The 55,702-nt window shown below is 65.8% G+C and carries 57 protein-coding genes, 2 tRNA genes and 1 pseudogene (1 of these 60 cut by a window edge); 19 read left to right on the top strand and 41 right to left on the bottom strand.

The features are described 5' to 3' along the window. A protein-coding gene (locus J0J06_RS12900; protein ID WP_294042638.1) for a histidine phosphatase family protein crosses the window boundary here: on the top strand, positions 1-264 show its end. 357 nt of this gene lie to the left of the window's left edge; 264 of the gene's 621 nt are visible here — the last part of the coding sequence; the start codon falls outside the window, past its left edge; it ends in the stop codon at positions 262-264. A gap of 255 nt (positions 265-519) precedes the next feature. Here the strand turns inward: J0J06_RS12900 and J0J06_RS12895 are convergent, their stop codons facing one another. Both J0J06_RS12895 and traA read right to left on the bottom strand, forming a co-directional pair. Further along, positions 520-2,286: a type IV secretion system DNA-binding domain-containing protein gene (locus J0J06_RS12895; RefSeq protein WP_294042636.1), complete on the bottom strand. Its 1,767-nt coding sequence runs from the start codon at positions 2,284-2,286 to the stop codon at positions 520-522. Further along, positions 2,286-4,706 carry a Ti-type conjugative transfer relaxase TraA gene (gene traA / locus J0J06_RS12890; RefSeq protein WP_294042635.1) on the bottom strand — a complete coding sequence of 807 codons (2,421 nt, stop codon included), beginning with the start codon at positions 4,704-4,706 and terminating at the stop codon, positions 2,286-2,288. The genes J0J06_RS12895 and traA overlap by 1 nt, the downstream gene beginning before the upstream one ends. A gap of 152 nt (positions 4,707-4,858) precedes the next feature. Between traA and J0J06_RS12885 the strand changes: the two genes are divergently transcribed. Both J0J06_RS12885 and J0J06_RS12880 read left to right on the top strand, forming a co-directional pair. Further along, positions 4,859-5,164 (top strand): conjugal transfer protein TraD, encoded by a 306-nt coding sequence (locus tag J0J06_RS12885; RefSeq protein WP_294042633.1) that lies wholly within the window; start codon positions 4,859-4,861, stop codon positions 5,162-5,164. 37 nt (positions 5,165-5,201) lie between these two features. After that, positions 5,202-5,480: a conjugal transfer protein TraD gene (locus J0J06_RS12880; RefSeq protein WP_294042632.1), complete on the top strand. Its 279-nt coding sequence runs from the start codon at positions 5,202-5,204 to the stop codon at positions 5,478-5,480. Between the two features lie 78 nt (positions 5,481-5,558). Here J0J06_RS12880 and J0J06_RS12875 read toward each other — a convergent pair whose 3' ends face one another. From J0J06_RS12875 to J0J06_RS12845, 7 genes are all read right to left on the bottom strand, one after another. Beyond that, positions 5,559-5,828 carry a hypothetical protein gene (locus tag J0J06_RS12875; protein ID WP_294042630.1) on the bottom strand — a complete coding sequence of 90 codons (270 nt, stop codon included), beginning with the start codon at positions 5,826-5,828 and terminating at the stop codon, positions 5,559-5,561. Then, positions 5,825-6,478 carry a lytic transglycosylase domain-containing protein gene (locus J0J06_RS12870; RefSeq protein WP_294042628.1) on the bottom strand — a complete coding sequence of 218 codons (654 nt, stop codon included), beginning with the start codon at positions 6,476-6,478 and terminating at the stop codon, positions 5,825-5,827. Before J0J06_RS12870 ends, J0J06_RS12875 begins: the two co-directional genes overlap by 4 nt. 17 nt (positions 6,479-6,495) lie before the next feature. Beyond that, on the bottom strand, positions 6,496-7,068 hold the full coding sequence (locus J0J06_RS12865) for a S26 family signal peptidase (RefSeq protein WP_294043360.1): 573 nt from the start codon (positions 7,066-7,068) through the stop codon (positions 6,496-6,498). Then, complete coding sequence (locus tag J0J06_RS12860) at positions 7,068-7,331, bottom strand: helix-turn-helix domain-containing protein (protein WP_294042626.1); 264 nt, start codon at positions 7,329-7,331, stop codon at positions 7,068-7,070. The genes J0J06_RS12865 and J0J06_RS12860 overlap by 1 nt, the downstream gene beginning before the upstream one ends. Positions 7,332-7,472: 141 nt before the next feature. Then, complete coding sequence (locus tag J0J06_RS12855; RefSeq protein ID WP_294042624.1) at positions 7,473-7,844, bottom strand: DUF2285 domain-containing protein; 372 nt, start codon at positions 7,842-7,844, stop codon at positions 7,473-7,475. Between the two features lie 643 nt (positions 7,845-8,487). Continuing rightward, positions 8,488-8,814: a DUF736 domain-containing protein gene (locus tag J0J06_RS12850; RefSeq protein ID WP_294042622.1), complete on the bottom strand. Its 327-nt coding sequence runs from the start codon at positions 8,812-8,814 to the stop codon at positions 8,488-8,490. A 655-nt stretch (positions 8,815-9,469) separates the two neighbouring features. After that, positions 9,470-9,841 carry a hypothetical protein gene (locus J0J06_RS12845; protein ID WP_294042621.1) on the bottom strand — a complete coding sequence of 124 codons (372 nt, stop codon included), beginning with the start codon at positions 9,839-9,841 and terminating at the stop codon, positions 9,470-9,472. Between the two features lie 100 nt (positions 9,842-9,941). Here J0J06_RS12845 and J0J06_RS12840 point away from each other — a divergent pair, with 100 nt between their 5' ends. Together J0J06_RS12840 and J0J06_RS12835 are read left to right on the top strand one after the other, a co-directional pair. Next, positions 9,942-10,073 (top strand): hypothetical protein, encoded by a 132-nt coding sequence (locus J0J06_RS12840; RefSeq protein WP_294042619.1) that lies wholly within the window; start codon positions 9,942-9,944, stop codon positions 10,071-10,073. A 358-nt stretch (positions 10,074-10,431) separates the two neighbouring features. Further along, entirely contained in the window at positions 10,432-11,055 is a 624-nt protein-coding gene (locus tag J0J06_RS12835) for a histidine phosphatase family protein (protein WP_294042617.1), read from the top strand. 2 nt (positions 11,056-11,057) lie between these two features. On the opposite strand, the gene J0J06_RS12830 is transcribed toward J0J06_RS12835, so the two are convergent. After that, positions 11,058-11,999 (bottom strand): LysR substrate-binding domain-containing protein, encoded by a 942-nt coding sequence (locus J0J06_RS12830; protein ID WP_294042615.1) that lies wholly within the window; start codon positions 11,997-11,999, stop codon positions 11,058-11,060. Positions 12,000-12,136: 137 nt separating this feature from the next. Here J0J06_RS12830 and J0J06_RS12825 point away from each other — a divergent pair, with 137 nt between their 5' ends. From J0J06_RS12825 to J0J06_RS12800, 6 genes are all read left to right on the top strand, one after another. Beyond that, positions 12,137-12,976, top strand: coding sequence for a metallophosphoesterase (locus tag J0J06_RS12825; RefSeq protein WP_294042613.1), 840 nt, complete (start codon positions 12,137-12,139; stop codon positions 12,974-12,976). After that, positions 12,973-14,271: an MFS transporter gene (locus J0J06_RS12820; protein WP_294042611.1), complete on the top strand. Its 1,299-nt coding sequence runs from the start codon at positions 12,973-12,975 to the stop codon at positions 14,269-14,271. The genes J0J06_RS12825 and J0J06_RS12820 overlap by 4 nt, the downstream gene beginning before the upstream one ends. Before the next feature lie 87 nt (positions 14,272-14,358). Beyond that, entirely contained in the window at positions 14,359-16,638 is a 2,280-nt protein-coding gene (locus J0J06_RS12815) for a TonB-dependent receptor (RefSeq protein WP_294042609.1), read from the top strand. Between the two features lie 317 nt (positions 16,639-16,955). Continuing rightward, complete coding sequence (locus J0J06_RS12810; RefSeq protein WP_294042607.1) at positions 16,956-18,188, top strand: tyrosine-type recombinase/integrase; 1,233 nt, start codon at positions 16,956-16,958, stop codon at positions 18,186-18,188. A 65-nt stretch (positions 18,189-18,253) separates the two neighbouring features. Then, positions 18,254-19,150 carry a tyrosine-type recombinase/integrase gene (locus J0J06_RS12805; protein WP_294042605.1) on the top strand — a complete coding sequence of 299 codons (897 nt, stop codon included), beginning with the start codon at positions 18,254-18,256 and terminating at the stop codon, positions 19,148-19,150. Continuing rightward, entirely contained in the window at positions 19,143-20,153 is a 1,011-nt protein-coding gene (locus J0J06_RS12800) for a tyrosine-type recombinase/integrase (protein ID WP_294042602.1), read from the top strand. The genes J0J06_RS12805 and J0J06_RS12800 overlap by 8 nt, the downstream gene beginning before the upstream one ends. Positions 20,154-20,210: 57 nt before the next feature. On the opposite strand, the gene J0J06_RS12795 is transcribed toward J0J06_RS12800, so the two are convergent. Continuing rightward, positions 20,211-20,378, bottom strand: a complete 168-nt coding sequence (locus J0J06_RS12795; protein ID WP_294042600.1) for a hypothetical protein — start codon at positions 20,376-20,378, stop codon at positions 20,211-20,213. A 396-nt stretch (positions 20,379-20,774) separates the two neighbouring features. Between J0J06_RS12795 and J0J06_RS12790 the strand changes: the two genes are divergently transcribed. Then, positions 20,775-20,981 (top strand): hypothetical protein, encoded by a 207-nt coding sequence (locus J0J06_RS12790; protein ID WP_294042598.1) that lies wholly within the window; start codon positions 20,775-20,777, stop codon positions 20,979-20,981. A 42-nt stretch (positions 20,982-21,023) separates the two neighbouring features. On the opposite strand, the gene J0J06_RS12785 is transcribed toward J0J06_RS12790, so the two are convergent. The 14 genes from J0J06_RS12785 to J0J06_RS12720 all read right to left on the bottom strand — a co-directional run bounded on the left by J0J06_RS12785 (position 21,024) and on the right by J0J06_RS12720 (position 35,978). After that, the gene (locus J0J06_RS12785; RefSeq protein ID WP_294042596.1) at positions 21,024-21,950 is read right to left on the bottom strand and encodes a DUF2493 domain-containing protein; all 927 of its coding nucleotides are present in this window, start codon (positions 21,948-21,950) and stop codon (positions 21,024-21,026) included. 337 nt (positions 21,951-22,287) lie between these two features. Further along, on the bottom strand, positions 22,288-23,331 hold the full coding sequence (locus J0J06_RS12780; RefSeq protein ID WP_294042593.1) for a toprim domain-containing protein: 1,044 nt from the start codon (positions 23,329-23,331) through the stop codon (positions 22,288-22,290). 60 nt (positions 23,332-23,391) lie between these two features. Beyond that, on the bottom strand, positions 23,392-25,506 hold the full coding sequence (locus J0J06_RS12775; protein ID WP_294042591.1) for a ParB/RepB/Spo0J family partition protein: 2,115 nt from the start codon (positions 25,504-25,506) through the stop codon (positions 23,392-23,394). Positions 25,507-25,630: 124 nt separating this feature from the next. Beyond that, complete coding sequence (locus tag J0J06_RS12770) at positions 25,631-26,830, bottom strand: DUF932 domain-containing protein (RefSeq protein ID WP_294042589.1); 1,200 nt, start codon at positions 26,828-26,830, stop codon at positions 25,631-25,633. 452 nt (positions 26,831-27,282) lie between these two features. After that, on the bottom strand, positions 27,283-29,790 hold the full coding sequence (locus J0J06_RS12765) for an AAA family ATPase (RefSeq protein WP_294042588.1): 2,508 nt from the start codon (positions 29,788-29,790) through the stop codon (positions 27,283-27,285). After that, positions 29,787-29,996, bottom strand: a complete 210-nt coding sequence (locus J0J06_RS12760) for a hypothetical protein (protein ID WP_294042586.1) — start codon at positions 29,994-29,996, stop codon at positions 29,787-29,789. Before J0J06_RS12760 ends, J0J06_RS12765 begins: the two co-directional genes overlap by 4 nt. 242 nt (positions 29,997-30,238) lie before the next feature. Then, positions 30,239-30,315, bottom strand: a tRNA-Arg gene (locus J0J06_RS12755). 223 nt (positions 30,316-30,538) lie between these two features. Then, a complete protein-coding gene (locus J0J06_RS12750) occupies positions 30,539-30,901 on the bottom strand; it encodes a hypothetical protein (RefSeq protein ID WP_294042584.1) in 363 nt (120 codons plus the stop codon). A 15-nt stretch (positions 30,902-30,916) separates the two neighbouring features. Then, the gene (nth, locus tag J0J06_RS12745; protein WP_294042582.1) at positions 30,917-31,570 is read right to left on the bottom strand and encodes an endonuclease III; all 654 of its coding nucleotides are present in this window, start codon (positions 31,568-31,570) and stop codon (positions 30,917-30,919) included. A 10-nt stretch (positions 31,571-31,580) separates the two neighbouring features. Then, a complete protein-coding gene (dapB, locus tag J0J06_RS12740) occupies positions 31,581-32,309 on the bottom strand; it encodes a 4-hydroxy-tetrahydrodipicolinate reductase (RefSeq protein ID WP_294042580.1) in 729 nt (242 codons plus the stop codon). Further along, the gene (locus tag J0J06_RS12735; RefSeq protein WP_294042578.1) at positions 32,306-33,562 is read right to left on the bottom strand and encodes a hypothetical protein; all 1,257 of its coding nucleotides are present in this window, start codon (positions 33,560-33,562) and stop codon (positions 32,306-32,308) included. The genes dapB and J0J06_RS12735 overlap by 4 nt, the downstream gene beginning before the upstream one ends. A 42-nt stretch (positions 33,563-33,604) precedes the next feature. Further along, positions 33,605-34,423: a GDSL-type esterase/lipase family protein gene (locus J0J06_RS12730; protein WP_294042576.1), complete on the bottom strand. Its 819-nt coding sequence runs from the start codon at positions 34,421-34,423 to the stop codon at positions 33,605-33,607. A gap of 12 nt (positions 34,424-34,435) precedes the next feature. Then, positions 34,436-35,743, bottom strand: a complete 1,308-nt coding sequence (locus J0J06_RS12725) for a family 1 glycosylhydrolase (protein WP_294042574.1) — start codon at positions 35,741-35,743, stop codon at positions 34,436-34,438. 145 nt (positions 35,744-35,888) lie between these two features. Continuing rightward, a tRNA-Ser gene (locus tag J0J06_RS12720) sits at positions 35,889-35,978 on the bottom strand. A 173-nt stretch (positions 35,979-36,151) separates the two neighbouring features. Between J0J06_RS12720 and J0J06_RS12715 the strand changes: the two genes are divergently transcribed. Further along, positions 36,152-36,910 (top strand): EipA family protein, encoded by a 759-nt coding sequence (locus J0J06_RS12715; protein ID WP_294042572.1) that lies wholly within the window; start codon positions 36,152-36,154, stop codon positions 36,908-36,910. 104 nt (positions 36,911-37,014) lie between these two features. Here the strand turns inward: J0J06_RS12715 and pyrC are convergent, their stop codons facing one another. After that, complete coding sequence (gene pyrC, locus J0J06_RS12710; protein ID WP_294042571.1) at positions 37,015-38,043, bottom strand: dihydroorotase; 1,029 nt, start codon at positions 38,041-38,043, stop codon at positions 37,015-37,017. Positions 38,044-38,174: 131 nt separating this feature from the next. On the opposite strand from pyrC, the gene J0J06_RS12705 reads away from it, so the two are divergent. Beyond that, a complete protein-coding gene (locus J0J06_RS12705; RefSeq protein ID WP_294042569.1) occupies positions 38,175-38,885 on the top strand; it encodes a folate-binding protein in 711 nt (236 codons plus the stop codon). Next, positions 38,882-39,421 (top strand): AAA family ATPase, encoded by a 540-nt coding sequence (locus J0J06_RS12700; RefSeq protein WP_294042568.1) that lies wholly within the window; start codon positions 38,882-38,884, stop codon positions 39,419-39,421. The genes J0J06_RS12705 and J0J06_RS12700 overlap by 4 nt, the downstream gene beginning before the upstream one ends. Here the strand turns inward: J0J06_RS12700 and J0J06_RS12695 are convergent. Beyond that, positions 39,400-40,713, bottom strand: coding sequence for a UDP-glucose/GDP-mannose dehydrogenase family protein (locus tag J0J06_RS12695; protein ID WP_294042566.1), 1,314 nt, complete (start codon positions 40,711-40,713; stop codon positions 39,400-39,402). The two genes, J0J06_RS12700 and J0J06_RS12695, sit on opposite strands and share 22 nt — an antisense overlap. Before the next feature lie 382 nt (positions 40,714-41,095). Between J0J06_RS12695 and J0J06_RS12690 the strand changes: the two genes are divergently transcribed. The 3 genes from J0J06_RS12690 to J0J06_RS12680 are packed head-to-tail and all read left to right on the top strand — an operon-like array spanning position 41,096 to position 43,390. Beyond that, positions 41,096-42,061: a type II CAAX endopeptidase family protein gene (locus tag J0J06_RS12690; protein ID WP_294042564.1), complete on the top strand. Its 966-nt coding sequence runs from the start codon at positions 41,096-41,098 to the stop codon at positions 42,059-42,061. Between the two features lie 47 nt (positions 42,062-42,108). Next, positions 42,109-42,984 carry a hypothetical protein gene (locus J0J06_RS12685; protein ID WP_294042562.1) on the top strand — a complete coding sequence of 292 codons (876 nt, stop codon included), beginning with the start codon at positions 42,109-42,111 and terminating at the stop codon, positions 42,982-42,984. Then, the gene (locus J0J06_RS12680) at positions 42,953-43,390 is read left to right on the top strand and encodes a hypothetical protein (RefSeq protein ID WP_294042560.1); all 438 of its coding nucleotides are present in this window, start codon (positions 42,953-42,955) and stop codon (positions 43,388-43,390) included. Before J0J06_RS12685 ends, J0J06_RS12680 begins: the two co-directional genes overlap by 32 nt. Positions 43,391-43,542: 152 nt before the next feature. On the opposite strand, the pseudogene J0J06_RS12675 reads toward J0J06_RS12680, so the two are convergent. From J0J06_RS12675 to J0J06_RS12625, 11 genes and pseudogenes are all read right to left on the bottom strand, one after another. Further along, positions 43,543-44,382, bottom strand: a pseudogene (locus tag J0J06_RS12675) (IS1595 family transposase); the annotation flags it as partial. A gap of 371 nt (positions 44,383-44,753) precedes the next feature. Beyond that, positions 44,754-45,896, bottom strand: coding sequence for an OmpA family protein (locus J0J06_RS12670; RefSeq protein ID WP_294042558.1), 1,143 nt, complete (start codon positions 45,894-45,896; stop codon positions 44,754-44,756). Positions 45,897-46,033: 137 nt separating this feature from the next. Continuing rightward, positions 46,034-46,537, bottom strand: coding sequence for a DUF2793 domain-containing protein (locus tag J0J06_RS12665; protein ID WP_294042556.1), 504 nt, complete (start codon positions 46,535-46,537; stop codon positions 46,034-46,036). A 17-nt stretch (positions 46,538-46,554) separates the two neighbouring features. Further along, the gene (locus J0J06_RS12660; RefSeq protein WP_294042554.1) at positions 46,555-48,705 is read right to left on the bottom strand and encodes a phage tail protein; all 2,151 of its coding nucleotides are present in this window, start codon (positions 48,703-48,705) and stop codon (positions 46,555-46,557) included. Continuing rightward, positions 48,706-48,996 (bottom strand): peptidoglycan endopeptidase, encoded by a 291-nt coding sequence (locus tag J0J06_RS12655; RefSeq protein WP_366931231.1) that lies wholly within the window; start codon positions 48,994-48,996, stop codon positions 48,706-48,708. Between the two features lie 80 nt (positions 48,997-49,076). Then, positions 49,077-49,871 carry a DUF2163 domain-containing protein gene (locus J0J06_RS12650; RefSeq protein WP_294042551.1) on the bottom strand — a complete coding sequence of 265 codons (795 nt, stop codon included), beginning with the start codon at positions 49,869-49,871 and terminating at the stop codon, positions 49,077-49,079. Positions 49,872-50,012: 141 nt separating this feature from the next. Further along, a complete protein-coding gene (locus J0J06_RS12645; RefSeq protein WP_294042549.1) occupies positions 50,013-52,229 on the bottom strand; it encodes a DUF2460 domain-containing protein in 2,217 nt (738 codons plus the stop codon). A gap of 146 nt (positions 52,230-52,375) precedes the next feature. Next, entirely contained in the window at positions 52,376-52,927 is a 552-nt protein-coding gene (locus J0J06_RS12640; RefSeq protein ID WP_294042547.1) for a tail tape measure protein, read from the bottom strand. Then, positions 52,920-53,054 carry a phage tail assembly chaperone gene (locus tag J0J06_RS12635; protein WP_294043358.1) on the bottom strand — a complete coding sequence of 45 codons (135 nt, stop codon included), beginning with the start codon at positions 53,052-53,054 and terminating at the stop codon, positions 52,920-52,922. The genes J0J06_RS12640 and J0J06_RS12635 overlap by 8 nt, the downstream gene beginning before the upstream one ends. A 43-nt stretch (positions 53,055-53,097) precedes the next feature. Next, positions 53,098-53,376 carry a gene transfer agent family protein gene (locus tag J0J06_RS12630; protein WP_294043356.1) on the bottom strand — a complete coding sequence of 93 codons (279 nt, stop codon included), beginning with the start codon at positions 53,374-53,376 and terminating at the stop codon, positions 53,098-53,100. 26 nt (positions 53,377-53,402) lie between these two features. Next, a complete protein-coding gene (locus tag J0J06_RS12625) occupies positions 53,403-53,810 on the bottom strand; it encodes a phage major tail protein, TP901-1 family (protein ID WP_294042546.1) in 408 nt (135 codons plus the stop codon). A gap of 79 nt (positions 53,811-53,889) precedes the next feature. Between J0J06_RS12625 and J0J06_RS12620 the strand changes: the two genes are divergently transcribed. Further along, positions 53,890-54,465, top strand: a complete 576-nt coding sequence (locus tag J0J06_RS12620; protein ID WP_294042544.1) for a hypothetical protein — start codon at positions 53,890-53,892, stop codon at positions 54,463-54,465. Positions 54,466-54,470: 5 nt separating this feature from the next. On the opposite strand, the gene J0J06_RS12615 is transcribed toward J0J06_RS12620, so the two are convergent. The 3 genes from J0J06_RS12615 to J0J06_RS12605 are packed head-to-tail and all read right to left on the bottom strand — an operon-like array spanning position 54,471 to position 55,614. Then, positions 54,471-54,860: a DUF3168 domain-containing protein gene (locus tag J0J06_RS12615; protein ID WP_294042542.1), complete on the bottom strand. Its 390-nt coding sequence runs from the start codon at positions 54,858-54,860 to the stop codon at positions 54,471-54,473. Beyond that, positions 54,857-55,051, bottom strand: a complete 195-nt coding sequence (locus J0J06_RS12610; protein WP_294042539.1) for a hypothetical protein — start codon at positions 55,049-55,051, stop codon at positions 54,857-54,859. Before J0J06_RS12610 ends, J0J06_RS12615 begins: the two co-directional genes overlap by 4 nt. Next, entirely contained in the window at positions 55,048-55,614 is a 567-nt protein-coding gene (locus tag J0J06_RS12605) for a hypothetical protein (RefSeq protein ID WP_294042537.1), read from the bottom strand. The genes J0J06_RS12610 and J0J06_RS12605 overlap by 4 nt, the downstream gene beginning before the upstream one ends. Between the last annotated feature and the right edge of the window lie 88 nt (positions 55,615-55,702).

The following is a 55,702-nucleotide window of genomic DNA, read 5'->3' as shown; positions in this document are numbered from 1 at the left end:
GCGAAGCCGCCCGCCGGTGAATGGTATCCGGCGATCGCGACGCGGCTACGAAGTTGGCTCGATGACCTCGATCAGGCGAGAAATGTCGTCGTGATTAGCCACGGACTCGCCCTTCGAGTGTTGCGAGGGATGCTCTCCGGCGGTGAAGTGTTCGAAGGTGTGCCACTCGCCAAAGAGGGATCGCAAGGATCGATTTTTGAAATCGATAACGGCGAGCAGCGAGAGCTTTATCTAGGGAAAGGGCAACGGTTTGAGGCTGCGTAGCTCAGATAGGCCGTCTGGCGCTGTTTTCGGCTGTTCGTCCCCCACGCGCTGGCCTCCCTATTTCGATCCGCTTACCCATCGCTCCTCCGCAATCACGACCGTCGCATAAACTGATCTCCGCTTCGTCGATGGCGGAGATCGACATTCACAAGTTAAAGACAATACGGCTCAACGTAGCTTTCCTGCCGGAAAGAAGCCGGGCTCTGGTGAGCCATTCGCGTGGGCGACGATTCCTCCACTACCGGACCCGAAGCCTCAGACAGGTATCATCGGCGATACGCGCGTGCTGTGTGCGACGTGAGGGAACCGGACGCGCTCCCACCTCGCCCGCGTCGCTAGTTTAACGAACCCCTCGCAGTTTGGGAGCTGCATAATTTCGCTGGAAAGAGCGACATCCTCGACCGTTCGTCGCGTCTGCATCGACATGGATCGGGTTGTGAATCGTCCGCGAGTTCGCGAATGGCTTACATCGTCACGCTCGACCTCACGGTCACCGATCAACTCGGAAGCGAGTTTAGCGGTGCCTCCATCTTCACTGCCACCGGCGCGTAGCAATAAGAGGTTGCCGCAGTTTTCGATGATCGTCTGCGCGCCCTCGCCGTAGACCTGCTTGACCTGCGCGAACGACTGGAATCCGATCGCAACGCATCCACCGAATTTCCGCAGCCGCGCCTGGGCGTCCTTCAAGCCTTCGATACGACCTAGTGCGTCGAGCTCGTCGATATGGAACCAGATTCGTCGGTCTCGCGCGGGCTCGAGCGATAGCGTCTCAAGGATGGCAATGTTCATCCAGCATGAGATCAGACCCTTCACAGCTGCAACTTGGTTGGCGGAATACGGCATCCACAGCGAGCCGCTTCCTCCCCTGATCCAACGCCGGATGGTGAATGGCTCGCCTTCGACAGCGCTGATCTGCCGCAGATGACCGATCGCAGGCGACAAGGTTCCCAAAATGCTGGCGAGCATCCGCTCGCCGCCCTCCTCAAAGTAACGCGCTGCGGGTGTGCCGGCGCAGAGTTGCTTGAGCTCGGCCAGCGTGGCGCCAGCCAGCATCGCTGCAAAGTCCTCTGAACTGCCTAGTTGCAGAGTGACAAAATTCTCCATCGCGCCCGCCAGCAACTGCTGGGCGTAGCTGATCCATTGATCGTGATCGCCGGTCCCGAGATGCGGGAGCACCGACTGCGCGAGGAACGCGTAGTCGCTCGGCCGCTCAATCTCTCCAAGGAGATCCCAACGGGCGCACCGCCGGTCAAACGGATTCAGGACAATATCGCCGGGACTGAAGAAAGCGGACATCGACGCGCCGTCTGGATCGGCAACTACATGCCGATCACCGCGACGAATGGCGTCAGCCATAAGTCCGCGTAACGCCGTCGATTTGCCCGAGCCGGTGGCTCCGATCGCCGCAACGTGCATCGTTTCATCTTCGCGGCTCAGCGGCACACCGGCGAGCGTAACGCCGCCGGTGACCCGGGCGCGCAGCCTTGCGCCGCGCCCACCGGTGAACATCCGAACCCTTGTGCCGCGCAAATGCTTGATCTTGCGTGGCCAGGTCGCGAGCCGCGCGGCGATCGCGCCGCCGAGAAACGCAAAGGTCGCCGGCATCATCACCGCGAGCGGCCAACTGTCTGCGCGCAAGCTCCCATAGAGCATGTAGCCAAGGACGGCACCCGCGGCCCAGCCAAGCGGAGCATGGAGCAAAGGCCAGGCTGTGCGACGATCGATGCCCTGAACGATGCTCACAGCGATGACGCCGGGAAATGCCGCCAGCGCGAACCAGAGATGATAGGAATGCGCGGCGAGCCATGCCCAGCGCTGCTCGATCCAAGGCTCGAGATGGTCGCGATGCGCCCAATGCTCGCGGACGAGATCGGCAAAGCCGAAGCGGTCCTCGGCCGGAAGGAGGCCGCGCACCAGCGGCCAGCACAGCCCGATCGCGACCAGGGCGGACAAGAATGCGATCTGTTGGACGACGGGGTCCGGCCCCCGACCACCGGCCATGCCGCCGCCTGGGGTTGTCATCAGCGTTCGGCTCCGCGATCACGGCCACGACCAAGCCCGGTGAGAGCATCCGCCGCCTTGGCAAGGGCATCGCGCATGGTCTCGGCGGTATGTTTGGGGGCATTGACCCGGGCCGCGACCATCGCCCGCAATGCCGCCGCGCGATCGGTCTGCGCCGGCTGAACGGCGCGATCATTGGCCTGGCCAGTCTTTGCACTTAGACTCTGCCGCGCGGTATCGCGTTGCGACACGCCAACGCGGTAATCGAGCGCCATATCTTTCGGCCGCTCGCGGCCGAGCGTCCGGCGTAGCGCCGCTTCGTCAGCAAAGTCGTCGCGGCCGTAATGCAGCGCGGTGCCCTGACGATGGCGCGACAGTGCGACGTAACTCGCGTGAGCATCCAGCCCCGCCGTGGCCAGCACATGGGTGCGGTCGACCGTCATGCCCTGGGTCTTGTGGACGGTCGCGGCATAGCCATGGTCGACATGCGCGTAGCTCTTGAGATCGACGATGATCCGTCGGCCGTCATCGAGCCGCACCGCGAGCATATCTGGCGCCGCCTTCTCGACCGTGCCGAGCGTGCCGTTCTTCACGCCTAGATCGCGCTCGTTCTTGAGGAAGAGGATCCGATCTTGATCGGCGAACTCGCGAACGCCTCTCTCGGTGCGGACGGCGACACTCTCGCCAAGCGCTCCCTGTTCAGCGAGCCTGGTGCGCGCTGCGTCGTTCAACATGGCGACCTCCTTGTTCATATGGGTGAGGATGATGCGCGAAGCACCGGGTTCGGCGCGGCGCTCCGCATCCCAGCGATCGATCAACGCGACCCGGGCCGCGTCACGGCTTTCGGCGGCGTGGACCATTCCCGCGCTGGAGTATGCCGCAATGGCCTCAGCAGTGCGGCCATTGGCGAAATCGCGCGTGGCCTCGCGCATCCACGCTTCGACCTGCCGGCGCACTTCGCCGATCTCGGCGGCGCCATGGCGCTCGGCGAGCAGGCGGAACGCGGCGCCCGCCTCGATCGCCTGAAGCTGCTGGACGTCGCCGACCATCACAACCTTTGCACCGGCGCCCGATGCCTCGGCGAGCACTCGCTGAAGCTGGCGCGTGCCGACCATCGCCGCTTCGTCGATCACCAGCACGTCGCGATCAGTGAGGCGGTCGTAGCCACGCGACCAGGCATGTTCGAAGCTGGCGATCGTGCGCGACGAAATCCCGGAGCCGCCTTCGAGATTTTCAGCCGCAATGCCCGACAGCGCGGTGCCGCGCACCGTGAAGCCCGCAGCCTCCCAAGCTTCGCGCGCGACGCCCAGCATCGCCGATTTGCCGGATCCGGCAAAGCCGACCACGAGACTGAGCCCGGGCCGTTTGACGACATGCTCGAGCGCTTCACGCTGATCGGTGCCGAGCTTCAATCCGCTTCCCTCGGCTGACGCGATCGCACGCTCGACATTCGCCTTACCGACGGCGTGCTCATTCGCGGCAAGGGTTGCTGCATGGCGGGCAAGAGCCTCTTCGGCAGACAGCATGGATGTGGTGGTGAATCGCTCCTGCCCGCGTCCGTCGCGTCCGAGTGCAAGGAGGCTGTCAGACGCACGCATCGCGGCTAGCACGGCATCGAACTGCTCCTTGCCGTCGGAATGGCGGTGCGCGAACATCGCCAGGTCGCGCATCGTGAACGTCGCCTGGGTGCGCGTCAGCGCTTCGAGGCCGACTTCCGGCTTGGCGAGAATAATCGCACCGTTGCTGCGCGCGATCGCGCGATGATCGTCCGCACGCTCGGCATCCTCGCCCTTCGCCTCGCGGCGTGCGCCGGCGGCGCCGATCTTGTGCTGCGGCTCGAGATCGATCCCTTGATGCTCGTAGCTGCGATGGTCGATGCGTGCGTCGATACCAAGGGTGGCGCAGCGCGCATTGACGTGATCGGCCCAGGCTGTTCGCCAATGCTGGAGAAGTTCGGTCGCATTCCATTCGCGGGCCTTGGGTCCGAAGCCCTCGCCGCCGATCTCGCGAAGGGTCAGCATGACGTGCGCGTGCGGCTTGGCTTCACCATCAGCGCCGATATCCCAGTGGACATTGAGATCGGCGACCATGCCGCGCGCGACGAACTCGCGTTCAACGAAGTCACGGGCGAGCGCGATACCCTGTTCCTTCGTCATCTCGCGCGGAATGGCGAATTCCACCTCTCGTGCGAGTTGCGCGTCCTTGCGCTTCTCGGTCGCCTCGACCTCATTCCACAGAGTTTCGCGGTCGCGTAGGCGCTCGGACGCCCCCTCCGGCAGCATCACTTCGGAATGGATGACTCCAGGCTTGTTGGTGAAGTCATGGTGCCGGCCCAGCTGCTCATCCTCGAGGCCCGAGGCCGACCGATAGGCGGCGGCCGCAACCGCGCTCCTGCCGGCGCCGCGCCCGATGACCTTGGCCGAGAAGTGATAGATCGCCATGACGGCAACCCATCTACGCCCGAACTCGCGACGTCGGTACGACGTATAAGCGCGCTCTCATACGCTAGAGCGCTCCTGAGAGATTTCAGCCGTTGAACCGAGGATCAGGGGGACCAATTCACTTGCATCGACACGCTAAACGGAGATGCACGATGCGTAAGGTCAGGGATTTTGATGCCGAACTGAAGGCGCTGAACGATCGCGCCAAGCTGCTCAAGCAGCGCAAGGTCCAGCAATTCGGTGAGCTGATCGAGGCGACGGGCGCCGATGCGCTCGACCCCGATCTGCTTGCCGGCGCTCTCCTCGCGGCGGTTGCGGAAAAGGACAAGGCCACCACGTCGGCATGGAGTCGCCAGGGTGCCCAATTTTTTCGCGACACAAGCCGGCGATCCTCGCGCCGCACTGCTGGCGACGGTGAAGGCGGCAAGGCGACTGACGCAGGCTCGCAATCGGCTTGATGCGGTACGATCCCGATCGGACACGAGGGCTTGGGTGGTGGCACGGCGCGAACGCACACGGCATTTGATTGAGCTGGGCGGTCTCGTGCGGAAAGCCGGCCTTGTCGAAATCGCCGACGATGACCGTGTGATGCTGTACGGCGCTTTCCTCGATCTTGCGCTGCAGATGCGGGGCGAAGACGGAGCACGGGCCAAGCTGCTGTTCCGGCGGCGCGGCGCCCGGGCCTTCGCAACCGAAGCTGAAGAAGCCGCCGCGACACGCGCGCAAGGCAGCAAGCCGAAAGCTTCGAGCGCCAGGACAGACGGCGAAACATAGTGCCGGTCCGAAGTCTGTCGACTGGCTGTTGTGCGGATTGGATCATGATCGGCAGGGAAGCGAATTTGCGCGTTGAAATCAGTCGTCACGTAGATGAGGCAAGGCAGCTTCAATCGCCGCCTTCGCCGGAGGCAAATAGCTCTGCCACATGGGCTTACCCCCGAACTTTGTATTCTCCGGATTGCCCTCCAGGCGACACAGCGCACGGGCCGCCGCTTCAATGGCTTTCTCGATGTTCAACATGGTCAGGCCTCCATCAAAATTCGGCCGTAGCTGCGATGCCGGAGCATAGTTCAAAGACGTCGCGAGCGCACCCATTCCCGGAGCGAATCCGCCGCCGCGCGTCATGGTGCGGCGCTGGTTGCGGCACCTCCATCAGGACCGACGGATAGCGGGAAGAGCGGATTGCGCAGTCGCCCTCCGGCTGTCTCCCGTGAGGCTATAGGCGTGGCCGGCAGTACAGCCGCACCTTCGAATCTCGGCCGCGTCATGAACAGGCGCGCTTCCTGCCAGCGCGGCGCCACCGCAACCACCGGCGGACCCTCGGCATTTCGGCCGAGACGCGCGGTGTAGGCGATCGTTTCCGCCGGCAGAGGCACGTGGCCCTGCACATAGCGCTGATAGCGCCCCGGTCCCGCATTGTACGCCGAGAAGGCACCGGGCCAACCATAGCGCGCGGCCAGCTCGGCAAGATACATCGCGCCGCCGATCATGTTCATCCGCGCATCAAACGGGTCGGCGCCGAGATTGTAGCGCGCGGTCACATAGGACCATGTCGCCGGCATGATCTGCATGCAGCCGATTGCCCCCTTGGCCGAGACTATCCGCGAATTCCCACGCGACTCTGCGAGCATGACACGCATCACCACCTCCTCGGGAAGGCCGGACCGCCGCGCCGCTTCGGGCACATGCGCGGCGCATCGGTTGGACAACGTCGGCTCAGGCACGGAGCCTGCCGACGGCGAAGCGGCGACGGCGGTCGTGAGGGCACCGACCATTATGGTCCACCGGGCCGTCATGACCAGGTCCACAGCGGGATCGCGCGACCGATCACTTGGGCACGATCGATCGGGCCGAAATAGCGGCTGTCGAACGACGCGCGCAGCGCCGGGGCGATCAGCACGAGCTGATTGCGAGCCACGCGCCGACATCCCGACCAACGCGGCAGCGAACGGCCGAAGCGGTCGCGCGGTAGCGCGGTCGCGACGGCGCGTCCGTCGAGCGTGACACGCATATTGGTGCGGCAGAAGGTCGTACCGGCGAGAGCCGCGACCGGCTTCACCAGTAGCGCATTCGCCTCGACATAGCGGCGCTCCGCCATGAAGCGGGTCAGCGCAGGCGACGGTCGCACCGCGACCAGGTCGCCCACGCGGGGGACCGCGTTGGGCTCGATGCCGTAGAGGCCGAGCGGCACGCTCGCGGACGCATTCCAGACGAGTCGCAATTGCGGACGATGCAGGGCCGGCAGGAGAAGCGCTGCGAGCGCCACACCCGCCCCGGCGAGCAAGCCGATGCAAAGCGGATGGCGATGCACGCCGGTGGCCCCCACATCGGCGCTGGCGGCGTGCTGGTCGAGTGCGCGGACCATCACGGGTGCTCCGCCGTGTCGCCCGGACGGCGCACGGCAGGCAGCACGGATCCGTTATTCGGATCGGAGGTGGACGCGCACGCGCCGCGATCGCACCAGGCCCGCAGTTCTTCGATCGTATAGACGACGCGACCGCCGATTTTCCGGTACGCGGGACCGGTGCCGTAGGTGCGATGCTTTTCGAGCGTTCGGGCCGAAAGACCGACATAATGGGCGGCCTCCTTCGTGCGCAAATAGCGTGTATCCTTGATGAGATCGGCCATGATGGACTCCGTCGAGGTTGGCGCTGCGAGGCGGTGCGGGCAGCGCCTCGCGAGCCCGGCGATCATCGGCGTCGAACGGCGTCCACGGGTGGCCGGAAAGCGGGGGCACGCGATCCGACCACATGGCATCGATGATGGTGTTTATGCTTTGGGACGTGCCCCAAGAAGTCGCCTATATCCTCCCAACACCATCTCGGCCGCGGCATCGGCGAGGCGACGCAGATCCGAGCGCTCCGAACTCAGGCGCCAGTCGTCAGGCAGCGGGTGGAGCAATTCTCCGGCAATGTCGCGTAGCGACGCGCCGGCACTCTGCAGATCGTGAATGCAGAGCATCGCTGCCTGCCGGTGTGCATAGGGGTTTGCTGGGGCGTGCAACGGCGCGCCAAGCCCGACCGCGCGTCGGAAGGTCTCGGCCGCGCGGATCCGGTCGCTGTGGTGTCGGTCAGGATGGAGATAAAGCCCAAACGGCTTGCCCGACACCGGCTCGAGCTCGGCGGGAATCCAAAGCGGCAATTCCGGGGCGCTATGCCTACGGATCAGCAGCGATAGCCCACCGGGGGTGGAAATGCGAACGACGCGATCACCCCAAGCCGATGGCCGGAAGAGCAAATCGCCTATCGTTTGCGCCCATGGCACCGGTCGTATGACCGTCAACGCGGTCGCGTCGAGCGATGGCAGCCAGGCGACCGGCGGCGCGTCCGTCGCCGGGGTGTCGGGATCGACCGCGAAAGGTGAGGCCCCAAAGGGACCACCTCCGCGTCAGAGGATGCTGCGGAAGATCTATTATGGTGCGCGCCGAACGCCGGATGGCGGTTTGGGCGAGCGCAGAGCTGCGGCGAGCCGCCGCGCCGGCCGACGCCCAGAGCGAACGAAAGTCAGGATTGCGCCGCACCCATTCCCACGCAAACTCGCGGGCATTCAACGTCAGCAGCGCCCGATAAGCCTCGGGCAGGCGCATTCTGTGGTAACCCGGCATCGCCATACTCCTCGATGCCCCCTGCAACGTCGAAGTATGTTGCGAATGATTCGCGACACAAGGCCGCCCGCGCTTATCGCCGGATAAGCATGGGTTATCCTAAGTGGTTAATATTACGACCAAAATGGATCAAACGAAAGCCCCGCCCGGTCGTTCCGGGCGGGGCTTGATCGGTTCGGCTCAGTCGCCGTTGCGGCGGGTCGGGCGCGACCAGATCAGGTTGTAGGTCTCGCCGTCCTCGTCGTCGAACAGATTGGCGTAGATCGGAGCGGTGAAGCTCGGATCGTCGAGCTTGAGGCCGAGATATGCGCGGCCTTCGTTGGATTCCTTGGTCCAGGCAGCGCCGATTTCAGCCCGGCCGACGAAAACCCTGTGCGAGGGCGCATTGTCGTTGGCGCGGTTGCTGTCGGGAACGACGCGGACGCCTTTGGCCTGGACGCCGAGGGTGACGATGTCGCCGACGAACTCGTTGTTGGCGGTCTTCTTGAAGGTGCCGATGGTAGCCATGTTAAGTCTCCAGTCTTGATCCACGAGCCCGTGCCCATCACGGCCTCGATGGCGTTGAAGGTGACCGGGGCTGCCGCGGCTGCAGTCGAAGACCCGCAAGCGCAGCTGGAGGACGGCGGCGGGGCGCTTTTTTGTCCCCGCGAGGAATGACGGCGAAGCCGGCAGGGGAAAAAAGTGACCCAAAGCCGTTGCGGCCCCGAGCGGCAGAGGCGAAGCCGGTTTCGGTCATCAAGCCATTTCGAGAGGCCGTTTGGGCACGGGTCCGGATCTGCCGGAAGGAGACGTGGCCCCAGCGTAACCGCCCGTCCAGAAGCCCGACGCCGAGAGCGTGTTGCCGGATAGATCTGCCTGCAGACAGGCGGGCGTCCGTTCGGTCTCGACCCCGCTCCACCACCGGAAACCCCGTGGCCAGAAAGACTCAGGCCGTGCGGAGTCGCGCTCCTGGATACTTGTCCGCCGATGACCGCAGCATAGTGGACCGCTGGCTCGCCATCTGCATGCCGGAACGATCGAGCTCATCGCTTTCAGAGACGGACAGCGACCCGGCTGAGCCCATCGCCCCTCCCGGGCAATGGCATCGTGGGCCTACAGAAAGCCCCGCCCGGAACGACCGGGCGGGGCGAAGTGAGGAGAAATGACGACGATATTGCTGTGATCAGGCGACCGGGCCGGTGAGCCTTTGCGCGGCGATAGCGCCGCTCAAGCCACCAGCAACGAGTGCAATGGCGATGCTGGCAAAGCCTGCGAGCGATGCAAAGGCGCTCGCGACCGAGAAGCCCGCAATCGCAGCCGGAATGGCAAAACCCGCGATCAACATGCCGCGTGCCGGGCGGTTCGACAGCGATAGCGCCGCGAAGCGACCGATCGCGATCACGCTCATGAAGGCAGCGATGCCGATGATTACCGACGGCAGCGGAGCGACGCCGAGCGCGGCGCTGCCAAAGCCGGCCGCCAGGCCGGCGCCGATCGGTAGCGCCAGCGTCGCGCTGGCGAACAGCGCGTAAATCAGAAAACCGACACCGATCAACGTCAGTGGAAACAGGATAAGCATGGCGTCACGTCCTTTTCTTCAAAGGGTTGGACGCGCTTCCACCAGCCACCATAGCGCGTCAGGAATATAGCAGAAAATGCCCGACGACGAAACCGTCGCCGGGTTCGGTTCGGCGCCCGCGCGCAACGATCAGCTTGAGAAAACATCGTATTCGCTGTTATGCGGATATCTGCATAATCGCGATTATGACCCCTGGGAGATTATGTAGACCCCGCTGGGCATTGCCCATCCGGCCGGGCGTCCGGCCCCGCCGGACTGCACATAATCAGAGCGCCCGTACCCGCCGAGCAATGGCATGTACCGACCAGGGCCAGTCTTTCAATCCTACTTCGGTGAACGTCCGGTCCTGGAAGCGGCCGATCGGACTGGTCGAAGCGGGCCATTGGCAACGCGCCCAAGTGTCGACACTCCTGCCGCTCGTGCCCGATCCGGCAGCCGTCCTTCATTGATCTCCAATCACGATCGCTTTCGACCAATCGCAACGCGTCGTGCATCCTTTGCACTTGTCCCGAACGGGCAGCCGTCGGATCGACATGTACTGTCTGTCCGTTAGCGAGCAATTTCAGATGCGCTATTTCCTCGCTCGCCATGGTGAGACCGTCTATAATGCGGTCGCCCGAATGCAGGGCAACAGCGCCCATACGCCACTCAGCCGCACCGGCATCGCTCAGGCCGAAGCGATGGGCGCCGCGCTTGCCGATTTCCTGGCCGACCCTCGCGAAATCGACATCTGGGCATCGACGGCGGGACGGGCGTTGCAAACCGTCGCGATCATTGTCGAGCATCTTCACCGGAATTTCTTCGACGTGTCCACCGATCCTCGACTGGTCGAACTCGAGGTTGGCGCGTGGGAGGGGCGGCTCTACGCGGACGTCATTGCCGCGGACGGCGTGATCCTGTGCACCGATCGGCGTCTGTTCACAGTGCAGCCGCCTGGCGGGGAGGATTATCCGACCGTCGCGGCGCGGCTGCGGGACTGGCTGGTGACGCTGTCACCCGACCGGGATGTGCTGGTGGTCAGTCACGGCATGACGCTGCGCGTCTTGCGGGGGCTGTTGGCGGCCGGTGAACCGTTCAACGGTGTGCCGATCGCGGAGGATGCGCCGCAGGGGACGATGTTCCTTGTCGAGAACGGGATCGAGACCCGGCTCCACCTGAGTGACGCTACGCCGCGCGTTGGCGCAGTCTGATATCAGGCGGCGTGGAGCGCGACGGGCGGCGCGCTCCAGACCTGGAACTCTGCAAGCGATCCCGCAACCCCGCGTTCGAGCCAGCGAACGAAGCTGCGGATCAATGGACGGCGCGCAACCTCTGGCGTCGCATAGTAGATGCTGTAATCGAGATCGAGCGGCATTGACGGGCCGGGCAGCGGCAAAAGCCGCCGCTCCTTTATGAAGCGATCCGACAGCAATGGAATGGCAAGCGCCATGCCAAGGCCGCTCGCTGCCGCTTCATAGACCAGATGAACGGTATCGAACGACATTACGGGATCGGCACGCTCTGCATCGAGCCCCATCGTGTCGAACCAGCGATGCCAGCTATGTTCGGGTGTTTTGGCGGCGAGCAGGCGGTGGCCCGTCAGTTCAGCGATCGAGCGCGGCGGCTCACGCCCGTTCGCCATGCGCGTGCCGCAGACGAGCACCGCGCTCAAGTCGACCAGTCGGTCGCGCGCGAAGTCGCACTCCGCGTTGCGCCCGCCCCAGATCGCGACATCGGCGCTGCCCGAGGTCAGCGCCTGCGGATCGCGGCTGATCGAAAGATCGAGTTCGATGTCATGCTCCTCTTGCAAGGCGGACATGCGTGGGATCAACCAGCCGACCGCCAGCGAGTGCGACGTGACGATCCGCAGCACCCGGCTGGTAGCCTGTTCTCGCAGGCGCGCCGTCGCGCAGCGGATCGCGTCCATCGCCGGGGCGACCTCGGCAAAATATCTCGCGCCGGCCTCGGTGAGTTGCACCGTGGGTCCCGAGCGATCGAAAAGCGCGCTGCCGACGAAATTCTCCAGCAACTGGATGCGGCGGGAAAAGGCCGAAGGGCTTAGCGCGATTTCGTCCGCAGCCGCGCGGAACGACGGTGCGCGTGCGGCAGCGAGGAATGCCTCGGTGGCATCGAGCGGCGGGGCTTGGCGGCGCATAACGGGTCTCCGGGCATCGATGCGCCACACTAACGCCGGTTTGTGCAAGTTCCGGGACTCCGGGCATTGCGCGATGCGCAAGGTCCGTTGCATCGCTTGTGATTGGGCGGGGTGCATCGCTCCTGCAAAGACGCGCAATGCAGATCGCGCTCATCTCGGACACCCACCTCACCCCCTTCGAGCCGGCCTTCGACGCCAATCTCCTAGCCGCAAAGCGCTGGATTTCCACGCAGGCGATCGATCTCACCATCCACCTTGGTGATATCACCGCCGATGGCGCGGTGCGGTCCGATGAACTTGGCTATGCCGCCGCACAGCTCGCCGACTGGCCCAGCCCGCTTAGAATGATCCCCGGCAATCACGATATCGGCGATAATCCGGGGGAAACCGCCAAAACCCTGGTCAGCCCGCAACGGCTCGATCGATATGAGGCGGCGTTCGGCTGGAGCTATTGGATGCAGCAGACCGCAGGCTGGACGCTGATCGGCCTCAACGCGCAACTGCTGGGCCGCTGCGACACGCTCGAGGCGGAACAGGCAACGTGGCTAGAGGCGCTGCTGCCATCGATCACTGGGCCGGTTGGCCTGTTCCTGCACAAGCCGTTGTTCCGCGAGGGCCCCGCCGATACCAGCCGCCACCACCGCTATGTGCCCGTAGCGGCGCGCGACGACCTGTTGCGCCGGCTGGCGGCAATCGATCTCCGCTTCGTAGCATCGGGGCACACGCATCAGTCGCGCAAGCTTCACATCGGCGGGGTAGAGCATGTCTGGGTGCCCTCGACAGCGTTCGTCCTGCCCGACGTGGCACAGGAACGGATCGGCGAGAAGGAAACCGCGATGATGCTGCTGACACTGACGGCCGACGCCTACGATTTCGCGCTGGTGCACCCCGCCGGGATGGTCGAACACGACCTGCTTGATCACGTTCACGTCTATCCCGATCAGGCGGCAGCGCTGCGCGCCTTGGGCGGACGATGACAGTCACAGCCACGCGACCCGGCCGCTATGCCTGGTTCGCGCTCGTCATCCTGATCCTCGCGTACATCCTGGCCTTCGTCGATCGCCAGTTGCTCAACCTGCTGGTCGAACCGATCAAGCATGATCTTCACCTGAGCGATCTCCAGATCAGCCTGTTGCAAGGCCTGTCGTTCGCGCTGGTGCTGTCGCTCGCCGGTCTCCCGGTGGGGCGGCTGGTCGATCTTGGCGTGCGGACGAACCTGCTCGGCGGCGCGGTTGCGATCTGGAGCGTCGCGACGGCCGGGTGCGGGCTGGCGAGCGGCTATCTCCAATTGCTGCTGGCACGGATGGGTGTCGGCATCGGCGAGGCGGCGATGACGCCTTCCGCGTATTCGCTGATCGGCGATTATTTTCCGCCGCGTCGCCAAGGCATCGCGATCGGCCTCTACAGTCTCGGGCCGCATCTCGGATCGGGGCTGGCGCTCGTGCTGGGTGCCGTGGCGATCCGGCACCTGCCCGAAAGCGCGGTGCTGCCGCTGCTTGGCACGGTTCGCGGATGGCAGATGGTGTTCCTGCTGCTTGGGCTGCCGGGCCTCGCGATCGGCCTGCTGGTGGCGTTGCTACGGGAGCCTGCGCGGAGCAGCGGAGCGATTGCGGCCCCGACGCTTCCGGACGTGCTGCGCTGGTTTCGCGCGCGCGCCGCGCCGGTCGTGCTCATCAATCTTGCGGTAGCGACCACCGCGATAGCGACCTACGGCCTGTCGGCCTGGGCGCCGACCTTTTTCCACCGCAGCTTTGGCATGGCGGCGGGCGAGATCGGTGGCCGTCTCGGCCTGGTAACGATGCTCGCCGGTTCCGCCGGAACGCTCAGCGCCGGTCTCATCGGCGACTGGCTGGTCCGGGCCGGACGCGAAGATGGACGCCTGCGGGTGATGGCGAGCGCAGCTACGCTGGCGATGCCGTTCGTGATTGCCGCGCCGCTGATGCCGAACGCCGACTGGAGCCTCGCCCTTCTCGTGCCGGCGGTCTATTTCCTGACGGTAGTGATCGGATCGGGGCCGGCGACGCTCCAGTTGCTGACTCCTCCGCGCCTGCGCGGCATGCAGCATGCGGTGGCCGTTCTGGCCGTCAATCTGATCGGGCTCGGCCTTGGGCCGACATTGGTCGCCTTCGTCACGGATGGCGTGCTGCGCGACGAGGCGCGGCTCGGCGAGGCGCTGTCGATCACGCTGCCGATCGCGCTGCTGATCTCGCTATTGTGCGCGCTGGCGGCGATGCGGCCTTATCGCCGTGCGCTCGCCGCGGGCGTTGCGTGACGCACAACGCGGCTGCGAAGCTGTGCGTTATTCGCCGCGCCGCGCCACCGCTATTCCCGCGCCATCAACCTTGAAGGGGGAAGATCGATGCGTTCGTTGCCAATGTTCATCTGCGTCGGTATTGCCGCCGCCAGTCCAGCAGCCGCCCAGCAGACCGATGACGGCACCGCCACATCCGATGAAATCGTCATCGTCGGTACGCGCGCGGCCGGCCGCTCTCCCGAAACATCCGCCGCGCCGGTCGACGTCTATAGCGGCGCCGATCTCACCCGGCGCGGGCTGACCGATCTGCCGCGCGCGCTCCAGTTCATCGCGCCTTCGTTCAACTATCCGCGCACCGCGACCGGCCCGTCCGCCGCCAACACCCGCGCGGCATCGTTGCGGGGCCTGTCGCCTGACCAAGTGCTGGTGCTCGTCAACGGCAAGCGCTGGCACAGTTCGTCGGTGGTCAATTTCAACAACGTGATCGGGCGCGGCTCCGTGCCGGTCGATCTCGGCACCATTCCGATCGCCGCCATCGAGCGGATCGAGGTGCTGCGTGACGGTGCCGCCGCACAATATGGATCGGATGCGATCGCCGGCGTCATCAACATCGTGCTCAAATCCGCCGATCATGGCGGTATGGTCTCCGGCCAGTCGGGCCTGTCCAGCGCGGGCGACGGCGCGCAATATATCGCGACCGTCAACAAGGGTCTGCGGCTAGGCGAGCGTGGCAGCCTCAACCTCACTGCCGAAGTGCGCTCGCACGCGACCACCAACCGCGTGGCGATCGACAGCCGTTACGGGCGGATCACTGGCGAGCAGGGCGATCCCGACTCGCTTGATATCAGCACCGCACTCAACGGCCGCTACGATCTTGGCGGGGCTGACCTTTATGCCGATGCGATATATTCGCACCGCGGCTCGACCAGCCCGGCGCAGTTCCGCGCGCCCGGCATTTCGGTGCTGTATCCCAACGGTTTCGTGCCGCATATCGTGCTCAACCAGGATGATGCCGGCGGCACGATCGGCATTCGCGGCACGGCGAGCGGCCTTTCCTGGGATCTCAGCGACACGGTCGGCTATAACGATGCGCAGTTCGCCGCAAAGGACACCGCCAACACCTCGCTCGGCGCGGCCAGCCCGACGCGCTTCGATGCCGGTGGTTCCAGCTACTTTCAAAACGTCGCCAATCTGACCGTCAGCACCAAGATCGCGCTGCTCGCTGGCGGCAACATCGCCGTGGGCGTCGAGCATCGCCACGAGCACTACGACATCCGCTCGGGCGAGGCGGCGTCGTTCGCCGGCGCGGGCGCGCAGGGTTTTCCGGGCTATAATCCGCCCAGCCCGGTGCATCTCGGTCGCAACGCCGTCAGCGGGTTCCTCGATGCCGAACTGAAGCCGGTTTCGATCCTGACGCTCGGTGGCGCGGTCCGCTACGAACACTATAGCGATTTCGGCAGCGCGGTGACAGGCAAGGTCAGCGCCTTCCTGAAGCCGACATCGTTCATTGCTTTCCGTGCGACCGCCTCGACCGGCTTTCGCGCGCCCTCACTGCAACAAACTGGTTTCAGCACCGTCACCAGCCAGTCGAGCGGCGGTGTGCTCGTCAATATCGGCACCTTCGCCGTGGCCGATCCGGTCGCCAGGGCGCTTGGCGCGCAGCCGCTGCGCCGCGAGAAATCGCGCAACCTGAGCGGAGGCATGGTGCTGACGCCGGGCGGCGGTTTCACGCTCACCGCCGATGCCTTTCATATCGAGATCAAGGACCGCATTGCGCTCAGCGACACGTTGAGTGGTGCCGCCGTCACCGCCGTGCTGAAGGCGGCCAATATCACCAATGCCAGCCAGGCGCGCTTCTTCACCAACGCGCTCGACACCACCACTAACGGTTTCGAGATCGTCGGCCGCTGGGGCGGTCGTGTCGGTGGCGCGAAGCTCGATCTCGGGCTGGGATATGCCAAGGCCAAGACGGATATCGACAAACTTGCGAAGAATGCGGTCGTGCCGGCGTTGCCGCTGCTCGGCACGATGGCGCTGGACCTGCTGACCACGGCACAGCCCGAGGACAAGCTCACCGCTTCGGGCAGCGTGGCGCTGGGCGCCTTCACGCTCAATGCCGATGTCGTGCGCTTCGGCAAGTTCAAGGCGATCTCGCTGATCACCGAACAGGTGTTCGCGCCCGTCACCACTGTCGACCTTGCCGGCACGGTCCGCGTGGCCCACGGTTTCGACATGACGTTCGGCGTGCTCAACCTCGGCGATGCCTATCCCGACAAGATCATCGACCGCGCGCTCAGCCAGGGCGGCAGCCTGCAATATCCCGAAGTCGGCGGGCTCGGCACCAACGGCCGCGAATATTATGCCCGCGCGACGGTTTCGTTTTGAGGCGCTCGTCATCGCAATCAATGCGGGTGCTCAACCGTAAGCTTGCACAAGGCAGACATCTCAAGTTCAAAGCTGCGGGCGCTATTTAGTCTTAAACTGGTCCTTCCAAACAGCAGCAGAACGGTTCACTCACCCGAACGACGCGGGCGCATTGCGGATGTCAGCTCCTGCTGGAAGCCGACGTTTGACGACCTTGCTGGGAACGGCGGGTATCTCCCCGACTTTGCTGTTCCTGTTGATCGGGCAACGTGACAAGCGTTTGTGCAACACCTATTCGCGGCTCCAAACTCGATCTCTCTTCAATGGGAGATCAGACAATGACCACACCCCTCATGCTTCAGCTTCGGACCGAAGATCCGACGAACGTCTTTGCGGATGTCCTACCGCTCTATCGCGAGCATCTGCTCGCAGCACGATATAATGAGCGTCGCCGCCGCTATCTCGCCACCATAGTCCACTTCGGGCAATGGCTCGGCCGCGAAGACCAAGCGGCGGGCGATGTTGACGAGGCGGTGATCAAGCGCTTTTTGTCGGAACATCTGCCGCGATGCACGTGCCCGCGGCCGGTGCCGCTCCGGATGATCGAGGTACGAGCTGCCCTCAACCTTCTCCTCCGTCTTCTGCGCGCGCAGGGAATAGCCGCGATGCCGAGCGATGATGAGATCGCACGCGAGTTATCCGGCTTCGATCGCAGGATGGCTGATATATGGGGTTTGTCCCAGGGGACACGCGACCACCGGTGCCGGATCATACGTCGCTTCCTCCGAGCGCAGTTTGGCTGCAGGCCGATCATGCTCGCATCGATCAGTGCTTCCGATGTTCGCGGTTTCGTGATCGGCGAGCCCGGTGCGAGCGCAAATACCATCCGTGTGATGGGCGGCGCGTTGCAGTGCTGGTTTCGTTACCGGGAGCTCCTCGGCGATCAGGTCGCCAATCTGAAGCGAGCGGTGCCACGCCCCGCCTATTGGCGTGATACATCGTTGCCGGAGGTTTTGTCGCACGATGAACTGGTTGAGCTCTTCGCATCGTTCGACATGCCCTGTTCGTCGCCGTGCCGGGGATATGCCATGGCGCGATGTCTGGTTGATCTGGGCCTCAGATGCGGAGAGGTAGCAAGGCTTCGTCTCGACGATATCGACTGGCGAGCGGGCACTCTGCATCTCTCGGCGGGCAAGGGAAGACGCGCCGACGTGTTGCCACTTCCCGTGGCCACGGGACAGGCGATCGCCGATTATCTCCTGCATGAGCGTCCGAAAACTACTTGCCGCTCGATCTTCGTGCGGCATGTGGCGCCGCTCGGCGTGCCGATTGGCCGGCTAACGGTACAAAAGGCGATCCGCACCGCTTATCGACGATGCGGCTGGGATCGGACCCGTGTTCATATCCTTCGCCACACCTTGGGAAGCCGACTGGTCAACGCCGGCACGCCGATGAAGCAGATCGCCGACGTGCTCCGTCATCGTAGCATCGTCACTTCGGCGACCTATGCTCGCGTTGACGTGACCCGACTGGCCGCCGTGGCATTGCCGTGGCCGGGAGCCGCGAAATGAGCGGCTGCGGCACCATGCTGTCGCGCGCGGAAGCGTATCTTTCCGAACGGCGCAGCCTTGGCTTCGTGCTGTCGACGGCGAGCAAGTTGACCATGGCGTTTGCGCGGTTCGCGGATGCGAACGGCCACGACGGCGCATTGACTCCCGCAATCGTGTTGCGATGGGCGCGCGAACAGGCATTGCACGCTGACCCATTTACCTGGGCCGGTCGTGTCAACGTCTTGCGCCCGTTCGCCCGCTTCCTTGCCGAGCACGATCCCACCACCGTGTTCCCTGAAGGCAATCCGTTCGGCCGGGGAAACCGCCGGGTCGCGCCACACATCTATACACCAGCGGAAATCGAGGCGCTGCTGGATGCAGCGTCCCGCCTGGGGCCGTTGGGCGGACTGACGCCAGCGACGTTCACGACATTGTTGGGCTTGCTCGCATCGACAGGCCTACGGATCTCCGAGGCGCTCCGCCTAACGTGCGGCGACATCGACCCAGATCAAACGCAGCTGATCGTCCGACACTCGAAGTTCGACCGATCGCGCCTTGTGCCCATGCATCCGACCGTTGGCACCGCACTGCGCAGCTATCTGTCAATACGCGCGAAATATGGCGCGATGGATGCAGCGGCTCCCCTGTTCCTCTCCGAATATAGCGGGCGGGCGCTCCGCTACGATACAGCGCGGACTACCTTCTCGAAGGTCACCTCGGAACTCAGGATCGAAGCGCGTGGCGGTCATCGCTCGATCCGCATCCATGATCTCCGACATACGTTCATCTGTCGCCGACTGATGCTCTGGCAAGAAGAGGGCGGCAACCTCGGCAATGCTATGATGGCGCTCGCCACCTACGTCGGCCACGTCAACATCGGTGAAACCTATTGGTACATGCAGGCCGTGCCCGAACTCATGGCGATAGCCGGCAAGCGGTTCGAAGCGTTCGGTAGCAAAGTTGGGGAGGTTCTCCATGGTTGAGCCATCCGCCCACGCGTCGTTCCCGGCTATCCTGCAACGCTTCTTTGTGGAGCACCTGCGAAAGCATCGTGCCGTCAGCCCGAGCACGGTGGCAGCCTATCGGGACACCTTCCGGCTGCTGCTCGCGTTCGCAGAAGCGTCCATCGGCAAGGCGCCAACCCGTCTGACGCTCAGTGATCTCGACGCGGAGATGATCCTTGGCTTCCTGGATCATCTCGAGCGGGAGCGCGGCAACGCCGTGCGTAGCCGCAATGCGCGTCTGGCGGCGATCCGCTCGTTCCTGAAATATGCTGCCCACCAGGATCTGACCGCCCTGGCCACCATCGAGCGCAGCCTGGCCATCCCACAGAAGCGATGCGATAAAGCGGTGCTCGGCTTCCTGACCAGGCCGGAGATGGAAGCGATTATCGCCGCTCCGGATCCAATACGCTGGGTCGGCCAGCGAGATCGAGCGATGTTCACGATGCTCTATAACACTGGAGCGCGCGTGTCCGAGATCATCGATCTCCGCGTGGGCAACGTCGTTCTCGACGTATCCCCGGTCGCGCATCTGCAGGGCAAGGGCCGGAAGCGGCGTAGCACGCCGCTATGGAAACCCACGGCCGCGATCATCCGTCCGTGGATACGCCGGCTCAGCAGAGCTGGTGAGTCCGACTTCCTCTTCCCGAGCAGTTCGGGTGGACGGCTATCGCGCTCTGCCGTTACACAGCGTCTCGCGCTGGCAGTCGATCACGCCACGCGTCAGCAGCCGCAGCTTGCCGGGCGAGCGATCTCGCCGCACACCATCCGCCACACAACGGCGATGCATCTCTTGCAGGCCGGCGTGGATATCACGGTGATCGCGCTGTGGCTCGGGCACGAGGGCACCGGCACGACGCACATCTATCTGGAGGCGGATCTGACCATGAAGGAAGAAGCGCTCAGCAGGTTACAGCCGATCGACGCCCCGACATCGCGGTATCGGGCACCCGATCATCTGATGGCCTTCCTTCAGGCGCTTTGATTATGTGCAGTCCGGCCGGGCTAGACGCCCGGCCGGATGGGCAACGCCCAGCGGGGTCTACATAATCTCCCAGGGGTCATAATCGCGAACGACATGATCGGCGTCACCGTCGTAATCATCACTCGGCATCGCGTTGTAACCGTCATCGGTCTCGATCAGGATGATGATGACCTTGAGCGTGCACGCCAGGTTCCATGCGTAGCGTTGTGCGGTTTCGAGTGACATGACCGGCTCCCGTCGTTTTCCGGAGCGGGGCCTCTCCCCGCTCGACAGACGCCGACGCATCCGGCGTCCGGCTGCGATCACCGCGTCAGGAGGCGCAGCCGATTAGCGGCCGCATGCAAAGCATAGCGGACCCTTTACGGGTTGATCGTGGAAGGCCGGAGGGCGGAAAGGACTAGCGCCAAGAGCGGGGAGAGGTTCCGCGGATAGCCAAAAGGGGTACGTCTCGGTTGAAACCATGAGGATATGGGCTTGGCGATTTTCGGGCACCGGGAACACGTCCAGACGGTTCTATCGGCAAGGATGTCTGCCACGCCGGTCGGTGCGGTCGTCCGATCCGATCTTTCCCGCCCGGCTGCGATTTGCTTCTATGATCGGCTTGGGAGATCGAGTGCGTACATGGATCGAGTCGAAGCATTGATCACCAGGCTCGCGCCCGTGCCGATTTGCGACGAATGCATTGTCGAGCGCCTCCATCTGGCGGCGCTCCATCAGGCGAGCCAGCGCACCCGCGAGCTCGCCGGTCAGCGTGGCTATGAACGCACGACCGCCGAATGCGCCACTTGTGGTCAGCCTAAATCCGTTGTCCGCCGATGCCGGCGGTGAGTGCGCGTCTCGACTAAAGGCGCCATGCGCATATGGCGGCCGTCATCCGAATCGCCAGACCGGGATGCCCATCTTGCGGGCCTTGTCGAACAGATTCTCCTGGATGCCGCCACCCGGAAACAGGATGATCCCGACCGGAAGGGTCGCGAGCACGACGTCGTTGCGCTTGAAGGGCGCTGAGGATTTGCTGTGCTTCGCAAAGTCCGGGGCGAACGGAATCTGCGGGACATTGCGCTGGTTTGCCCAGAGCGATGCGATCTTTTCGGCACCCGTCTTCGATCCGCCGTGCATCAGGACCATCGTCGGATGCTTGGCGAGCACGCTGTCGAGCACCGACCAGATCATGCGGTGATCATTGTAGCTGGCGCCTCCGGAGAGATAGACGCGTTCCCCTGACGGGATCAGCACCTGGCTTTCGGTCCAGCGACGGGCGTTGATGAAATCCCGGCTGTCGACGATGCTGGCGGTAAGCGCCTTGCGGTTCACCATCGATCCCGATCGCGGGATCCAGGCTTTGCGAAGATGGGTGCGGAACTGGTCGGCGAACGCTTCGCGGAAGGCTTCCATCGCGTCGCGGCGCTCGATCATCGTGCGGCCTTCGGCGATCGCGGTTTCTAGCTCGACCGACCTGACCTCGCTCCCGTCCTGCTCGCGCTGGAGTTGCTTCTGCGCCAGCTCGTTGCGATCGAGCTCGCGTTCGACGCGTTCTCCGGCCCGGTGGAACACGTTGGTGAACCCCCAGAGCAAATCTTCGAGATCGGGCTCCAGGCGAGTGTCCTGCAGACAGGCGGCCATCGCGTCGAACGTGTCTGCCGCTGCGGCCTCGACCAGTCGGCCTTCGGGCAAGGGTCTCGGGTCGGCCTCGTCCTCGAAGGGTCTGCGCCCGTAAAGTTCAAGTTCCTGGAGGAGATGGGAGAGCGAGGATTCCTCGTGCTCGGGTTCGTCGGGACGTTCGGGGTCGGTTGTCATGGTGGTCGCCTCGTCGTTTGACCGCGCCTCTCGCGGCCTTCGTGGCGACGACAGGACGGTGGGCGGACCGGGCGTGCACGCCCGAGCGAAGCGACGGGGGCCGAAGCAAAGCGGAGGACGGCGAAGCGCGGCTATTTTGTTTCGCGATGCAAAGCGGACCCCGAAGGGGACGCGGCGGAAAATAGTCGCGGCGCAGCCGTTGCGCGGCAGGCCCGCCTGCCGTTCCAGTCGCCCTCTCAAGAAGGCCGACAGGCGCGGCTCTTCGTCGACGTGAGGCAGCATCGGTCCGTCCCGGATGCCCCGATGACGCCGCTGCCGTCCCTCGCTCTTGCCGGCCTCAACCCGCGGACAGGAGAAAGCGCGCACGATCTTCGGGGATGAGCTGGCGGGCAAGATGTGCGCGAAGCCGGTCGAGCCCCATCAGGCGAAGGTCAGCATTGAAGTCGTCAAGCTGGGGCTCGAGCACGATCATCGCGATGCCGAACGCATCGGTGCGCTCGGTCAATGTCGTCACCGCATGAGCGCCGGCGGGATCGTCGTCACGTGCGACATAAAGGCGCTGCAGCTCAGGCGGGAAGGCTATCGCGGCGAGATGAGGGGCGGACAGGCCGGCGATCATCGCCAATGGAGGGATCGCCATGCGCAGTGACAGCATCGTCTCGATGCCTTCGCCGGCAATCATGACCGGCCCTGTTGCCCCGAACCGGACGCCATGCCCGAGCAGATCGCCCATCGCCCGGCGCGGCGTTGCGACCGTCGCCTTGTCGGTGCCCTCGGCATCGAGCCAGGTGCGATGGACTCCCGTGATAGTCCCATCGAGGTCGGTCACCGCTGCGATCAGTGCCGGAAAGGCATGCGGTGTGTCTGGCGCGTCATCCTCATTGGCGCGATACCAGCAGCGGGGATGAAATCGTAGCCAGCGTTCCGATCGCGTGCCGGCAATGGCGCGATGGCGAAGATAGGTCTCGGCAAGCGTGCGGGCGATCGGCTTCGATGCCGCGAACAGCCGGCTGGCGGCCTTGCGCGATCCGGCTGGCGGCCGAGGTTCTTGCCGATCGAAGTCAGGCAGCTCGCGCGGCAAGGACAGGAAAGTGCGTGCTTCCTCGATGGTCTCGGCGAGCGCGCGGTGCCCGCAATTGAGGCCGATCAAGTCGAGCAGGTCTCCATGTTCACCCGAGGCAGCGTCGGTCCATTTCCCGGCCGCGCCCTTGCCATGGTCGTCACCTTTCAGGCGGACATAGAGACTGCGCCCCGGCGACCCCAGGGCGTCGCCGGCAATCCAGTATCGACCTTCGCGCCGGCCAGCGCCGAGATAATGGCGACAGACCGACTCGGCGTTGCGCGCCAGGGCACGCGATAGGTCTGATGCGGGACCAGCCATAAAGCTCCTCCACAATAAGAATGGGGCCTGCCGCTGCGGACAGGCCCCGAAGGAAGGCGATTATTCGGCAGCGACCGCGAACGCCTCTTCAGCGTCCGGGCCATGCTGATCATCCGCCGCGGCGGCGTCCACGGCCTGTTCGCCGTCGTTCGCCGCCGCCGGTTCAAGAGCCGGCGTGCGCAACGGTTCGGCGAGCCAGCCGCTGCCGGCGAGCAGGCTTTCGGCCGTCTCCGCCATCTCGGGCTTCTTGAGACCGGCAAGACGCTCGGCGGCCTCGCCACCCCTGGCTTCTTCGACCGCCGACAGGATGCGGGGCTTGGTCACCCGACCGAGATAATTGCCGATCGTCGCGGTCCATCCCGCCGCGACCATGTCGAGGTTCGCGGCCCGCGCCAGCACATGCGAATGCGCGACCCGACTCGCGACCGAGCGCGCGGACACCCGGCCCTCATTATAGCGGTTGGCCGGTTCCCACACCGCATTGACGCCGAACGCAGCGCAATGCGCGAACAGCGCCGCCTGTTCATCGGCATCAAAGGCGATCAGCGTCTCCCACAGATCGGCGGGCGCATCAGGCAGACGCCCCGACCAGTTCTCGTGCCGCTGGTCGATCGCCTTCGCCGACATGCTGTCGTTGAGGCCGGGCGCGTGAACGCCAAGCCCGGCACCGCGAACCGACACCTGCATGCAGCTATTCTCGGCGGCATAGGTGTAAAAGGTGTCGAGCACGAAGGCGTGGAGCACCGCCGCGAACGCGACCTGCGGGCTTGTCGCCACGGCCTCGCGCAAGGCGAGCGTCCGGTGGGTGGTCAGCTCGGTCACCAGCCGGTCGGGGAGCGGACGAAGCATATCGTCCTGCTCGTCCTCCTCCTCGGTCGCCGTTCCCGGTGCGCCGCCAACGCTGATGATCGGGCTCGCGCCGTCATCGCCAGTGCCGGCCTCGCCGTCGATAGCGGAGTGGTCCCCGCCCTCATCATCGGCCGGCTCTTCGGCGGGCTCGTCCTCGGGTTTCACGAAGCCGCGCTCGACATAGAGCGATCCGTCGACGTCAATGCTGACGAACGCGCCCGCGCGCGCCACCTCGACGGAATCATAGACCAGCGGCGGCGATACGATCGCGGCGATCTCGACATCGATCGCGTTGACGCGGGCCGTCACATCGTCGGGGATGTCGTCTGCACCGGACCATTGGTCCTCGAGGCGGTCGGCTTCCTCGCGGAGTGCCTCGAGGCGCGCTTCGCCCTCGTCGCTGACAGGTGGCTGCTCACCATCGATCACGCGCAGACCGTCATCATAGGTGTAGGGGAAGTCAGCCGCCACCGCGACCCACTTCCATCCTTCCTCGCCGATCCGTGCGCCCTCGGTCTGGAGCTTCTCGTCGACCAGCCGGTCGAGCAGCGCCACATCTTGCAGCCAGCCGCCATCATCGGCCTCGAACAGGTCGCGAAGGACGTAGCCGCCCGCAGCGATATAGGCGTCGAGCGTGACGAAACGGACGCGCTTGTCGGACGCCCGGACCTTATCCTCGGTCAGCCGCGAGCGAATGAACCAGGGTTGCTTGTTGTGGCTCGACTGGAGGAGATCCCAGACCTGTTCCTGACGGGCATGGTCCTCCGACACCGAAAAGGCCATCAACTGCTCCAAGGTCATGCCGTCTTCGGCATAGACGTCGTGGAGTTTCGAGGAGACCGAGGCGAGCTTCAGCCGCTGCTTGACGACGGCGGGCGTCGTCATGAATGTCGCGGCAATGGTCTCGGCGTCGGTGCCCTGCTGGGCGAGCTGCTGCATCGCCCGGAACTGATCGAGCGGATGGAGCGCCTCGCGATGCGTGTTTTCGGCGAGCGAATCCTCTTCCGCCGAAATCACGTCATCGTCGCGCACGATGCACGGCACCGGCTCGGTCTTGGTCATCCGGCGCTGCTTGACGAGCATCTGGAGCGCGCGGAAGCGGCGCCCGCCAGCCGGGACCTCGTAGAGGCCGGTCTCGGCGCCGTCCGCATCGCGCTGGGCGCGCACGGTAAGGCTCTGGAGCAGGCCGCGGCGGGCGATGTCGGCGGCGAGCGTGTCGAGCGAGATACCCGCCTTGACGCGCCGGACATTGGCCTGGCTGAGCACCAGCTGGTTGAACGGGATGTCCCGCGAACCGCTGAGGCTGATTTTCACGATCTTGGTCATGGTTATTCTCCATGACGGGCGGCGAAGAAACTCTCTCTTCACCTCCAACCCGTCATGGAGACGGCGCAGCCCTCTCCCTCTAAGAGGGGTGAGAGCCGCGCCGCCGATCAGACCGGGAGTTCGCTCACCGCGCCGAGACGAGCAGCTTCGCGGCCTTGCCCTCAAGGTCGAGCCGCGCGTCCTGATGCGGTTTATCGCGGGCGAGCGCGGTGATGCCCTGGACAAAGTCGAAGATGGACTCGGGCGGGCGGCCTTCCTCCTCCAGCACCGTCGCGATGATCTTCTCGGTCTCTCCGCGAGAAAAGCCGCGCTTGCGCAGGAAGCTCTCGCGGTCCTCGTCCTTGCGCGCGACGATGCGTTCGCGCGCCGCCTTGATTCCCGCCATGAACGGTGCCGGCGACGAGGATGCGAAATTCTCCAGCGCGGGCGCCGCCTCATGCGCGAAGCGGTTGGCGGCAAACTTGCTGTGGCGGATGCTGATCTCCTCGAAGCCTTCGGCGCCCCAGATGTTGCGGTTCATGCAAACCGCCCGAAGGTAGAAGGACGCCATGCCGAGCGTTTTTGAGCCGACCTCGCTGTTCCAGGCGTAGAAGCCGCGGAAGAAGAGATCGGGATCGCCGTTCGGGAGGCGCCCGGCCTCGATCGGATGGAGATCGTCGACGAGGAACAGGAAGACGTCGCGATCGCTGGCATAGAGCGTGGTGGTGTCCTTGGTGATGTCGACCATGGGATTGTAAGTCATGGTCGACCAGTCGAGCAGGCCCGGCACCTTCCAACGCGTGTCGCCGGTGCCGTTGCCGGCGATCTTCATCACTGCGGCGACCAGCTCGTGATCCCAGATGCGGCCATAGTCCGGGCCAGTGACGGCGCGCAGTTCAACCCGGCCATCCTCGGTTTCGAGGGTCTTCATAAGCTCGGCACGGTGGGACAGCAGGCCGTGCTGCATGTTGATGCCCGCCAACGGTGCCGGGAGCTGGCGCAGATAGCCGGCGGGCGCGCCGATCAGGCTGGCAAGCTGGCCGAACGACCAATGGGTCGGCGTGACGGGCTGATCGCGGCCGGGCACGATGAGCGCCAGTCGTTCGGCATTGTCGCGGCTGGCCTCGACCCGGACCTCGCGAGTTTCGACGGTGCGGGTCGTCGCGCGCTCGGCGCGGGCCTGCACCGCAGCATGAAGTTCGGTCAGCGAGAGGAAGCGCTCGTCGTCGGGGCGCGAGAACCATTCGGACGAGACGCGGCCGATGCGCTCGCCGCGTGAGATATCGACCTTATAGCCGGCAGAGGCCGGGCGAGACGCGGGGGTTGGGGATAGAAGAGTAGCCATGGATCTTCTCCGTGACGGGCGCCGAGAGCCTCTCTCTCAGCCTCAACCCGTCACGGTTCTTCCGGCCTTCCTCTTCCTCTGGGTCGGTCGACGCCGCGCCCATTGGGCGCGAGTCGGCAGACCCCTGAAAACACAATCGCGCCCTTGGCGAAGCCGGCCGGCGCGGCGGCGTGCGCGCGGGCCTTGAGGGCCAGCCGCCGCCGTGCCCTCCGGCCCGAGCCAAGAGCGCATGCGCGGTCCGGACAGGAAGCGCGACCTCTGGCGGCGCCTGCCGCCGCCAGTGCGCGCACCACTGAAACCCGCGCGCAGTTGGGGGCGTTGCGGGGGCGGAGCCACCCGCAGAAGGGGTCCGACGCGACCTTGGCGCGGCGGTAGGGGAAGGCTTTCCCCTCCCGGATAATTGGTGACCAATGATTATTCCCGCATTCAGCTGTGCGATGGTCGTGGTCGGCCTAAAGAACGGGCGCCGCCCCAGCTTGGGGCTCGGACACGACTTTGGCACCGCCGGGCTTGGTATTGAAGTTGAGGTTTACGTTACCGCAAGTGCAACGCAGGCCTGTTTTTCTGCCTCGCTCGGGCGTGATCGACAGCATTTCCTCGCAGCTTGGGCAGGAGAAATGCGCCGTTAGCGTGCGGAACGCAGCCACGACGGGCAGGAAATCACCCTTCTCCAGATCGGCCCAAGCGTTGTAATGCACGGCCTTGTTGATCTGCCATTGCTCGACGTTGGTCGTGATTTTCGACGCGGTGAACGGCGTTTCGAACAAGCTAATTGCCTGAACGACATCGGCTTGCCCCCATGAATTGGCCGCGCCCTTAGCGGTCTTGAAGGCGGTTCCGAGGGCGCTGATCGCCGCCGGCAGTGTATCGCCGAGCATGAACTCGCCATCCCCGCGAAACTCCACTGCTGCGCGAAGGCGATGACTCGCCTCACCAGCAAAATATTCGAGATAACGCCGGAGCGCGGCGGCTGCCGAACTCACATCATTCTTCGCCAAATGCCCATCGATCTCGTCCCAGACCGAATTCGTGGTCCATTCGGTCGGGCCGGTTTCAACCGTCCAGGTCCGGAACTGCGCGGCGTTCTTGCTCTTGATGATTCCTTCCGACTTCATGTGGCGCAGCCAGACCTCGTCATGGGTCGTGAAGATGAACTGGGTGTCGGGAAAGCGGGATTTCAGAAGCGCGCAAACTTCACGACGATGCCCTTTGTCGACCGACATCAGCACGTCGTCGAGCACAGCGAAGGTGAAGCCCTTGCCGAGCAAGTGACTCATGAGCGCGAGATACAGGCATAGGCCCATGCCGTCCTGATGGCCTTCGCTATGATATGCGCCCGGCGGGAAGCGACCGCGACCGTAGAAATCGACATCGAAGCCTAGCTTGCCGATCGACGGAAGGAGGTGCGCGGTGAAGTCGCTTTCGTCGTCCTTGTTGATCTGACGATAATAGTCGGCGAACGCCTCCTGCACTTCGTGATAGATCGCTTCGAGCGCTTTGGTGGTCGTATCGCCGAAGATCTTGAAGACCAATGCGGCGCGCTCCGATCGGGCCTTGCCGGAGGCATGGCGCTTCCGGGCGGTGCGATACTGCTCCAGCCGCTCCTGGCCGATGGTCAGGAATGCGCGCGCGGCATCCTGCGAACTCGGCTCCGGAATGGCAGCGACCGCCTGGTCGATCTCGGCGAGCGCTGGGGTCAGGTCCGGTAGCTCATGCACGACCTTGAGCACGGCCACGCTGTCCTCGAGTGGCAGAAACTTTTGAAGCTGGTCGTATCGGCCGCGGAGCAACTGCTTCGCGCCGGTCAACAACTTCATATCGAGCGGGGCCTGGAACAGTGGGCCATATTCGATGACCTTCGCGATCGCTGTTCCGGCCGCATAGATGGCATCGGTGAGCGGCTTTACCTGCTCCTCCAAGGCCTTGCGTTGTGCGGTGACGGCATCGAGATGCGCGAGCTTCTCCTTGAGATGGGCCTCGAAGCCCGTCGGCTCGAACGGCTTGTCGCAAACCGGGCAGTTCTCATCGTCATAGAGTTCGAGCGCGCTATTCAGCAGCGCCTCCAGTTTCACGCCGTTCACCACGGAGGGATCGGACGCGAGGCTTTCGACACCAACGAGCAAGGTAGCAGCTTTGGCGGCGAAGTCCTGGGCCGCGAGCGCGTCCAGCGCGGTTTTCATTGTGGCGATATCAGCGAGGGCCTGAGCCTTGGGCACCCGCTGCGCCGGGGCTGCCCCCGTCGCCGTCGCCAATCCATCGCTCAAAGATGTTGTCGCCGTCAGATCATCGAGCGCGGCAACACCGAGCGTTTGGCGATGCAGATTCGCTGCCGCCAAGATGCTCGTCTTGGTGAGCTGGGCCGTGCCAAGCGCATCGGTGAGCTGGGTCGTTGCGTCCTTCTCGGCGCGTTCCAGCGGCGCCAGTTCCTTCGCATAAGCGTTTGCGATTTTCTGGAGGACGACGCGGAGCTTCTCGACGTCATTGAGGCGGAGCAGGGCCTGAACCTCGCGGGCGCGGTCACCGGGCTTCGAAATGACGTACCGGATGAGCTCGCGACGCGACAATACAAACTCGGGGTGGAGCTGCACCGCTTCCAGGGCGGCGAGCACGTCGGGATCGGCTGGCGTGATGGTGGGCGCGGCAGCGGTCTTTACGACGCGATGGATGGTGGCCTTCTTCCCGTTCAGCGAAGGGATCGAAACGTCGAGCGTCACCATTGATTGCTCGGGCTTGTTCCGGAAGTCGACGTGCGGTCCGTGCTGCTTCACGGAGAGATCGCCGGTGCCTTCGCCGGATAGTCGGGAAATGCTGCCGGTGAGTGCGAACTCGATCGCATCTACGATGCCACTCTTTCCGGTCCCGTTCGGTCCGCACGCGGCGAAATTCTCCCCGCCCATGACAAGTTCCAGGTCGCGGATGCCCCGGAATTCCTTGATCGTGATCTTCTCGATGCGGATCATGGTGCGTCTGGGAAAAGGGTAGCGCGGACGGCTGGTTCGGCGAACACACCGTCAGCCAACACGAGCTTCTTAAGATTTGCAGCGATGTCGGCGAGATCGTCGGTCTTGGCGAGCGCATCGAAGAAGGTCGTCAGCACAGCACCTGCGACGGTGCTGACTTTTTCACCGGATTCAGATCCGTCGTGTGTAGCGCCTAATTCGGCCATCAAGCCCCCCTCGATCTGAAGCTAGCAAATCTCGCTGATTCAACAAGAAAAGAAGCTGAGCAAAGCCGTGGCGCTTCGCCGTTTGGGGCATGCGCAACATAGATCGTACAGCGGTCTGGCGGCAGCCAATCGCCTTGGGCGCATGCGCATCTTGCGCCCCAACGCGGGAGCGGCCTGTCGCCCCATCTTTGAAGCCAAATGTGCTTGAGAAGATGCCGCATCGGATTGCGGCTCTGCGGCAATGGCGCACCCGACAGGATTCGAACCTGTGACCTACGCCTTCGGAGGGCGCCACTCTATCCAGCTGAGCTACGGGTGCCTATTGCTTACGCAGTGCTTACGCGAGATTCCTGCGAGAGTGAAGCGATGCGATTCGATCTCACAAGATACTGTATTATAATCCCTTATTCGTCTCCGTTCTTACCCCCGCCAGCTTGACATTTGCCTTCGGAGGGCAGCGCTCTATCCAGCTGAGCTACGGGTGCCTGGGCGAGAGCGCCTAGCAAAGCGCGCGAGCGTGCGCCAGCGTTTCCGTATCGCGCCTATTTCGCGAGCGTGACGGGCTGGAACTTGCCAAGTCCGCACGTCGCGCCACGCGTGCCCGATGATTGCAGCACGGTGATCGTGTCGACCGAGCACAACTGGCCGTTCGTCGCCGAATAGGCGAAGCGCTCCTCGAACCCTAGCGACGGACAGGAATTGGGCAGCGTGTTGCGATACATGCGCTTCCCCGTCATTTCGAAGTCGATCACCTGATCGCTGCGGACATGCGTTTCGCGCACCTGGTTCAGCTGCACGCAATTGACCGGGTCGCCGGCCGGGGTCGCCGCCGGAATGCCCTTGTTGCTGGCCGCGACCGGCGCGGCGGCGGCAATGGCGGCAATGGCGAATAACAGCGGGCGCATCGAATCTTCTCCTCGTCAGGCCGCGCGCTGTTTCGGGGCCGGCGTCTTGGGCTTAAACGCGCAAAGGTCCGAAACGACGCATCGCCAGCATTCGGGCGTGCGCGCCTTGCACACATATCGGCCGTGCAGGATTAACCAGTGATGAGCATGTAGCCGGAACGGCTGTGGCACGACCTTTTCCAGCTTGAGTTCGACCGCGAGCGGCGTCTTGCCAGGTGCCAGGCCGGTCCGGTTGCCGACGCGGAAGATGTGCGTGTCGACCGCGAACGTCTCCGCCCCGAACGCGACGTTCATCACGACATTGGCGGTCTTGCGCCCGACGCCGGGGAGCTTTTCCAGGGCGTCGCGATCGGCAGGCACCTCGCCGCCATGGTCCGCGATCAATTGCTCGGACAGCGCAATCACGTTTTTCGCCTTGGTGTTGAACAGGCCGATCGTCTTGATGTGGCGCTTGAGCTTTTCTTCGCCGAGCGCGACCATCTGCGCTGGCGTGTGGACCTCCTGAAACAGCCGTCGCGTCGCCTTGTTGACGCCGACGTCGGTGGCCTGCGCCGACAGCACGACGGCGACGAGCAATTGATACGGATTGCCCGATTCGAGTTCGGTTTCGGGGTGCGGGTTGTCGGCGGCGAGACGGCTGAAGAACTCGACCACCTGGGCCTTGTTCACAGCGAAACGCTCACAGGCCGAGCACTTCCGCCATCGCGTAGCGTCCCGCGGGTTGGCCGGCGAGCCACAAGGCCGCGCGCACGGCGCCCCGCGCGAAGATTTCGCGGCTTTCGGCGCGGTGAATCAGTTCGAGCCGCTCACCCGACCCTGCGAAGATCACCTGATGGTCGCCCGCGATCGACCCGCCGCGGATCGACGCGAAGCCGATCGTCCCTTCCGCCCGCGCGCCCACCAGCCCGGCGCGGTCGACCACCTTCAAGTCGCCGAGCGGTGCGCCGCGCCCCTCCGCCGCCGCCTCGCCAAGCAGCAAGGCGGTGCCCGACGGCGCATCGACCTTGTGCCGGTGGTGCGCCTCGACGATCTCGATGTCCCAATCGGGCCCGAGCTTTTCCGCAGCGTCGGCGACGAGCCGCGCGAGCAGCGTGATGCCGAGCGAGGTCGTGCTGGTTTGCAGCACCGCGATCCGCGCGGCGGCATTGTCGATCATCGCATGGTGCTGCGCGGTCAGCCCGGTGGTGCCGACGACGATCGGCGTTCTGCCCTCGCACGCCGCCGCCAGATTCGCTTCAAGAGCGGAGGGTGCGGTGAAATCGACCAGCACGTCGGACGCGCGCGCCAGCACCAGCGGATCGCCCCCGGCGTCCACGCCACCGGCGACGGTCGCGCCCAAGTCGGTCGCGACGGCGGCGATCGCGCGCCCCATCCGTCCTTCGCTGCCCAGGATTCCGATCGCGGTCATGGCGGGCCTATTGCACCAAACGGCAGCGGCGGAACAGGGGGCGTCGTCGGCCCGATCACCAGTCGCCACGGCTGCGGGATGTAGTCGGTCGACATGTAGAAATAGAAGATGCACGCGCCGCCCCGATATGTCGCGCCCTTGACGATCCCCATCGCCGTCGTCCCGATAAACACCGGCGCTCCGCTGTCGCCGCCGCGGCAAGTCGGCCCGGCTACCGTCACCCAGGTTGGCAGGCACGGCCCGCCGCACAGGTCGCCCGCGGGGGCAAAATCGGTCAGCTGGACGATCGCGCAGCTATACCCCGTCGTCTCGCCGCGATGGCAGACGAAGTCGCCCGCGCGTGTGCTGTCGCGGCTGCGTTGGCCAGTCACCGGGCGCTCCACCGTCCGGCCGGTATCGGCGAAGAACAGACCGGGCAGTGGAGTGGACGCCGCGTTGATCTGGACGTCCTGATACCCCCAGCCCCATTGCCCGACGAAGCTGAGCGGCGTGGCGGTGCGCTTAGGATCGAGATAGGTCAGGTCGTCGAGGCAGTGCGCCGCCGTCGCGACGCCGTAACGCGTGCCGTCGGTCACGGTGAACCCGGTCGTACAGAGATAGCGCTTGCCGTCGGCGGGGCTGACACCCTCCACTCGCGATCCGCCCTTCGGCGCGGACAGATTGATGTCGATCTGATCGAGCACGAGGAGGCGCACCGGCACTCCGGCAATGCCCTCCAGCTTCGCGCGAAGCGCTTCCCTGCCCTGGGCGGCGGCGGTCGCGCTGGGCACGACGATGACCAGTTCGCCGGTGCGCGGGTCGAGGCCCATTGCGGGCGGACTGGGCAGCGCCGCGCGGATTGCCTCCTGATGATAGGTGATGGCCCAGATCACGCGGTCTCGGCTCGCCTTCGCGCCGGTGCGGAACACGATCGGCACCGTCAGCCCGTCGGCGTCGAGCGTGCGGTTCGGCACGGCCTCATCGCCGGTCAGGTACACCAGGATACGCAAGCGCGGCTTGTGTTCGATCGATACCCCGGCGACGCGATCGCGATAGACGGTCTCGATAGTGTCGGTCACGGCCACGCTGTCGGCCAGCGCGCGCAGCCGCCGCTCGGCCTCGGCCTGAGGTACATCGAACTGCTTGGCATATTCGGCGGCGTCCTGCGCCAGCGCCTCGTCCAGCGTCTGCACGCGGGGAGCGGTGGGCGCTGTCTGCGCGATCGCCGGGACCGCGAACAGGACGAGCAGGAGGGCGATAAGCCGACGCAACACGCGGCCGCTATACACGGCTTTGCCGCGCTTGGCAGGGGCGCGCTATCTCCGCGCGGCCAGCGCCGCCGCCACCGCCTTCTTCGCCAGCGGCCCCATCGCTGCATAGCCCTCCGCGTTGGGATGCACCCCGTCGAGCGTCAGCGCATCCTTCATCGCGCCATCGGGCGTTGCCAGCACCGAGCCGTAATCGACGAACGTCACCTTCTCGCGCTCCGCCAGTTCGCGCAGCCGGGCGTTGAGCGCAGCGATCTGCGGCGCGGGACGCAGGTCGGACCGCCAGCCGAACTTGTCCGCGGGCGGCGTCGCGGCCAGTACCACGCGAATCCCCGCCGCCTTCGCCAGCGTCACCATCGCGGCGATATTGCCGACGATCGTATCCATCGACGTGGGGCCGGTATTGCCCGCAATGTCGTTGGTCCCCGCCATGATGTGGACGACGCGCGGATGCAACGCGATCACGTCACCCGGGAAACGCAGCAGCATCTGCGGCGTGGTTTGCCCGCTGATCCCCCGGTCGATCCAGCCGCCGGTGAAGAAGCCCTTGTCGCCGTAATTCCACCCCTCGGTGATCGAATCGCCCATGAACACCACGTCGCGCGCCGACTGCGGCAGCGCGATCAGCTTCGCATTGTCGTCACGATAGCGGCACAGGTCCGCCCAGTCGGTCTTGCGCGCTTCCTGATAGGCCTTGAAGTAAGGCCCGGCCTCCGCAAGCGGCGGCGGGACCATCTTCGCATTGTCGGGCGCGTAGGTCTTTTGCCGCCACGCCCCGATCGCGGGCGGGATCGGGATTGCGGGCGGACACGGCGTATCGGTCACGCCAGTCGCGGCAGCGGCGAGCAGGATCAACGGAACGGCCATGGTCGCGCCTCCCTATGCGATACCGGCGCGCGCGATACGGCCGAGGTGATAGGCGCTGGGCTTCGGCGTGCGTTTGAACGTCGTGCGGTCGACCGCCACCAGCCCGAAATGCTTGGCATACCCGCTCGTCCATTCGAAATTGTCGAGCAAGGACCAGTGGAAATACCCGCGCACGTCCACCCCTTCCGCGATGACCTTGCGCAGTTCGGCCATCGTTTCATCGATGAATTTGATTCGGATCCGGTCGTCATCGGCCGCGATGCCGCTTTCGCTGGCGAAGACCGGTTTGCCCGTCGCCTTCGCGACATAGCGCAACGTGTTGCCGAGCGCGGCGGGGTAGTTTTCGTATCCGGCATCGGTCATCACCGCGTCCTTGGCGGGCGGCACCACGCCGTCCGGGCCGATCAGGATGCGCGTATAGGGCTGCACGCCGATGAAGTCCGCGGGCGTCGACGAATCTAACCACTGGCCATAGATCGTGCGCTGCAGCTCCTTCACGCCCGCTTCGCCGCCCGGCAGCGGCTGGAGGTCCTGCACCGAAATGCTGATCCCGACCGGATAGCCGCCGCCCGCCGCCTTGATCGCCTGATAGGCCTTGGCATGCGCGACATGGGTGGGGCCCGCGATCTTTTCGGCGTCGGCGAAGGCCCAGGACCGGAACGTGTCCGACCCGCACGCCTTGGCCGACGCGGCGAACATGGCGTCGATCAGCGGTCGCGCCTGGTCGATGCTGGGGATCAGGACTCGGATCAACTGCTGAATATTGATCTCGTTGAACGTCGTCGCAAAGGCGGGCAGCGACCCGAAATGCCGCGCGGCCTTGTCGGCGAACCGCGCGAACAGATCGGGTGCGCCGTCCGCCTCGAACCCACCCCGCGCCGCGAACCAGCGCGGCGTGGTGAAGTGCATGAATGTGACCATCGGCTTCAGGTTATGGGCGCGGCACGCCTCGAGCACGCGCTTGTAATGGTCGAGCGCGGCCATCGAGAATTGCCCCGGCTCGGGCTCGATCCGCGCCCATTCGATTCCGAAACGATGTGCGTTGAACCCCAGGCTCGCGGCGAGCGCGATGTCCTCGCCGAACCGTTCGTAACTGTCGCACGCGTCGCCCGACGGCTCCTTGTACAGCGTGGGCTTGATGTGTTCGTTGAGCCAGCCGTCCGAATTGACGTTATTGCCCTCGCTCTGGTGCGCGGAGATCGCCGTGCCCCACAGGAAATCCTTTTTTGCGGCGCGCGCGCGGGGCGCCGTGGCCTGCGAGGGCTGGGCCGACAGGGCGGCGGTCGCGCCAAGCCCGATCAGAAGGTCGCGTCGGTCCATCGCACTCCCCTTTTTCAACGACGCCATCGACCGGCAGGATCGCCGGCGCGGACGCATGTCACGCCATCTCGCGCGGCGACGCGTGCGAATGGACACTGGCAACGATTTGAAATCAAGGGCTGTCGCGTCGAACGGCGACGCGCCCTGGCGGAGACGGAGGGATTCGAACCCTCGGTACGGTTTCCCGTACGACGCTTTAGCAAAGCGTTGGTTTCAGCCACTCACCCACGTCTCCACGCAGCGGCGAAGCGCGGCCTATAGCGGGGCGCCGGGGGGCGATCAACCAGGGGATTCCGACTCGCTTCACCGCGGAATCGATTCGTGTCGTCGCTCGCGGTCCCACCGTTCATTGCCGGGCAATCCGCCACGGGCTTAGCTCACCGGATTATCGGGTGGGAGTTCGGGCATATGCGCCGGTTGATGACGACGATCGCGCTGGCGTTGGTGGCGCTGACTGGGCCAGTGGCGGCGCAAGTGACGACGATCGATCCCAACGCGGCGATCGACGGCGACCTGAAGAAGCCGAAGCCCGCGCCGACCCTTACCCCCGCGGCCGTCGATCCTGCGCCGCTCGCCGCCGATGAGCGCGGCGCGCCGCAGGATACGTCCCCCCCGCCCTATGCGCCGCCACCGCAGGACCAGACCGCGACCGTCGCCCCGCCCGAGGTTCCGCCGACCACCGGTCCGACCTATGACAAGGGCGACGTGCTCGCCGCGGCGGAAGGCGTGTTCGGCAAGGGCGCCAAGGGCCTGGCCGACATCATCGAGAAGATCCTGGCCAAGCAGGGCCGGCCCAACGCCTATATCGCGGGCAAGGAAGCGGCCGGCGCATTCGTCATCGGCGCGCGCTACGGATCGGGCACGCTCAGTCACGCGGTGGCGGGCAACCAGAAGATCTACTGGCGCGGGCCCTCCGTCGGGTTCGACGTCGGCGGCGACGCCACCAAGGTCTTCATCCTGGTCTATAACCTCTATGACACCGAGGATGCGTTCAAGGCCTATGCCAGCGGCGAGGGGCGGCTCTATTTCGTCGGCGGCTTCTCCGCGACGTATCTGCGCCACGGCAACATCGTGATGATCCCGGTCCGCCTCGGCGTCGGCTGGCGCGCGGGGGTGAACGCCGGCTATGTGAAGTTTCGGCACAAGGGAACGTGGGTGCCGTTCTAGGCGCAGCGCGGCAGCCGGTCACGCCCGGCTGACTCGCGCAAGCCCGGCCGGCAGGTCGGCGCGCCGACCCGTCCGACGACGCGGGATTCACTCCCGCGTCGGGCCTAGCCGATATATTTCCATGGCAACCTCTCCCCCGCATGGAACGGCACGATGTCACCCAAGCGATCCGGCACCTGCACCGCCCCCCGCTCCAACGTCACCGTCCCCTCGTTCAGCGGCAGCCCGTAGAAGCGCGGCCCATGCTCGCTCGCGAACCCCTCGAACCGGTCGAGCGCGCCTTCCTCGTCGAACACCGCGACATAGCTCTCGAGCGCGAACGGCGCGTTGAAGATGCCCGCGCAGCCGCAATCCATCTCCTTGCGCCCCACCGCATGCGGCGCGCTGTCGGTGCCGAGAAAGAATTTAGGGCTGCCCGACACCGCCGCCGCGCGCACCGCGAGCCGGTGCCGCTCGCGCTTGACGACCGGCAGGCAGTAAGCGTGCGGGCGGAGACCCCCGTCGAACAGCGCATTGCGGTTGAGGTGGAGGTGCTGTGGCGTGATCGTCGCGGCCACGTTGTCCGCGGCGTCGCGGACGAAATCCACGGCGTCGGCGGTGGTGATATGCTCGAGCACGATCTTGAGCGCCGGAAAATCGCGCACCAGCCCGATCAGCGTGCGTTCGATGAACACGGCCTCGCGGTCGAATATGTCGATCGCGCGGTCGGTCACTTCGCCATGGACCAGCAGCGGCATCCCCGCCGCCTGCATCGCCTCGAACACCGGGGCCAGCGCGGCGATGTCGGTGACGCCGTGCGCCGAATTGGTCGTCGCGTGCGCGGGGTAGAGCTTGCACGCCGCGAACACGCCCTCGCGGTAGCCCCGCACGATCTCGCCCGCATCGGCATCGTCGGTCAGATAGAAGGTCATCAGCGGGGTGAAATCGCTGTCGGCGGGCAGCGCGGCGAGGATGCGGTCGCGATACGCCTCGGCGGCGGCGATGCTCGTCACCGGCGGCGTGAGGTTGGGCATGACGATCGCGCGCGCGAACTGGCGCGCGGTATAGGCCGCGACCGCGCTCAGCATCTCGCCGTCGCGCAGATGGACGTGCCAGTCGTCGGGGCGGCGGATGGTGAGCTTGTAGAGCGCCACAGAAAACTCCGTTCGGGCTGAGCTTGTCGAAGCCCTGCCTTGTCTGCGGCGTCGTGTGAAGAAAAGACAGCCCTTCGACAAGCTCGCGGCGAACGGATGACAAAACGCCACGCCGCCCCTAGCTACACCCCATGACCACCGGAACCATGCTGACCGATCGCGCGCTGATCCGCGTCGCGGGGGAGGATGCGCGCGGATTCCTGCAGGGGCTGGTGACGCAGGATGTCCTGACGCTCGACGCCGCCACGCCGCGCTGGTCGGGGCTGCTGACGCCGCAGGGCAAGGCGCTGTTCGACTTCCTGCTCTGGGCCGACGGCGACGCGGTGCTGATCGATTGCGAGGCGGCCGAGGCCGAGAGCCTCAAGCGCCGCCTGTCGATGTATCGCCTGCGCCGCGCGATCACGATCGAGCGCGTCGCGGGCGCGGTGCATTGGGCGATGGACCATGCGCTCGGCGTGGCCGATCCGCGGCTGGCTGCGCTCGGCAAGAGGTGGCTGGGGAATGACGGCGATCCCGCGACCGGCTGGCGCGCGCATCGCCTGTCGCTGGGCGTCACCGAGGGCGTCGCGGAACTGGGCCAGGACAAGACCCTGTGGCTGGAGGCGAACGCCGCCGAGCTCAGCGGCGTCAGCTTCGCCAAGGGCTGCTATGTCGGGCAGGAGAATACGGCGCGGATGCATTACCGCGCCAAGGTCAACCGCCGCCTGGTCGTCGCGCCGATCGCGCCGGCGGGCGAGCGCACCCGCGCGGCCTATCCCGACCTCGGGCTGATGGTCGAACTGCGCCGGGTCGAGGCGCTGGGCGATGCGATCGTGCCGGACTGGCTGGCCGCGGCGCTGTGAGCGCCGATTGCTTCGTGATGATTTCGGGCTGCTCGGGCGGGGGCAAGTCCACCCTGATCGAGGAACTGGCGCGGCGCGGCTACACCGTGGTCCGCGAACCCGGGCGGCGGATTATCGCCGATGTGCGGGCGGGCAAGGTCGGCGCGCTGCCATGGGATGACCCGGCCGGGTTCGCGCGCCACGCTTTGGCGATGTCGATCGCCGATCATGCGGCGGCGAAAGGGCTGACCTTTTTCGACCGAGGCGTGGTCGATGCGGCGGTCGCGTTGCAAGCCGCGGCCGGAGAATCGGCGGCCGACGACGTCGCGCGCCATCGCTACCATCGCCTGTTCCTCGCGCCGCCATGGCCGCAAATCTACGAGCAGGACGAGGACCGCCGCCACGGCCTCGACAAGGCGCTGGACGATCATGACCGCGTCGACCGGGCGTATCGCGACGCCGGCTACCGTCCGATCATCCTGCCCTACGATGCCGTCGCCGCGCGGGCCGATTTCGTGCTGGCCAAGCTAGGCCGTCAGCGCCCCACCGACGAATAGGCGAACCCGGCCTTCGTCACCTCGTCGGCGCGATAGATGTTGCGCAGGTCGACCATCACGTTGCCGGTCATCGCCCCGGCGAGCCGCTTGAGGTCGAGCGCGCGGAACGTGTCCCATTCGGTCACGATCGCCACCGCATCCGCCCCCGTCGCGGCCTCATAGGCGTTGGCGCAATAGGTGACGTCCGGCATCATCGCCTTGGCCGCGTCCATCCCCTCGGGGTCGTAGGCGCGCACCGTCGCGCCGGCGTCGATCAGGCTCTGGACGATCGCCAGGCTCGGCGCGTCGCGCATGTCGTCGGTGTTGGGCTTGAAGGTCAGGCCGAGCACCGCGACGGTCTTCCCCTTGGCGTCGTCGTCCAGCGCATGGACGATCTTGCGCCCCATCGCGCGCTTGCGCGTGTCGTTGACCGATACCACCGCCTCGACGATCCGCGTCGGCGTGCCGAAATCCTCGGCGGTCTTGAGCAGCGCCAGCGTGTCCTTGGGGAAGCACGACCCGCCATAGCCGGGGCCGGCGTGCAGGAACTTCGATCCGATGCGGTTGTCGAGCCCGATCCCGCGCGACACGTCCTGCACGTTGGCGCCCACCGCTTCGCACAGATCGGCGATTTCGTTGATGAAGGTGATCTTGGTCGCGAGGAACGCGTTGGCGGCGTATTTGATCAGCTCGGACGTGCGGCGGCCGACGAACAGGATCGGCGATTCGTTGAGGTAGAGCGGGCGATAGACGTCACGCATCACGCCGCGCGCGCGTTCGCCGTCGTTCGAATCCTCGCTGCCGATGACGATGCGGTCGGGACGCTTGAAATCGCCGATCGCCGCCCCCTCGCGCAGGAATTCGGGGTTGGAGACGACCGCGATCTCGATGTCCGGCCGTTCCTCGCGGAGGATTTCCTGCACCTTGTCGCCGGTGCCGACGGGGACGGTCGACTTGGTGACGACGACGGTCGGGCCGGTCACCGCGGCGGCGATTTCGCGCGTCGCGTCGAACACATAGGTCAAATCGGCATGGCCGTCGCCACGCCGCGACGGGGTGCCGACCGCAATGAACACCGCGTCGGCGCCCGCTACGCCCTGCGCGAGGTCGGTCGTGAAGGTCAGCCGGCCCGCCGCGACGTTCGACGCGACGAGCTGGTCGAGCCCCGGCTCGTAGATCGGCATGCGTCCGGCCTTGAGCGCATCGATCTTGCCCGCGTCCTTGTCGACGCACACCACGTCATGCCCGAAATCGGAAAAGCAAGCGCCGGAAACAAGGCCGACATAGCCCGATCCGATCATCGTAATTTTCATGGATTGCCTCGACAGGTGGGGACGGAGATTTCCGGCTGAACGCCGGATCGTGTGAACGTCCCTCTAACGCAAGTCCGGGATTTTGCCAGCCGGATCATCGGCCAAGTCGAGCGGTGTTTTTTCAAAGTAGTGATACATCGATCATATCGTCTGACGAACAACGGCAGGCGTTTGCGGTCGACACCGCCTCCATCCCCTATACCCTTTGATGGATTTCGGTCCGGCGGCCCGCGCCACCGACCAGGGGTCCGATCGCCCGACCACGGATCCGATCGATCGTGTATCGTTTAGGCACGGCTTGGCGCCGGCGGTGCTTGCCCGACCGATCCAGCTTTCGATAGAATGATCTTTCGCTGATCCGGCCGCACAGGGGGGAATGAATTTGACGAATCTGGCCCGCTCGCGCGCGCTGGTCCGGCTCGACGGGCCGGGCCACATCATGCCCATCGAGCCGGTGACGCCACCCGACAGCAAGGTTTGGCGCGTCATCCACTTTCCCGCGATGCTGGCGGTCTGCGCGCTGGGTCTGCTGGGCGCTGCGGTGCTGGGGATCAAGCTGCTCGGCGTCGGCTTCGGTTATCTGACCTATGTGCCGGGTGCCCGTTACCTCGTGCCGCTGATCGGCGCGACGGCGGTTATCCTCGTCTATTTTATCTTCGTCCGGATCATCGAGCGGCGACGCGACTTTGAGGAATTGGGCACAGCGGGCTGGCTGACCGAGGTCGCGCTGGGTTTCGGCGGCGGCCTCGCGATGTGTCTCATGGTCTTCGCGGTTCAGGCCGCGGCGGGGACCGTCGGCATCGTGGGTTTCAATTTATCCCGGGAATTGCTCGCGCCGATCGTGACGCAGGTGTGTACGGCGATCTGCCTCGAGTTGGTGCTGCGCGGCCTGTTTTTTCGGCTCACCGAGCGGCTGTTGGGAAGCTGGATGGCGTTGCTGGCGTCGGCCGCCTTTTTCGGCGGAAGCGCGTTGCTGAGCGGAATGCCAACGAACTCGGCGCTCGCCGCCGGACTGCAGTCGGGACTCTTGTTCGCCGCCCTGTACATGGTGACGCGGCGGCTCTGGGCCGCGATCGGCCTCCATGCCGCGATCGGTGTCGCCCAAGTCAACCTGTACGGCACCGGCGGACTGATCGCGTCGCGTGTCGCGGGACCCGATTGGCTGACTGGCGGAGCAGGCGGCGTTGATGCTTCGTTGCCCGGTCTTGCGATTACCGGCCTTCTGGTCACGGCGCTGCTGGCGACCGCGATTCGCCGGGGACGCATCGTGCGGCCGATCTGGCGAAGTGGGCGCAGCGGGCCGGTAGCTCAGCCCTCCTTTGGGCACCTATCCCCTTGGCATACGTGATTGACGTAAGCCGTTGATTTAGCATAGCCTCCCGCGCGGGGGTGCAAATGGCAAAATATTTCGACCAGTTCCATTTTTCGCTGATTGAGCGGGATCAGCCAGACTTTCTGGTGCCGCCACTGCCTCGCGAAGACTGGCTCAGAGACAAGCTGGGAACAGGCTTCACGTTCCGGCACAAAGGCACTCAATTTCACTGGGTACCGCAAAACCTATCCGACGAACTCATTGTCGGCGTTATCGAGAGGAAGAAGACGCTCGCACAGCGCACTCCGCCAGAGGACGGCGCGCAAGAGTTTGAAGGCGAGATTTGGCAGGGCGCGATGGTCATCGTCGATCCCCAACATCGCCCCGACGGCCAAAAGGTCGCCGTTGAGGACGTGGGTAACGTGGGCCAAGCGAAGGCGCTGTTGGCTTCGTTGGTTGCCACGATCAATCTTCAAACGACCAATCAATATGTGCTGTTTTTCAAGCCACTTTTCCGGGGGGATTCCTTTTGGAAGTTTGCTGAAAAGCACGGCGGAACGCTTCAGTATGTAGCGTTCAAGTTCACCGTTCCGAATATGATTTTCAGTGCGGGCGGCGGCGTAAAAAAGGGCCTCAAGCGGATCGGCAACGATACCGGCGCACAAGAGATCGACGTCAGGCTCGAAAGCGACGACGGCGTTCAAGCAAAGAGCAAGAGCGTGCAGGAGGCTGTTGACTACGCGGAGGAAGGAAACGCTCGCGTCACCGCCAAAGCCGTAAGCGGCGAATATTGGTCATCGACAAGCCGAAAAATGACCGTTAAGATGCAGAGCATCTTAAATTTCGCGGAAGCGAAAGCGGAGCAAGTTCAGAAATGGCTAAATCAAGCGCTCGACCGTGGCCCGGATAGTATCAATCCTGATCCTGTTGACGATGATACTAGGGCTGGCGGCGATTAGTTATTGCCGGCCGGAATGGTTTAGCGATCTAGGTAATCCCTCCCTCAAAGGGTTTGTAGAAACTCAGTTGTTGTCCGTTCTGGGTGTGATCGTAACGATTACCTTGGCCTCGGCTGCCAGCTTGCACCTGGAACTCAATCGACTTGAAGATGATACAGGCGAGGGCTTCTCGGAAGCGCGCTGGGCGACCAAGGCGTATGCCTATCTTCTGATCGCTCTATTCGGCGTTGCAATGGCTCTGGTGGTGGCAAAACCGTTGCTGGCGACGGACGCCCATTGGCAAGCCGCATTCAATGGTGCGAGCATCATTATAATCGCACTCAACGGAATGGCGCTGATCGATCTAACGTCCGCGGTCTTCGCGATCCCGTCAAAGAGGAAGGCTGCCAGTGGGCAATCTACGTAAGGCACGCGAGGAAGGGAAAGTGGCAGAGTTTGCCGCCAAGCGGGATAAAGACACCCCGCCCGGTGACGAAGCCGCGTTCAACCGCGCTTTGTCGTCAATGGCCGGAACGTCGAAATCAGTTCCGGAAACATCGAAGCCGCGTTGTTCCGACGATTGAAGCGGTATTCAAATTCCTTGGCGTAGCGAGCAAGGTACTTGCCGCTCACGCTTACGTGGGTGCCCGCAATCGACACCTTCAGGTGCCGCCAGAAATTCTCAATCGCGTTCACGGTCGCGCCGGTGCGGGCGCAGACATATTCACCGGCGCGATGGTTCACCGCTTCGTGCGTGAAGGCCATGCCAGCCATGTTACCAACCGTGTTGTAGGTCCGATACTCGTCAGTGTTTACCGTCGAGCGGGGCTGCACATTGGCGCGGATCAGCGGATAGATGGTGCCGCGCGTGCGGTTCGGAATAACGTGCGTCACGACGTCGCCGCCAGTCTCTAGCATCCCGAAAACGATGGTCTTGCCTTCCGCCGGATCGCCGCCCCGCTTACCGCGAGCGAAGCGACCGCCCACGAACGTTTCATCAATCTGGACGGTCTTGCCTTCGCCGCCGATCGGGTCGTTGCCGTCAACGTCCGCCATGTGCTGACGGATCAGCCCGGCCATGCGCCACGCGGTTTTGTAGGTCACGCCGAGCTGACGCTCCAATTCCTTCGCGCTGACACCGTGGCGCGTCGTCGTGAACAGGTGGATCGCGTAGAACCAAAGCTGGAGCGGCGTCCGGGTCTGTTCGAACGGGGTGCCGACCGTGGGGTGCAGATGGTGGCCGCACCACTGGCAGGAATAAGCGCGCTCCGCCTTGATCCGATACCAGTTCGAGGGGCGCTCGCACGACGGGCAGGTGTAGCCCTGCCCGAACCGCACGTTGAACAGGTGCGTGAGGCAGGTTTCGTCGTCAGGGAACTGGCGAAAGAACTGCGTCGTCGTGAGGGGTTTCTGTGCCATGCACAGCATATGGCACAATCAGATTACGTATGCAAGGGGGATAGATGCCCTCCTTTGGCTAGCGGAGGCCCGCTTTCCCCCGCGCTGCCCGATAAGCCGGGCGAGCATCCGCTTTGCCAGCCCGCGCGCTTGCGGCGAGGGGAACTTCTTCTGCCTCCTGCCCAAAAGCGGCCGATCACAATAACCCGTCTTTCGCGGAGATACCTCGCGGCCTCACGCGGCGGCGAAACCCTGTCGCGGCTCGGGTGTTTTCGCGCCGCTCACCCGGCGATTACGCCGGGCGCGAAATAGCATCGCCGTTTCATTGCAAGGTGCAAAGAAAAAGGGGGGCCGGTTTCCCGACCCCCCAAATTCTTGACTTATGGAAAGACTTACTGACCCGAGCCCGGGCCGTAGTTGATTTCCACGCGACGGTTCTGCACTTCGCGCACGCCGTCGGCAGTCTGAACGCGCAGGCGGGTTTCGCCGAACGCTTGCTCGGTGATGACCGATTCCGGGATCGAGTGAGCGACCATATAGGCCTTCACCGAGTCCGCACGGCGCTGCGACAGACCGACGTTGTACTTCGCTGAACCCGACGTATCGGTGTAGCCTGCGACCATCACGTTCGCATTGCCGCAGTTCGCGTACTGCGCGATCGCGTTGTCGAGGATCGACGCCGCTTCCGGCGTGATGTCCGACTTGTCCCAATCGAAGAACACGATGAACGGACCAGGCGCGCAAACCGGCGGCGGCGGCGGAGCGACGGGTTCCGGCGCCGGCGGCGGCGGAGCGACGGGCTCGGGTACCGGCGCGGGCGGCGGCGCCGGCGGCTCGCCGAAGTTGAAGGTCACGCCACCGAGCAGGCTGTGCGACCGGAAACGGCCTTCCAGCGTGCGGCCGTTGATGTCGACCAGCTTGACGTTCTGGGCGTTGAAGAACTTATACTTCAGCGTCGCGTCGATACGATCGGTCAGCGGCGCACGGATGCCAGCGATCGCCTGCCAGGCGAACACGGTGTCCGAATCGTCGAGGAACGAGCCGTAGCGGTTCAGCGCATATTTCTCAGCCTTGACGCGGGCGACACCGACACCGCCGCCAACGAAGCCCTGCAGGCCATCATCGTCACCGAAATCGAGCATGCCGTTGAGCATGAAGCTGAGCGCGGTGGTCTTGCCACCAACATAGTCATAAGTCCCCGGCGTAAAGGTCGTCGCAACGCCAGTTGAGGTGTACACCGGCGTCCGCAACGTCGAGCGCCAGCTATCGAGATTGGCACCCTTGTACGAGACCTCGGCCTCAATCCGGAACATGCCAAAATCGTAGCCAACGTTGCCGCCGACATCGTAGCCATATTCATGATCAGCCTGGGCTGCATCCTTGGTCTTGGTCGTGCCGCTGGTGATGTCGAAGTGAATGTCTTCGACAATCATCGCGCCGCCTTCGACGCCAACATACCACGCCTTGTCACGCGCGAGCGCGGGCGTCGCAAGTGCGGTTGAAGCGAGCGCCACGGCAATGGCAAGCTTGCGCATCTGTATCCCCTTTCACAATGTCACTACGGACAGCGCAAACTCACTAACCAATGGATGGTTTCCGCGCAAGCGAAACAAACTCGGTTAGCTGTGGCGTCGGGGCAACACTTTTCTCGCGCTTTTCCGCCGCTTCGAGGTCATGTCGCGATCAATCCGTGTGCACGTAGCGCAGCGAGAATCGCGGCCAGCGCCGTGCGCGATTCAGCGTCGATCACACCACCCCCGGCGGGCGCCGCGATCGCCGTCTGCCGAGGTCCCACGACACGATCCCCGCCGATCACGAGGTGGGCGCACGCCTCCTCGCCCAAGACCCACCCGCCCGCGACAAACCGGGCAGTCAGCGCGTCCGCGACAACCCACGCCGCCATTCCCTCGACCGGCGCCACGAACCGCCAGCCGCCGCCGGTCCAGCCCGCAAGATGGTCCGCCTTGCCGCTCCACGCCCCGGTCGGCGCGGTGCCGACGATCCACGATCGGCCCGATTCGGGCGCGACCGGCGGGGCATTGTCCCCGATCGTCTCGACCGCCGCCTGGACGATCAGGTCGAGCGCGGCGATCGCCTCGTTATGCCCCATCTCCTTCTGCGCCTGGCCCGGCTGGAGCAAGGGGACAGAGAAGCGGTCGGTTCGGGTATCGCTCATGACATTGGTGCCTTTGTTCAGGAAAGGATGACGCGCGCAGGCGGCGATTCGCCAAACGTGCCGACCTGGCGAACTTCGATGATCGTACCTGCGACTGCTTCGCCCAGGTCTAGTGGGCATTCGGGAGCGATCGTGGTCGCCAAACGGCGGCCGCCAGCCGGCGGCGTGATCGTGACGCGATAGGCCTCGCTTTCCTCGGCAAGCGGCACGTCGCCGCCGTCGATCCAGCGGAACCCGGCGCGGCTGCGGCGCACCCAGCTCAGCGTCGGCGTACCTGCCTCCATGCCCAGGCGAAGCTGCACCGGGCTGGGCGGCCGCACCGACGCGCCGTCGATCGCGCAGTCCGTCTCGACCGGGCCGGCGGTATCGCCGATCCCGCTCGCCAGCACCCGCACGGTCGAGCCGATCGCCGCGACCGGCAAGTCGATCGCGGCGACGGTATCGCCGGTCAGCAACGCGAATCGGTCGCCCATCGCCTGCGTCCCCGCCGCCGCCTCGGTCCCGCGCCGCCCGCGCCACAGATGCGACAGCCGCCAGCGGCTGGCGCCGATCTGCTCTGCGCGCCCGAACTGGAGCAATTCGTTCCCCGCCAGCGCCAGATTGCCGCCGCGATCGAGTGCGGCGTCATCGGCGTCGTGCAACACCATGTCGGCACGCGCTAGGTCGACCTCGAAGCTGTTCGTCAGATCGGCGAGGGTCGATGGCGCCGCGGCAAGCACGCTGGCGAGCGTCCCGACTACCGCAGGCGCCGCCGTCTCGCCCCCGTCGCGCCAGCTCGCCCCGTCGTCCAGGCTGTAGAGCAAGCTCGCGCGCCGCCACCCTGCTCCAGTCCCGTTGGCCATCACCGACAGGCGCGGCGCGGCGAGCGGCGAATCGCCGAGCGCAGGCAATTCGGCGACGTGCAGCATCGTCGTCCCCGCCAAACGATCGGGCGCGGGCAGTGCACGGCCCGGGGACGCGCCCGGCATCGGCCCCGGCGGCGTCGCACGCATGCAGGTCAGCGTCGTCACCATCGCCTCCAGCGCGGCTTCGGTCACGCGCCACCGTCCGCCTTCACCCTGGATCGCCACCAGACTGCCGGGCGCGATGGCAGCGGCGTCCGCCGGCAAGGCGACGATCCGCTGCTCACGCTCTATGTCCGCGCGCCGCACCAGCGTCTCGGCCAGCGCCTTCGCCGCTGCCGCCGCCAAAGCCGCAGGCAAGTCGATCCGCTCGTCACGCGTTCCCGCCCCCGGCCGCCGCGCGCGCTGCACCCCGGTCTGATAGTCGCGCGAGGGATCGTAATAAGCGAGGCTGAGCGTCTTCGGCGCGCGCTCGATCGCGGCGATCGTCCGCCGCGCGCTCCTCGCGCCCGACGCGGCGAACCCGCCATCGGCCACCGCCACCACGGGACTGTCGGCGTCGGTCATCGCCAGCACACCGCCTGCGCCCCTGAACCGCGCCCCGCTCGCGCTCGCCAGCATCTCCGCCACCGCGCGCGCCGAGCCGCCATAGGCCGAGAAGCCGTCGAGCGTCGCCGCGACCCCGGCATCCGCGATCGCGCTGTCCGCCACGTCGGCGGCGATCGTCCCGACGCCGACCGGCCCGGCATCGGCGATCAGCTCGAAGGTCAGCGACGGAATGCGGTTGCCGAAATCGCCGAGCGGCATGTTCTCGAAGACCGCATAGGCGCAACCGCGATGCGCGGGCGTCACCCCCGCTCCCTCGATCGAGCCGATCAGCGGATCGACCGGCTGGTCCTCCCCGCCCGGGTGCAGCCGAAACCCGGTCGCCACCTTGAAGTCCCCCGCAGCCCCGCGCAGCAGATTGCCGTCCGCCCAGATCCGCCCGACCCCCGCGACCGCGCGCCCCGACAGCAGCACCGCGAACGACGCCGAATAGCTATAGGTCGTGACCGATGGCTGCCCCTTGTGGTGGCTGGTCGATCGGCTCTCGACCAGGTCGGTCGACCAGATCACGCAGCCCGCGACGCGCATCGTCCCGAACACGCGCGGTATCTGGCTGTCATAGCTCGACGTCTGGAGCTTGAGGTCGGTCAGCGTCGGCCCTTCGCGGCCCTTGGGCTTGAAGATCTCGCCGTCGATCCGCTGGCCGACCAGCGCGCCGATCGCGCCGCCGATGGGGCCGCCGATCGCCGTGCCGACCGCGGTCAGGATCAGCGTCGCCATTCAATCCTCCCGAATCCATGCGGCCACGATCGGCCAGGGCAAGGGCGCTGCGCGTTCGACCACGCGGCGCAGCGACGCGTCGGCGTGGATGATCCCGTCGCCCGTCGAAATCCCGAGATGCAGTTGTCCAGGCCCCGGCGCCGCGAGCAGAGTCGCGCCCGGACCTTCGCCGCGCACGAACCCTAGCCGCGCCAATTCCCGCGCGATCCGCTCGTGCGGCGACGCCCGCAACGCATAGCCGGTCGGCGCAGCGACTTCCCACGCCCACGCCACCAGCCCCACGCAATCCATGCCCGCCAAGCCGCGCCCGTGTAGCCGGAACGGTGCTCCTATCGCTCTGCGCGCCCGTGCGAGCGCACGTTCCGAAGCCTTCACGCTCCCGGATACCGCGTCAGCAGGTCGATCCCCGGCAAATACGGCTCGCCCCGAAAATTGACGGCGTTGGCGAAGCGCGCGGCGCAGGTCGCGATGCTCTTGTCGCAGCCCTCGATAAGTTCGACCAACGCGCCGGCCGGTTCGAATCGCGGCGGGCTGCGCAAAGTCAGCGTTGTCCCGCTCGACTCAGCAATCGCGCTCTCCAGCCCCGAATTACCCCCGCCGATCCAGCGCAGCGACCCGTTGCCATACGCGTTCGCGACCGGCTCGACCGCATCGACCGTCAGCATGGTGTCCGCCACCGCCGTCACCCGCGCCAGCCGCCGTCGCCCGGCCATCGCCACGCGGCACCGCGCATCGCCCAGCTCGGCGCGGCATTCGGGCGAGGTCGCCTCGCACACCGGCCGGTCGAGCAACACCCCGACGCCCGCCAGTTCGGCGGTGAACGCGCCATCGCGCAATTCGACTTGCCCGATCCGTCCTTCGCCCAGTTCGGCGATCACCGCGCCCGCATCCCAGTCGACCGCGCGCACCACGACGCGCGCGCCGTCCCAGCGTCCGGCGATCAAGTCGCTCTCGGCGATCGCCGCGCCGCCCAGCGCGCCGGTCACATCCATCGTATCGGCGTCGAGATCGGCCGAGCGCCGGATCGCCGAGGGCGTCATCCCCGGTGCGGCGCGATAGGCGAAGCCGTCGATGCTCAGGTCGCGGTCATGGCTGGTCAGCCCGATCGCGACCCCGTCGCGCCGCTCGATCCGCCACGTCAGCGCGATGGTGGAAAGGGTGTCCATGATTACTCCTTCAATCCTCCCCGTTCACGGGGCGGGGGACCATGCGAAGCATGGTGGAGGGGGCTTTCCTCAGGCGAACCGCTTGCGGCCCGCCCCCTCCGTCAGCCTGCGGCTGCCACCTCCCCGTGCCGGGGAGGATTTTCACGCCTCCCGCACCTCGACCAGCGGCACGCTCGGCGCCGCGCCCGCGAGGAAAGTCGCCAGCGACACGCTCAGCCGGTCCTCGGCGAACCGCACCGGCACGTCGAAGGCGAAGCTCGCCGTCACCGCAGCGCCGTCCGCCGGGGCGCTATCGAGTTCGACCCAACCGCCCGCCGCGACGCTGAACGCCGTGGTTGCGACGCCCGCGACCTTGACCGCCACGCTCCCCGCGACCGGCCGCGTGATCCGCCGCACGCTGTCGCCATAATGCCGCACCAGGGCGAACCGCGTCGCGATCCCATCGCCCTCGCCGATCGCCTCGTCCACACCCGCCGAATCGAACGGATCGCGCAACCGGAACCCCCTCGCCGGGCCCATCCGCGCGCGGAAGAAGGCGAGCAGATCGGCAATGTCCGCTTCCGACCGCACGCCTGGCCCCACGTCGTAGCTGGTCCGCGCCTCGACCCAGCTCGCGGTCCGCGCCTCATATCCTCCCGCGCTCGTCGCGATCGCGGTCGAGAAGCCCGGTGACACCTCGGCCTCGCGACCCAGCGCGAGCGGAAACAGCACGTCGTCGAAAGCCTGCACATCGTCCTCCGCCTGTTCGAAATAAACCAGCCCGTCGCGCATCACTTGCGGCAAAGCCCACAGGAACGTGCGCGCGGCGTCGCTCGCCTCGGCTGCCGCGACGATCGCCGACCAGTCGTCGGGCACCTGCGCGAAGCCGCTGAAATAATGCTGGTCGCCCGGCGGATAGCCGAGCCGCGCGCCGGCTTCGGCCCGCGCCATCGCCGCCAGCCGCGTCGCGCCGCCCGTGACCCATTCGTAATCCTCGAGCTGGAGCACGTCGAACGCGCCCGCCCAGCCGAGCGGCAGGTTCATCCGCCGCACCTCGGGCGCGCGCGGGTCGAGCACGCTCGGCAAATAGGCGAGGACATGGCTGACATCGCACCCGCTCGCCGCCACCAGCGCCGCGGTCGAGGCAGCAAGACTTACCCCCGCCGCGTCGAGCGTCGCCTTCTGCGCCGCGCTCAAACTCCCGCGCACGCTCGGCACCGCGACCGGCGCGAACGCCGCCACCGCCGCGTCGTCATAGATGCACGGCCGTCCGTCGCCATCGACCCACCACCACGGCTCGCCGACCTGGAATCGTTTCACCAGACCGGCATCCCCGGCGATGCCCATGAACGCCGCCGCGATCCCCCGCAGATAACTCATCGCGTCACCATTGGCCGGCGACAGCAGCGCCGACGGCGGCACCCAGCCGGTCTGCGCGGGCGACCCGTCGGCGGCGCGTTGCTTCCAGCTCTCCGGGCAATGCCGGTCGAACAATTCGTAACTCAGCGACCAGATCACATCGTAACCCAGCGCCTTCGCCCGGACCGCAAAATCGCGATGCCACGCCGCCGCCGCGACGTTGATCCCGCCGCTCGCCAGCCCGCCGTCGAGCCGGAAATAATGGCTCATGCCCACGTAATGATTGATCGCCCCGCGATAGCCGAGCCGCAGCGCGTTGCGCAGCACGCGCGCCGGCGTCAGATTGTAGCAGTCGTCGTAACCCGTCGCGATGCCCAGCCGATGCTCCGGCACCACCACGTCGCCGATCGCCAGCACCGATCCCGGCCCCTCGCACGCGATTCCGCTCATCTCCGCCCAGCCCTCGGCGGGCGCGGACAAGTCGCCGCTCGCGCCGGTATAGCCCGGCGCGGTCAGCGACACGAACATCCGGTCGACATCCCCCGCCCACACCGGATCGGCTTCGCCCGGCAGCACGAACCCGCCGTCGAGCGCCGCGAAATCGAGCGACACCTGCGCATCCTCGGGATCGCCGACGGCGTAATTCCACAGCCGCACGTACCAGGTGCGCGGATCGCCCCCGGCGTCGCGCCCCTCGATCGTCAGCGTCGGGCCGTTCACCGCATCGAGCGGCGTCACCCCCGACGAGCGCCAGCGGAAGCTCAGCCGGCACGCCCGGAAATCGCGCGCCGTCGCGTAGCGCAGCAACGGATGGTCGTAGCCGTCCTCGGCATGCCAGATCAGCCCGGCGAGATCATCGGTGCGATAGAACACCGCATCGACCCGCAGCGCATCGGGCGCGCTCGCGGTAACCGCCGCCACCATCGGCCGCGGAAAATCGACCGTCCAGTACACCGGGTCGAACCGCGACAGGATGCTTTCGCTCTGCACGGTCCGCGCGGTCGCGAGCCAATAGGGCATGAAATTCTCCTAAATCCTCCCCGTTTACGGGGAGGGGGACCGCCGACCGCAGGTCGGTGGTGGAGGGGGCTCGCCCCACGCGGTTCGAGTGCGGCCTGCCCCCTCCGTCAGCCTTCGGCTGCCACCTCCCGGTAAACGGGGAGGATCTAAGCTCCCTCCAACGCCGCGCGGACCGCGCGCGCGACCTGGCGGCTCGATCGCTGCAGCGCCTGCGGGGCCTCGCCCGCGGCGGCGTTGACCGTGATCGCGACCCGCACCTCACGGCTCGCGCCGTCGCTCGCCTCCACCCTTCCGCTGGCGGTCGGGACGAACAGCTCGGGTCCGCGCTCGCCGACCCGATAGGGCCGCCCGGGCGACACCGGCCCGCCGGTCGCGCGGCCGGGCGATCCGGCGAGCAACCCGACCAGCAACGATCCCAGCCCGCCGCCCGACCCACCGCCGATCGCCTGCACTCCGCCGCGCAACGCCGACGCGGCGATCGCGCCCGTCACCGACAGGATCGTCGCCTTCAGGTCCTCGAACCCCAGCTTGCCGGTCCTGACCGCGCGCAGCAGTGTGCCCTCGATCGCCCGCCCCGCCCGCTCGGCGCCCGCCGCCAGCGGCCCGTCCAGTTCGCCGCGCATCGCCGCGACGTCGCGCGCGAACCCGGCGGTGTCGGCGCGCACCGCGATCACGAGCCGCTCGATTTCCTCATCCATCGGGAAACATCTCCATCAGCCCGGCCAGGTCGACCGGCGCGGCCTGCTCGCCCATTGCCGCCGTCACCAGCACCGCGAGCTCCGCCGGCGTCGCCGCCCAGAACGTGTCGGGGCTCCACCCGAACATCAGTCCGGCGAGGCCCGCGAGGCGCTTGGCAACGTCGGCGAACCTATCGCCCACCCAGAATCTGCCCGAGCAGCACGCGCAACGCTGGCGTCGCACTGGCCAGCCCGCCCGCCGCGACACCTTCGCCGAACGCCTCGCGAGTCAGCCCCTCGGGCGGCGCGGCCAGGCAATGCCAGAACAAGGCGACCAGCTCGCCGATCCCCAACGCGCCATTCGCGGCCCGCTCGACCAGCGCGAACAGCGGTCCCAGCTCCTGCTCCGCCGCGACCAGCGCCGCGAAGCTCGGCCGCAGCACCAGCTCGGCCCCGCCGACCCGCACCATCGCCTCGCCTCGCGCGGGGTTCGCGCTCACGCCGACACCACCGCGCCCGAACTCTCCAGGCTCAAGGTGTACGACCGCTCCCCATTGAAATCCCCGGCATAATCGAGCCGCGTGACCAGGAACTTGCCCGTCATCGTGTCGCCGCTTTCGAAGCTCAGCCGATAATCGTCGAGCGCGCCCGCCAGCGCGTTGCCCTTGATCCGCGTCTCCGCCGCGGAGCCGGTGAACACCCCCGCCCCCGACACGCTGACCGACCGCACCCCCGCCCCCGACAGCAATTCGCGCCACCCGCCCGAATCCTTGGACGTGATCGCGACGAGCTCGCCATTGATGCTGAGCTGAGTCGTCCGCAGCCCCGCGACGGTCGCATAGGCCACCGGCGACGCGCCGTTCCCGACCTTCAGAAGGAAGGCCGATCCTTTTTCCGCTGGCATGATGTTCCTTTCACAAGTCAGGTCGTTCGATTTATTTAGAAATATGCGTCATGCCGGCCCCGCCCGAGGAGGCCGGGGAATGACGATGATCCGGAAGTTGCTGTTGCCGCTCGTCGCCGCGCTGGCGCTCGCGGGGTGCGACAGCCGTTACGTCACCGTCCGCTATCGCGTGACGATAACGGTCGACGATGCCGGCACGACGCGCACTGGGAGCGGCGTGTGGAGCTACTCGCTCAAGAAAATCGGTATCCCGCTGGTCAGCCCCTATCATGGTAAGTTCGAGGGCCAGCCGATCCTGGTCGGTCTGTCGGACGGGCGCACATTGTTCCTGCTGACGGAGGGGCGCTATAATACGGACTTGGCTGCGTCCTTTCCGGAAAATCTGTTCGGACCGCACCTCGCCAGCAGAAGTAAGCGTGGCAATCGTCTTGAGGCGATGAGGGCCGTGGCGATCAACGTTGGCGCCCGCGCGACGCTGGATTGCGATTATTCGAAGCCGCCGGTTTATTCGGACTTTCCAGTCGAACGCGCCAAGGATCATTGCCTGATGCTGGCGATGGCAAAGGGCTGGCCATCGGAGAGGACGTCGCTGACCGACCTGCATAACGAACCTGACCTCCGTATCAGGAAGGTCGAGATCGAGATTGTCAAATAGGGCGATCACACCGCCAGTACCCTGATCTGATACTCGACCGTCGCGGCCCATTCCCCCGGCCGCGCGCCGCTCACCCGCGCCCGCACGAACACGCAACTCGCGATCCGCCAGCCGCTCAGGTCGCGCGGCACCGCCTCCACCGCGCCGCCGGCCGCCGCCGCCAGCGCGTGCGTGCGGGCGGGCGCGTCGGCGCGGTCGCGGACGGTCAGCACCAGCCGCACCTCGCGCCCGGGCTTGTCCTTGGTGCTCCAGTCGGCGGCCACGATCGGCCCGAGCTCGATCCACGGCGCCGACGCCTTGACCGCGGGGCCGTCGAACACGCCGTTGACCTGGTCGCCCAGCGCATCGCGCACCCCCGCCAACACCGCGTCCGCCAGCACCCGTTCCGCGCTCATCGCAGGACGCTCCCGATCCACACCAGCCGCGGATCGTCGAGTACGCCGCGTCCGGTAACGATCACGCGATCGCCATCGATCTCGACATGCAGATCCGGCAGGTCCGCGGCCAACGCCGCCGCCAGCCGAGTCAACGCCCGCTGCTGCGCATGGTTGACGGCGAGGATCGCCCGCGCCTCGAGCCGGGTCATGCCCGCACCTCGCGCGCCAGCGCCATCCGCCGGAACGGTCGCCACAAAGCCGTCACCGCGGCCGGCGGCGGCTCGCTCGCATCGCGTTCGGTATAAAGGTGCGCGGCGAGCAGCACGACGCCCTGCCGCACCGGCGCGGGGATCAGCGGCCAGGTCGCGATCCACCCGGCCTGATACGACACCTCGACCACGTCCGGGACATCGCCCGTCACGCGCACCCAGCCGTTTGCTTCGGCATCCAGATCGATCGCATAGTCGTCGACCGCAAGCGGGGTAACGTCGTCACCCGCGACCGCCGATACGCTGGTGATCGCCATCACCGGCGTCGCGCCCAGCGCTTGCCAGCACCGGCTGCCCGCCACTCGCTCGGTCATCGCGCGCAGGATCAGCACGCGGCCGAGGAAGCGCTCGGCCAGCCCCAGCGCAGCCTCCGCGAACGCCGCGATCAGCGCGTCGTCATCGGCCACCGCGACGCGCAACGCCGCCTTGACCTCCGCCACCGCCGCCACGCGATCCGCCGTCCCGAGCGTCATCTCGCCCGGCCCGTTGGTTGTGAATGTCATGTGGCGTTCCTTTTGGCGCGCTCATGCGCGCGTGCGTTACCGGCCCGTTCCCCCACCCGACCGCCCAATCAGTTTATTCTATGGGCGG

This window comes from Sphingomonas sp., from assembly GCF_017304615.1.
GTDB lineage: Bacteria > Pseudomonadota > Alphaproteobacteria > Sphingomonadales > Sphingomonadaceae > Sphingomonas.
Note: the sequence above shows the minus strand (reverse complement) of the source record. Positions and strands in the feature narration are given on the sequence as shown.

Coding starts and splice junctions, on each gene's coding strand:
- J0J06_RS12685 (WP_294042562.1), top strand. CDS start 42,109: ATGGCAAAATATTTCGACCAGTTCCATTTTTCGCTGATTGAGCGGGAT.
- J0J06_RS12715 (WP_294042572.1), top strand. CDS start 36,152: ATGCGCCGGTTGATGACGACGATCGCGCTGGCGTTGGTGGCGCTGACT.
- J0J06_RS12790 (WP_294042598.1), top strand. CDS start 20,775: ATGGATCGAGTCGAAGCATTGATCACCAGGCTCGCGCCCGTGCCGATT.
- J0J06_RS12605 (WP_294042537.1), bottom strand. CDS start 55,614: ATGACATTCACAACCAACGGGCCGGGCGAGATGACGCTCGGGACGGCG.
- dapB (WP_294042580.1), bottom strand. CDS start 32,309: ATGACCGCGATCGGAATCCTGGGCAGCGAAGGACGGATGGGGCGCGCG.
- J0J06_RS12640 (WP_294042547.1), bottom strand. CDS start 52,927: ATGGATGAGGAAATCGAGCGGCTCGTGATCGCGGTGCGCGCCGACACC.
- J0J06_RS12815 (WP_294042609.1), top strand. CDS start 14,359: ATGCGTTCGTTGCCAATGTTCATCTGCGTCGGTATTGCCGCCGCCAGT.
- J0J06_RS12610 (WP_294042539.1), bottom strand. CDS start 55,051: ATGACCCGGCTCGAGGCGCGGGCGATCCTCGCCGTCAACCATGCGCAG.
- J0J06_RS12730 (WP_294042576.1), bottom strand. CDS start 34,423: ATGGCCGTTCCGTTGATCCTGCTCGCCGCTGCCGCGACTGGCGTGACC.
- J0J06_RS12870 (WP_294042628.1), bottom strand. CDS start 6,478: ATGGTCGGTGCCCTCACGACCGCCGTCGCCGCTTCGCCGTCGGCAGGC.
- J0J06_RS12615 (WP_294042542.1), bottom strand. CDS start 54,860: ATGAGCGCGGAACGGGTGCTGGCGGACGCGGTGTTGGCGGGGGTGCGC.
- J0J06_RS12875 (WP_294042630.1), bottom strand. CDS start 5,828: ATGACGCGCGGCGGCGGATTCGCTCCGGGAATGGGTGCGCTCGCGACG.
- J0J06_RS12800 (WP_294042602.1), top strand. CDS start 19,143: ATGGTTGAGCCATCCGCCCACGCGTCGTTCCCGGCTATCCTGCAACGC.
- J0J06_RS12650 (WP_294042551.1), bottom strand. CDS start 49,871: ATGGACACCCTTTCCACCATCGCGCTGACGTGGCGGATCGAGCGGCGC.
- J0J06_RS12635 (WP_294043358.1), bottom strand. CDS start 53,054: ATGTTCGGGTGGAGCCCCGACACGTTCTGGGCGGCGACGCCGGCGGAG.
- J0J06_RS12885 (WP_294042633.1), top strand. CDS start 4,859: ATGCGTAAGGTCAGGGATTTTGATGCCGAACTGAAGGCGCTGAACGAT.
- J0J06_RS12835 (WP_294042617.1), top strand. CDS start 10,432: ATGCGCTATTTCCTCGCTCGCCATGGTGAGACCGTCTATAATGCGGTC.
- J0J06_RS12765 (WP_294042588.1), bottom strand. CDS start 29,790: ATGATCCGCATCGAGAAGATCACGATCAAGGAATTCCGGGGCATCCGC.
- J0J06_RS12785 (WP_294042596.1), bottom strand. CDS start 21,950: ATGACAACCGACCCCGAACGTCCCGACGAACCCGAGCACGAGGAATCC.
- J0J06_RS12760 (WP_294042586.1), bottom strand. CDS start 29,996: ATGGCCGAATTAGGCGCTACACACGACGGATCTGAATCCGGTGAAAAA.
- J0J06_RS12770 (WP_294042589.1), bottom strand. CDS start 26,830: ATGGCTACTCTTCTATCCCCAACCCCCGCGTCTCGCCCGGCCTCTGCC.
- J0J06_RS12655 (WP_366931231.1), bottom strand. CDS start 48,996: ATGGATTGCGTGGGGCTGGTGGCGTGGGCGTGGGAAGTCGCTGCGCCG.
- J0J06_RS12780 (WP_294042593.1), bottom strand. CDS start 23,331: ATGGCTGGTCCCGCATCAGACCTATCGCGTGCCCTGGCGCGCAACGCC.
- J0J06_RS12665 (WP_294042556.1), bottom strand. CDS start 46,537: ATGAGCGATACCCGAACCGACCGCTTCTCTGTCCCCTTGCTCCAGCCG.
- J0J06_RS12695 (WP_294042566.1), bottom strand. CDS start 40,713: ATGAAAATTACGATGATCGGATCGGGCTATGTCGGCCTTGTTTCCGGC.
- J0J06_RS12670 (WP_294042558.1), bottom strand. CDS start 45,896: ATGCGCAAGCTTGCCATTGCCGTGGCGCTCGCTTCAACCGCACTTGCG.
- J0J06_RS12895 (WP_294042636.1), bottom strand. CDS start 2,286: ATGACAACCCCAGGCGGCGGCATGGCCGGTGGTCGGGGGCCGGACCCC.
- J0J06_RS12850 (WP_294042622.1), bottom strand. CDS start 8,814: ATGGCTACCATCGGCACCTTCAAGAAGACCGCCAACAACGAGTTCGTC.
- J0J06_RS12725 (WP_294042574.1), bottom strand. CDS start 35,743: ATGGACCGACGCGACCTTCTGATCGGGCTTGGCGCGACCGCCGCCCTG.
- J0J06_RS12620 (WP_294042544.1), top strand. CDS start 53,890: ATGACGATGATCCGGAAGTTGCTGTTGCCGCTCGTCGCCGCGCTGGCG.
- J0J06_RS12825 (WP_294042613.1), top strand. CDS start 12,137: ATGCAGATCGCGCTCATCTCGGACACCCACCTCACCCCCTTCGAGCCG.
- J0J06_RS12645 (WP_294042549.1), bottom strand. CDS start 52,229: ATGCCCTATTGGCTCGCGACCGCGCGGACCGTGCAGAGCGAAAGCATC.
- J0J06_RS12820 (WP_294042611.1), top strand. CDS start 12,973: ATGACAGTCACAGCCACGCGACCCGGCCGCTATGCCTGGTTCGCGCTC.
- J0J06_RS12625 (WP_294042546.1), bottom strand. CDS start 53,810: ATGCCAGCGGAAAAAGGATCGGCCTTCCTTCTGAAGGTCGGGAACGGC.
- J0J06_RS12750 (WP_294042584.1), bottom strand. CDS start 30,901: ATGCGCCCGCTGTTATTCGCCATTGCCGCCATTGCCGCCGCCGCGCCG.
- J0J06_RS12830 (WP_294042615.1), bottom strand. CDS start 11,999: ATGCGCCGCCAAGCCCCGCCGCTCGATGCCACCGAGGCATTCCTCGCT.
- J0J06_RS12860 (WP_294042626.1), bottom strand. CDS start 7,331: ATGGCCGATCTCATCAAGGATACACGCTATTTGCGCACGAAGGAGGCC.
- J0J06_RS12865 (WP_294043360.1), bottom strand. CDS start 7,068: ATGGTCCGCGCACTCGACCAGCACGCCGCCAGCGCCGATGTGGGGGCC.
- J0J06_RS12775 (WP_294042591.1), bottom strand. CDS start 25,506: ATGACCAAGATCGTGAAAATCAGCCTCAGCGGTTCGCGGGACATCCCG.
- J0J06_RS12630 (WP_294043356.1), bottom strand. CDS start 53,376: ATGGTGCGGGTCGGCGGGGCCGAGCTGGTGCTGCGGCCGAGCTTCGCG.
- J0J06_RS12840 (WP_294042619.1), top strand. CDS start 9,942: ATGCCCGACGACGAAACCGTCGCCGGGTTCGGTTCGGCGCCCGCGCGC.
- traA (WP_294042635.1), bottom strand. CDS start 4,706: ATGGCGATCTATCACTTCTCGGCCAAGGTCATCGGGCGCGGCGCCGGC.
- J0J06_RS12810 (WP_294042607.1), top strand. CDS start 16,956: ATGACCACACCCCTCATGCTTCAGCTTCGGACCGAAGATCCGACGAAC.
- J0J06_RS12795 (WP_294042600.1), bottom strand. CDS start 20,378: ATGTCACTCGAAACCGCACAACGCTACGCATGGAACCTGGCGTGCACG.
- J0J06_RS12660 (WP_294042554.1), bottom strand. CDS start 48,705: ATGGCGACGCTGATCCTGACCGCGGTCGGCACGGCGATCGGCGGCCCC.
- J0J06_RS12705 (WP_294042569.1), top strand. CDS start 38,175: ATGACCACCGGAACCATGCTGACCGATCGCGCGCTGATCCGCGTCGCG.